This window comes from Brevibacillus soli (assembly GCF_044759095.2).
In the GTDB taxonomy this organism is placed as follows: domain Bacteria; phylum Bacillota; class Bacilli; order Brevibacillales; family Brevibacillaceae; genus JBIYSM02.
The window spans coordinates 1-57,671 of sequence record NZ_JBIYSM020000017.1 but is presented as its reverse complement, the minus strand read 5'-3'; the positions used below and the strand labels follow the sequence as shown (position 1 = coordinate 57,671).

54 protein-coding genes (1 of these 54 running past the window's edge) are annotated in these 57,671 nt (G+C 53.6%); 47 read left to right on the top strand and 7 right to left on the bottom strand.

The annotated features are described in order from the left end of the window. The 4 genes from ACE99V_RS09155 to ACE99V_RS09140 all read left to right on the top strand — a co-directional run. Positions 1 to 669 carry the 3' portion of an ABC transporter permease gene (locus tag ACE99V_RS09155; protein ID WP_400490771.1) on the top strand. It extends 183 nt beyond the left edge of the window, so the window shows 669 of its 852 coding nt (coding positions 184-852); its start codon lies beyond the left edge, outside the window; it ends in the stop codon at positions 667 to 669. A 49-nt stretch (positions 670 to 718) separates the two neighbouring features. After that, complete coding sequence (locus ACE99V_RS09150) at positions 719 to 889, top strand: hypothetical protein (RefSeq protein WP_400490796.1); 171 nt, start codon at positions 719 to 721, stop codon at positions 887 to 889. Between the two features lie 147 nt (positions 890 to 1,036). Beyond that, positions 1,037 to 2,497 (top strand): PAS domain-containing sensor histidine kinase, encoded by a 1,461-nt coding sequence (locus ACE99V_RS09145; RefSeq protein ID WP_400490770.1) that lies wholly within the window; start codon positions 1,037 to 1,039, stop codon positions 2,495 to 2,497. A gap of 99 nt (positions 2,498 to 2,596) precedes the next feature. Beyond that, positions 2,597 to 2,914 carry a hypothetical protein gene (locus ACE99V_RS09140; RefSeq protein WP_400490769.1) on the top strand — a complete coding sequence of 106 codons (318 nt, stop codon included), beginning with the start codon at positions 2,597 to 2,599 and terminating at the stop codon, positions 2,912 to 2,914. Between the two features lie 110 nt (positions 2,915 to 3,024). On the opposite strand, the gene ACE99V_RS09135 is transcribed toward ACE99V_RS09140, so the two are convergent. Beyond that, positions 3,025 to 3,402 (bottom strand): YflT domain-containing protein, encoded by a 378-nt coding sequence (locus tag ACE99V_RS09135; protein WP_400490768.1) that lies wholly within the window; start codon positions 3,400 to 3,402, stop codon positions 3,025 to 3,027. A 146-nt stretch (positions 3,403 to 3,548) separates the two neighbouring features. Here ACE99V_RS09135 and ACE99V_RS09130 point away from each other — a divergent pair, with 146 nt between their 5' ends. The 10 genes from ACE99V_RS09130 (at position 3,549) to ACE99V_RS09085 (ending at position 20,325) form a co-directional block, all read left to right on the top strand. Next, positions 3,549 to 4,295: a YebC/PmpR family DNA-binding transcriptional regulator gene (locus ACE99V_RS09130; RefSeq protein ID WP_400490767.1), complete on the top strand. Its 747-nt coding sequence runs from the start codon at positions 3,549 to 3,551 to the stop codon at positions 4,293 to 4,295. Between the two features lie 179 nt (positions 4,296 to 4,474). Next, positions 4,475 to 6,436: a DNA gyrase/topoisomerase IV subunit B gene (locus ACE99V_RS09125; RefSeq protein WP_400490766.1), complete on the top strand. Its 1,962-nt coding sequence runs from the start codon at positions 4,475 to 4,477 to the stop codon at positions 6,434 to 6,436. A 2-nt stretch (positions 6,437 to 6,438) separates the two neighbouring features. Then, positions 6,439 to 8,982 (top strand): DNA topoisomerase IV subunit A, encoded by a 2,544-nt coding sequence (gene parC, locus ACE99V_RS09120; RefSeq protein WP_400490765.1) that lies wholly within the window; start codon positions 6,439 to 6,441, stop codon positions 8,980 to 8,982. After that, positions 8,979 to 9,308 (top strand): hypothetical protein, encoded by a 330-nt coding sequence (locus ACE99V_RS09115; protein WP_400490764.1) that lies wholly within the window; start codon positions 8,979 to 8,981, stop codon positions 9,306 to 9,308. The genes parC and ACE99V_RS09115 overlap by 4 nt, the downstream gene beginning before the upstream one ends. A gap of 120 nt (positions 9,309 to 9,428) precedes the next feature. Beyond that, complete coding sequence (locus ACE99V_RS09110) at positions 9,429 to 9,632, top strand: hypothetical protein (RefSeq protein WP_400490763.1); 204 nt, start codon at positions 9,429 to 9,431, stop codon at positions 9,630 to 9,632. Positions 9,633 to 9,767: 135 nt separating this feature from the next. Beyond that, positions 9,768 to 12,155 carry an AAA family ATPase gene (locus ACE99V_RS09105; RefSeq protein ID WP_400490762.1) on the top strand — a complete coding sequence of 796 codons (2,388 nt, stop codon included), beginning with the start codon at positions 9,768 to 9,770 and terminating at the stop codon, positions 12,153 to 12,155. 116 nt (positions 12,156 to 12,271) lie between these two features. Next, entirely contained in the window at positions 12,272 to 15,760 is a 3,489-nt protein-coding gene (locus tag ACE99V_RS09100; RefSeq protein ID WP_400490761.1) for a BadF/BadG/BcrA/BcrD ATPase family protein, read from the top strand. A 30-nt stretch (positions 15,761 to 15,790) separates the two neighbouring features. Further along, the gene (locus ACE99V_RS09095) at positions 15,791 to 17,437 is read left to right on the top strand and encodes a 2-hydroxyglutaryl-CoA dehydratase (protein ID WP_400490760.1); all 1,647 of its coding nucleotides are present in this window, start codon (positions 15,791 to 15,793) and stop codon (positions 17,435 to 17,437) included. Between the two features lie 125 nt (positions 17,438 to 17,562). Continuing rightward, positions 17,563 to 19,827, top strand: coding sequence for a S8 family serine peptidase (locus ACE99V_RS09090; protein WP_400490759.1), 2,265 nt, complete (start codon positions 17,563 to 17,565; stop codon positions 19,825 to 19,827). Between the two features lie 186 nt (positions 19,828 to 20,013). Beyond that, on the top strand, positions 20,014 to 20,325 hold the full coding sequence (locus tag ACE99V_RS09085) for a DUF2306 domain-containing protein (RefSeq protein WP_400490758.1): 312 nt from the start codon (positions 20,014 to 20,016) through the stop codon (positions 20,323 to 20,325). Here the strand turns inward: ACE99V_RS09085 and ACE99V_RS09080 are convergent. Continuing rightward, positions 20,322 to 21,953 carry a PucR family transcriptional regulator gene (locus ACE99V_RS09080; RefSeq protein WP_400490757.1) on the bottom strand — a complete coding sequence of 544 codons (1,632 nt, stop codon included), beginning with the start codon at positions 21,951 to 21,953 and terminating at the stop codon, positions 20,322 to 20,324. The genes ACE99V_RS09085 and ACE99V_RS09080 overlap by 4 nt on opposite strands. Positions 21,954 to 22,095: 142 nt before the next feature. On the opposite strand from ACE99V_RS09080, the gene ACE99V_RS09075 reads away from it, so the two are divergent. The 5 genes from ACE99V_RS09075 (at position 22,096) to ACE99V_RS09055 (ending at position 27,306) form a co-directional block, all read left to right on the top strand. After that, positions 22,096 to 23,604: a CoA-acylating methylmalonate-semialdehyde dehydrogenase gene (locus ACE99V_RS09075; RefSeq protein ID WP_400490756.1), complete on the top strand. Its 1,509-nt coding sequence runs from the start codon at positions 22,096 to 22,098 to the stop codon at positions 23,602 to 23,604. 21 nt (positions 23,605 to 23,625) lie between these two features. After that, on the top strand, positions 23,626 to 24,987 hold the full coding sequence (locus ACE99V_RS09070) for an aspartate aminotransferase family protein (RefSeq protein WP_400490755.1): 1,362 nt from the start codon (positions 23,626 to 23,628) through the stop codon (positions 24,985 to 24,987). A gap of 282 nt (positions 24,988 to 25,269) precedes the next feature. Then, positions 25,270 to 25,803 carry a YceI family protein gene (locus ACE99V_RS09065; protein ID WP_400490754.1) on the top strand — a complete coding sequence of 178 codons (534 nt, stop codon included), beginning with the start codon at positions 25,270 to 25,272 and terminating at the stop codon, positions 25,801 to 25,803. An 807-nt stretch (positions 25,804 to 26,610) separates the two neighbouring features. After that, a complete protein-coding gene (locus ACE99V_RS09060; RefSeq protein WP_400490753.1) occupies positions 26,611 to 27,057 on the top strand; it encodes a VOC family protein in 447 nt (148 codons plus the stop codon). Between the two features lie 51 nt (positions 27,058 to 27,108). Then, positions 27,109 to 27,306, top strand: coding sequence for a hypothetical protein (locus tag ACE99V_RS09055; RefSeq protein WP_400490752.1), 198 nt, complete (start codon positions 27,109 to 27,111; stop codon positions 27,304 to 27,306). Here ACE99V_RS09055 and ACE99V_RS09050 read toward each other — a convergent pair. Then, positions 27,303 to 27,719 (bottom strand): hypothetical protein, encoded by a 417-nt coding sequence (locus ACE99V_RS09050; RefSeq protein WP_400490751.1) that lies wholly within the window; start codon positions 27,717 to 27,719, stop codon positions 27,303 to 27,305. The two genes, ACE99V_RS09055 and ACE99V_RS09050, sit on opposite strands and share 4 nt — an antisense overlap. Positions 27,720 to 27,738: 19 nt before the next feature. Beyond that, positions 27,739 to 28,251, bottom strand: coding sequence for a hypothetical protein (locus ACE99V_RS09045; protein ID WP_400490750.1), 513 nt, complete (start codon positions 28,249 to 28,251; stop codon positions 27,739 to 27,741). 197 nt (positions 28,252 to 28,448) lie between these two features. Here ACE99V_RS09045 and ACE99V_RS09040 point away from each other — a divergent pair, with 197 nt between their 5' ends. From ACE99V_RS09040 to ACE99V_RS09000, 9 genes are all read left to right on the top strand, one after another. After that, positions 28,449 to 29,819, top strand: coding sequence for an NAD(P)-dependent oxidoreductase (locus ACE99V_RS09040; protein WP_400490749.1), 1,371 nt, complete (start codon positions 28,449 to 28,451; stop codon positions 29,817 to 29,819). A gap of 27 nt (positions 29,820 to 29,846) precedes the next feature. Then, positions 29,847 to 31,127, top strand: a complete 1,281-nt coding sequence (preA, locus tag ACE99V_RS09035) for an NAD-dependent dihydropyrimidine dehydrogenase subunit PreA (RefSeq protein WP_400490748.1) — start codon at positions 29,847 to 29,849, stop codon at positions 31,125 to 31,127. Positions 31,128 to 31,206: 79 nt separating this feature from the next. Beyond that, positions 31,207 to 32,592: a dihydropyrimidinase gene (hydA, locus tag ACE99V_RS09030; RefSeq protein WP_400490747.1), complete on the top strand. Its 1,386-nt coding sequence runs from the start codon at positions 31,207 to 31,209 to the stop codon at positions 32,590 to 32,592. Between the two features lie 66 nt (positions 32,593 to 32,658). Next, the gene (locus ACE99V_RS09025) at positions 32,659 to 33,549 is read left to right on the top strand and encodes a nitrilase-related carbon-nitrogen hydrolase (RefSeq protein WP_400490746.1); all 891 of its coding nucleotides are present in this window, start codon (positions 32,659 to 32,661) and stop codon (positions 33,547 to 33,549) included. Positions 33,550 to 33,634: 85 nt separating this feature from the next. Continuing rightward, entirely contained in the window at positions 33,635 to 34,159 is a 525-nt protein-coding gene (locus tag ACE99V_RS09020; RefSeq protein ID WP_400490745.1) for a hypothetical protein, read from the top strand. A 102-nt stretch (positions 34,160 to 34,261) separates the two neighbouring features. Further along, positions 34,262 to 35,965, top strand: a complete 1,704-nt coding sequence (locus tag ACE99V_RS09015; RefSeq protein WP_400490744.1) for a methyl-accepting chemotaxis protein — start codon at positions 34,262 to 34,264, stop codon at positions 35,963 to 35,965. 198 nt (positions 35,966 to 36,163) lie between these two features. Further along, positions 36,164 to 36,835, top strand: coding sequence for a L,D-transpeptidase family protein (locus tag ACE99V_RS09010; RefSeq protein ID WP_400490743.1), 672 nt, complete (start codon positions 36,164 to 36,166; stop codon positions 36,833 to 36,835). A gap of 237 nt (positions 36,836 to 37,072) precedes the next feature. Continuing rightward, positions 37,073 to 37,528 carry a chemotaxis protein CheW gene (locus ACE99V_RS09005; protein WP_400490742.1) on the top strand — a complete coding sequence of 152 codons (456 nt, stop codon included), beginning with the start codon at positions 37,073 to 37,075 and terminating at the stop codon, positions 37,526 to 37,528. Between the two features lie 141 nt (positions 37,529 to 37,669). Continuing rightward, on the top strand, positions 37,670 to 37,849 hold the full coding sequence (locus ACE99V_RS09000) for a hypothetical protein (protein ID WP_400490741.1): 180 nt from the start codon (positions 37,670 to 37,672) through the stop codon (positions 37,847 to 37,849). On the opposite strand, the gene ACE99V_RS08995 is transcribed toward ACE99V_RS09000, so the two are convergent. The 3 genes from ACE99V_RS08995 to ACE99V_RS08985 all read right to left on the bottom strand — a co-directional run bounded on the left by ACE99V_RS08995 (position 37,839) and on the right by ACE99V_RS08985 (position 41,743). Then, positions 37,839 to 38,072, bottom strand: coding sequence for a hypothetical protein (locus tag ACE99V_RS08995; protein WP_400490740.1), 234 nt, complete (start codon positions 38,070 to 38,072; stop codon positions 37,839 to 37,841). The two genes, ACE99V_RS09000 and ACE99V_RS08995, sit on opposite strands and share 11 nt — an antisense overlap. Positions 38,073 to 38,136: 64 nt before the next feature. Then, a complete protein-coding gene (locus ACE99V_RS08990; RefSeq protein ID WP_400490739.1) occupies positions 38,137 to 39,627 on the bottom strand; it encodes an NCS1 family nucleobase:cation symporter-1 in 1,491 nt (496 codons plus the stop codon). A 349-nt stretch (positions 39,628 to 39,976) separates the two neighbouring features. Next, a complete protein-coding gene (locus tag ACE99V_RS08985) occupies positions 39,977 to 41,743 on the bottom strand; it encodes a UbiD family decarboxylase (RefSeq protein WP_400490738.1) in 1,767 nt (588 codons plus the stop codon). Between the two features lie 96 nt (positions 41,744 to 41,839). Here ACE99V_RS08985 and ACE99V_RS08980 point away from each other — a divergent pair, with 96 nt between their 5' ends. The 19 genes from ACE99V_RS08980 (at position 41,840) to ACE99V_RS08890 (ending at position 57,325) form a co-directional block, all read left to right on the top strand. After that, entirely contained in the window at positions 41,840 to 43,462 is a 1,623-nt protein-coding gene (locus ACE99V_RS08980) for an ATP-binding protein (RefSeq protein ID WP_400490737.1), read from the top strand. Next, positions 43,449 to 44,150: a response regulator gene (locus ACE99V_RS08975; protein WP_400490736.1), complete on the top strand. Its 702-nt coding sequence runs from the start codon at positions 43,449 to 43,451 to the stop codon at positions 44,148 to 44,150. Before ACE99V_RS08980 ends, ACE99V_RS08975 begins: the two co-directional genes overlap by 14 nt. 139 nt (positions 44,151 to 44,289) lie before the next feature. Further along, positions 44,290 to 45,333, top strand: a complete 1,044-nt coding sequence (locus ACE99V_RS08970) for a tripartite tricarboxylate transporter substrate binding protein (protein ID WP_400490735.1) — start codon at positions 44,290 to 44,292, stop codon at positions 45,331 to 45,333. A gap of 44 nt (positions 45,334 to 45,377) precedes the next feature. After that, positions 45,378 to 45,836 (top strand): tripartite tricarboxylate transporter TctB family protein, encoded by a 459-nt coding sequence (locus ACE99V_RS08965; protein ID WP_400490734.1) that lies wholly within the window; start codon positions 45,378 to 45,380, stop codon positions 45,834 to 45,836. 14 nt (positions 45,837 to 45,850) lie between these two features. Further along, complete coding sequence (locus ACE99V_RS08960; protein WP_400490733.1) at positions 45,851 to 47,377, top strand: tripartite tricarboxylate transporter permease; 1,527 nt, start codon at positions 45,851 to 45,853, stop codon at positions 47,375 to 47,377. Positions 47,378 to 47,477: 100 nt separating this feature from the next. Beyond that, positions 47,478 to 48,068 carry a GNAT family N-acetyltransferase gene (locus tag ACE99V_RS08955; RefSeq protein ID WP_400490732.1) on the top strand — a complete coding sequence of 197 codons (591 nt, stop codon included), beginning with the start codon at positions 47,478 to 47,480 and terminating at the stop codon, positions 48,066 to 48,068. Between the two features lie 83 nt (positions 48,069 to 48,151). Beyond that, entirely contained in the window at positions 48,152 to 48,550 is a 399-nt protein-coding gene (locus tag ACE99V_RS08950; protein ID WP_400490731.1) for a DUF3054 domain-containing protein, read from the top strand. Between the two features lie 267 nt (positions 48,551 to 48,817). After that, positions 48,818 to 49,165, top strand: a complete 348-nt coding sequence (locus tag ACE99V_RS08945; RefSeq protein ID WP_400490730.1) for a hypothetical protein — start codon at positions 48,818 to 48,820, stop codon at positions 49,163 to 49,165. Continuing rightward, complete coding sequence (locus tag ACE99V_RS08940; protein ID WP_400490729.1) at positions 49,158 to 49,790, top strand: thiamine phosphate synthase; 633 nt, start codon at positions 49,158 to 49,160, stop codon at positions 49,788 to 49,790. Before ACE99V_RS08945 ends, ACE99V_RS08940 begins: the two co-directional genes overlap by 8 nt. Then, positions 49,787 to 50,458 (top strand): thiamine phosphate synthase, encoded by a 672-nt coding sequence (thiE, locus tag ACE99V_RS08935; RefSeq protein WP_400490728.1) that lies wholly within the window; start codon positions 49,787 to 49,789, stop codon positions 50,456 to 50,458. Before ACE99V_RS08940 ends, thiE begins: the two co-directional genes overlap by 4 nt. Before the next feature lie 59 nt (positions 50,459 to 50,517). Next, positions 50,518 to 51,426 (top strand): hypothetical protein, encoded by a 909-nt coding sequence (locus ACE99V_RS08930; protein WP_400490727.1) that lies wholly within the window; start codon positions 50,518 to 50,520, stop codon positions 51,424 to 51,426. A 310-nt stretch (positions 51,427 to 51,736) separates the two neighbouring features. Then, positions 51,737 to 53,497, top strand: a complete 1,761-nt coding sequence (locus ACE99V_RS08925) for an aromatic amino acid hydroxylase (protein WP_400490726.1) — start codon at positions 51,737 to 51,739, stop codon at positions 53,495 to 53,497. Between the two features lie 275 nt (positions 53,498 to 53,772). Then, the gene (locus tag ACE99V_RS08920) at positions 53,773 to 54,483 is read left to right on the top strand and encodes a cytochrome c biogenesis CcdA family protein (RefSeq protein ID WP_400490725.1); all 711 of its coding nucleotides are present in this window, start codon (positions 53,773 to 53,775) and stop codon (positions 54,481 to 54,483) included. 13 nt (positions 54,484 to 54,496) lie between these two features. Continuing rightward, positions 54,497 to 55,024 (top strand): TlpA family protein disulfide reductase, encoded by a 528-nt coding sequence (locus ACE99V_RS08915; protein WP_400490724.1) that lies wholly within the window; start codon positions 54,497 to 54,499, stop codon positions 55,022 to 55,024. Between the two features lie 190 nt (positions 55,025 to 55,214). Next, entirely contained in the window at positions 55,215 to 55,508 is a 294-nt protein-coding gene (locus tag ACE99V_RS08910) for an Mpo1-like protein (protein WP_400490723.1), read from the top strand. A 69-nt stretch (positions 55,509 to 55,577) separates the two neighbouring features. Then, positions 55,578 to 55,793, top strand: a complete 216-nt coding sequence (locus tag ACE99V_RS08905; RefSeq protein WP_400490722.1) for a hypothetical protein — start codon at positions 55,578 to 55,580, stop codon at positions 55,791 to 55,793. Between the two features lie 150 nt (positions 55,794 to 55,943). After that, positions 55,944 to 56,141, top strand: coding sequence for a hypothetical protein (locus tag ACE99V_RS08900; RefSeq protein WP_400490721.1), 198 nt, complete (start codon positions 55,944 to 55,946; stop codon positions 56,139 to 56,141). 89 nt (positions 56,142 to 56,230) lie between these two features. Beyond that, complete coding sequence (locus tag ACE99V_RS08895) at positions 56,231 to 56,377, top strand: YycC family protein (protein ID WP_400490720.1); 147 nt, start codon at positions 56,231 to 56,233, stop codon at positions 56,375 to 56,377. Positions 56,378 to 56,470: 93 nt separating this feature from the next. Then, the gene (locus ACE99V_RS08890; RefSeq protein WP_400490719.1) at positions 56,471 to 57,325 is read left to right on the top strand and encodes a stalk domain-containing protein; all 855 of its coding nucleotides are present in this window, start codon (positions 56,471 to 56,473) and stop codon (positions 57,323 to 57,325) included. The last annotated feature ends 346 nt before the right edge of the window (positions 57,326 to 57,671 follow it).

The following is a 57,671-nucleotide window of genomic DNA, read 5'->3' as shown; positions in this document are numbered from 1 at the left end:
ACCGCGTTGATCCAGTACGCCATGATCTGTTTTATAGCTCCCGCGCTTTCAGCCGGTGCCATCAGTGGAGAGAGAGAGCGTCAAACGCTGCAGGTCCTGTTGACGACGCAGCTGTCGCCTACGAGCATCGTGCTCAGCAAGCTGGTCACATCGCTTGCTTTCATCTTTTTGCTCGTGGTGGCTTCCATGCCGCTCTACAGCTTTGTCTTTTTGTACGGAGGCATATCGCCTGAGCAATTGGCTTCACTGGTATTCTTTTTTACCGTAAATATCGTGTTTTTCGGCTCGCTGGGGTTGTTTTGTTCCACCTGGATCAAACGGACCGGTGTCAGTACCATCACAGCCTACGGAATCGCGTTCTTTTTCGTGGTGGGAACGGGATTGCTGCTGATCTTTCTAGGAGAATTGCTTCATGAGCTGTACCCGATGGCTTTTCGCAATTTCGACGGAGTCTGGAATGTGTTCGGTCTGCAGATTCTGGCTGCATTGAATCCGGTTATCGTGTTGTTTAGCATCCTGGGAGAAAACATCGGTCCGTTCATGCGCTATTTTATGCCCCCTTGGGTGTTCTTCTCCCTTTGCTACCTGGCGATGAGCCTTGTGTTGATGGTCTGGAGCTCGTATCTGCTGACGCCGGTTCGCCGAAGCTGGTGGAGTTGGAAGAAGTAGTCTGCTTCGTGTACAATGTAGAGAGTTTGTTTGAAAAGGAGGTAGTTTTGTGACCAATCAGGAAGTCCAAATTATCGATTTTGAAGAAATGCTCAGCTTTATCGAACAACGTCTGGCACAGGCCGGAAAAAAAGTGGATCGCGAATCCATTATTATGATTTTGCAGGCAGAAGAAGCCTTTTTGATGGAAAAGGGCGTTCTGCAGGAACTGGAAGAGTAGAATGGAGAGAAAAACAACCTGCCGATGGGTACAGGTTGTTTTTTTATTTGGGAGACATTTTGGTAACGCTTGGCAGGGAGAAGTGCAAAAAAACACGAATATAGAAAAGAATGGTAATAGTCTGGGTCCAGGAGGTTGCTGTTGTTGATGAAATCTGCGAATGGTTCACGTACCGGGAACGGCCTCTACTTCTCCGTCTTTCAACAAAGTCCGGACCCAATGTTCGTGCTTTCCTCCCAACTGCTCATTATCGAAGCAAACATGCAGGCGGAACAATTCGCCCATGTGGCTTTGAAAGAGATGATCGGAGAACCGATTACCCGCTTCTTTCCACAAGATGCGGCAGTCATTGAAGACCGGCTGCACCAAGTCCATCAGCAGAAAAAGGAAACGCAGCTATCGCTATATAGGGAGCGAGATGGTGTCAGAACCGCGGTCGATTGCATGTTTTTCCCCCTCATCGGCCCGGATGAAGAAGCGGCCGGTGTCATCGCCAGCTTTCGCCCCCGTGTGGTCGAATCGGCTACGGAAATCACGGAGCGAAAGCATATGGAAAAGGAACTGTTTGAAGCAGAATCGCTGTATCGAAGTCTGGTCGAGAACACGCTGGTTGGCGTATACATTGCTTATGTAGAAGAAAAAGGCTTTGTTTACGTCAATCCGCGCATGGAGGAAATGTTTGGATATACACAAGCAGAGCTTGTGAAAATGAGTGCCGCTGATTTGGTGGTTCCCGAAGAACGGGAGATTGTACGCTTGAATCAACGTAGACGGGAACAGGGAGACCGCTCCAGTGTGGTCTACAAGTTTCGCGGCCTTCATAAGAACGGCAATGTGATTTCCTTGGAAGTCATACAAAAAACCACACTTTACAAAGGGAAGAGAGCCGTAATCGGAATGCTTCTGGACAATACCGAGCGCAGACAGGCAGAGGAAATGGTGCGAAAGTCAGAGCTGTTGTCCGTCGTCGGCCAACTGGCTGCCGGGGTGGCTCACGAAATTCGCAACCCGCTTACGTCACTGAAAGGATTTGTTCAGCTGTTGCAATCCCATGTACAGGACAAGCAGGACTACCTTTCGATCATGCTGTCCGAATTGAACCGGATCGAATATATCATCAGCGAATTCCTGGTGTTGGCCAAACCGCAAAACGTTGTCTACAAGGAGCGGGACGTGCGCCCCTTGTTGGAACACATCATCGCCCTCGCTGAGACGCATGCCATCATGCATAATGTGCAAATCGCCGCCGTCTATGAAAAGGAGCTTCCCTTGGTCAAATGCGAGGAGAATCAGCTGAAGCAGGTGTTTCTTAACCTGTTGAAAAACGCTGTCGAGGCGATGTCGGGCGGAGGAGAAGTGCGGGTCGAAGTACGATGGGAACAGCAAAAGAACCTGTTGATTCGCTTCGTCGACCAGGGCTGCGGGATTGCGGAAGAACGAATTCCCAAATTGGGTGAACCCTTTTACACCACGAAAGAAAAAGGCACGGGGCTTGGTCTGATGGTCAGCTACAAAATCATTGAAAACCATGGCGGAACCATAAACGTGATCAGCAGGGAACGGAAGGGGACCACCTTCGAAATACGATTGCCTGCCTGTAACCCATGAAGGTCTTGACCCAATAATGCCATGAAATCTTTTTGCTTCTTTTGGTAAAACCAAGTAAGATGGTATGGAAGCCATATACCCGTAAAGGACGTGAACGCAATGAACCATGAAGAAGACAACAAGGACTTGGAACTTGGCGACATTATTACACTCGACGATGAAAACGGAGAACCGCTGGGCGACTTCGAAGTAATCGCGCTGTTTGAAAACAACCAAAAGAATTACGTTGCATTGACCAACGCGATTGATGAAGAAACGGATACCGAAGAGGATCTGGAAGAAGAAGTGGACATTTTCGTTTTCCAATTGGAGGGAGGAGAGCTGGTTCCGCTCGAAGAAAACGATCAGGATGAAGTTTACGCCAAACTGAACGAAGTGCTGGAAGATATCGAGCTGGTTGATGCGGAAGAGAAGTAAAACCAAAGCCACTGCAGGCAAGCAGTGGTTTTTTTCTGTTCGGAGGGTGCAGTGTTTTCTCCAAAAAAACGTGAAGAAAAAGACCGGGGAGGCCCCGGCTGTTGACTGTTTCAGTCGTTCATTTTTATGATGTTATCCTTCAGGTCACGTACGACGAGGAGGCAGGTGTAGTCACTCTCCTGCAGCTCGCGAAAGAGTGCGGACGCTTCATCCTTGGTTAGTCCCAACTTTTCCAGGCGGGTGCGAATCTCTTCGCCGCCGTTGTCGAAAAAGTGGGCCTTGCTGTCGATATCGCCGACGGCGCTCTCGAAGTGGGTGCTGTATTTGTAGAAGTTGTTCCGCTGATTGGAGTGGTTCTTGTCGGGGTTCCACTTGATCACCCAGATGTCGTCCTTGTGGTAACCAGAGGAGTTGAGTGCCTGAATGTCGGAAACAAGTTCCTGATCGTATCTATGGAATTTGACGAATGGCTTCGTTGCGCTGATCACGTGAAATTCCCCCTAACGGTGTGTGGTGTCTCTCCCATAGTGTGTCCACTCTCGGTGGCGGAATACCCGAATATCTTTGACGTTCCTTCGCGACTAGTGCTACACTAGGGAAGGTGAATTCCTGAAGGACGAGGAGAGTTTTTGTCATGCCAAAGTTTAAGTTGTTTGCCAACAAAAAGGGTGCCGCTGACCAAAAGCGCAACAACCAATACGTCAAGTTTGCCCGACAAATTTATGTGGAAGCGAAAAAAGGCGGCCCCGATCCAAACGCCAACCTGAAGCTGAAGGCGATCATTGCGAACGCTCGGGCCATCAACATGCCTTTGGACAATATCGAACGCGCCATCAAAAAGGCAACCGATACGGGAAACGCCGACGACTACGAGGAAATTCGCTACGAAGGTTACGGTCCGGGAGGCGTTGCCGTCATCGTGGAATGCCTGTCTGATAACCGGAATCGGACCGCAGCAGACGTGCGGGCGATTTTTAACAAACGCGGAGGAAACTTGGGCGAAACCGGCTCCGTGAGCTTTATGTTTGACAAAAAAGGCGTCATCGTAATCGACCGCGAGAAGTTTTCCGTGGACGAGGACACCATCCTGATGCAGGCGCTGGAAGCAGGCGCAGAGGACGTCATCATCAACGACGACAGCTTCGAAGTGCATACCCATCCGCACGAACTGGATCAGGTAAAGAGCAGACTGGAAGCCGAGGGATACACGTTCGAAAATGCATCCGTCCAGTGGATTCCGCAAAATACGGTGAAAATCTCCGGAGACGACGCAGCCAAAATGCTGAAGATGATGGAAGCATTCGAAGAAAACGACGATGTGCAAAACGTATACGCCAACTTTGAAATTGACGACGAGGAAATGGAAAAGCTGATGGCATAACCAAAAGGGGCCGTTCATTGCGAACGGCTCTTTTTTTCCACACGGCACCGGCTAACGCTGCGCTGGCAGGGCACCCGCCTTTTTTCTCCAGGAGCGTTGAAGTGGCCCATGCCGATACGGTACAATAGCGATTAAGTGTTCGCCTTTTTACGGAAGCTGTGAACAGAGGGGAGAAGCGAATGAAGGAAGCAGACACACTCAGCTATACCGAAGAAGATATTCAGGTACTGGAAGGCTTGATTGCCGTTCGCAAGCGGCCGGGCATGTACATAGGCTCCACCGGCAGCCGCGGGCTTCATCATCTCTTGTGGGAGATCGTCGACAATGCGAAGGATGAAGCGCTGGCCGGTTTTAACGATAAAATCATTGTGACGCTGCACAAGGATGACAGTGTCAGCGTAGAAGACCACGGACGGGGAATCCCCACTGGCATGCACAAAACAGGCCGTCCCGTACCGGAAGTGATCTTTACCACCCTGCACGCCGGAGGAAAGTTTGGCGGCGGCGGGTACAAAAAAAGCGGCGGTCTTCACGGCGTAGGCTCCAGCGTGGTTGTTGCCTTGTCCAAATGGCTGGAAGTGGAGATTCATCGCGAAGGCAAAATACATACGCAGCGTTTTGAATACATCATCGACGCGCAGGGGAACGAGCACGTCGGCAAGCCGGTAACGGATCTGGTCGTCGTCGGCACAACCAAACGCACCGGAACCACCGTTCGTTTTTTGCCGGACGAAGCTGTGTTCGGCAGCGCACGCTTCGATTATGAATTGATTCGCGACCGTTTCCGCGAAACGGCTTTCCTCCTGAAAAAACTGCGCATGGTTCTGATCGACGAGCGGGGAACGGAAAAGAAGCGGGAAGAGTTCTATTACGAAGACGGATTGAAATCATACGTGGAGTACCTGAACGAAGGAAAACAGACGCTCCATCCGGTCGTCTACTTTGACGGCGAGAAGGACAACATCTACGTGGAGTTGGCGTTCCAGTACAACGACGGCTATACGGAGACGCTGGCCTCCTATGTAAACTCCATCCCGACGACGGACGGGGGCACCCATGTAACCGGATTCCGCAATGGCACGACGCGGATTTTTAACGAGTTTGCCCGGAAAAAAGGGTTTCTTAAGGAAAAAGATCCCAATTTGACCGGAAATGATCTGCGGGAGGGCTTCCTTGGCGTCCTCTCCTTGCAGATGGCCGATGTCCAGTTTGAGTCCCAGACAAAGGACAAGCTGGGCAACGAAGAGGCGCGTACCATTGTCGAGCAGATCGTCTCGGAGAAACTGGGCTTTTTCCTCGAAGAAAATCCCGAGATCGGCAAGCTGTTGATCGAGAAAGCAGTCCGCTCTGCGGAGATTCGCGAAGAACTGCGTAAGCAACGGGAAGCGCTGCGCGGTGACAAGAAGGGCAAAGGGGCAAAAAAACGCAAATCCATTTCGGATAAATTTGCTCCGCCCCAGTACAAGGATCCCAAGCGAAACGAACTGTTCCTTGTAGAGGGAGACTCGGCAGGCGGATCCGCGAAGCAGGCGCGCAACTCCGAGTTTCAGGCGATATTCGGGTTGAAGGGAAAACCGCTCAACACCGAAAAGGCAAAGCTTTCCGACATTCTGGCCAACGAGGAGTTCCGAACGATCCTGGAAGTGCTGGAGACAGAAATCGGCGAAGATTTCTCCATCGAAAACTGCGCCTTTGACAAGATCATCATCATGTCCGACGCAGATGTGGACGGCTCTCACATTCAGGCGCTGCTCTTGACGTTTTTCTTCCGATACATGCAGCAGCTGATCTCGGCCGGCAAGCTGTACATCGCCCAGCCGCCGCTGTATCAGGCACGCAAGGAGAGCAGGGGGAAACTGGCAGAGGTTGTCTACTGCTGGAACGACTACGAGCTGGAACAGGCGCTCAAGCGTCTTGGCCGCGGAGCCGAAGTCCAGCGCTACAAAGGTCTGGGCGAAATGAACCCCGACCAGCTGTGGGAGACGACGATGAATCCCGAGACGCGCAAGCTGATCAAAGTGCAATTGGAAGACCTCGCCCATTGCGAGAAGCTCGTCACGGTGCTGATGGGGGACAAGGTTCCGCCTCGCCGGGAGTGGATCGAAAGCCATGTCACCTTTGAAGTGGGAGAGGATGAATAACCATGCTGTCGAACAAAGTGATTGAACAAAGCTTTGCGGAAATCATGGGGAAACGCTTTGGCGACTACGCCAACCTGGTGATCCTGTCCCGCGCCATTCCTGACGCCCGCGACGGCTTGAAACCGGTACAGCGCCGCATTTTGTACGCGATGTACCAGGAAGGCAACACCAATGACAAGCCGTACAGAAAATCGGCAAAAACCGTGGGATATGTGATGGGTACGTACCACCCTCACGGAGACAGCGCCATCTACGAGACGATGGTCCGCATGGCGCAGTGGTGGAAGATGCGCCAGGTGCTGATTCAGGGGCACGGCAACTTCGGAAGCCTGGACGCCGACCCGCCGGCGGCGATGCGTTACACCGAGTCCCGCTTGTCCGCGCTGGCGAACGAGATGCTGCGCGATATTGAAAAAGACACGGTCACCTTTATTCCCAACTATGACAACTCTGCGATGCAGCCTGCCGTGCTGCCGTCGCGTTTTCCCAATCTGCTGGTCAACGGCGCTTCCGGTATTGCGGTCGGTTTTGCCACCGACATTCCCACCCATAACCTGGGGGAAGTGATCGACGCCACGATCGCTCAGATGAAAAATCCTGACATCACGCTGGATGAGTTGATGCAGCATGTGAAAGGACCCGATTTTCCAACGGGCGGTATTGTTCAAGGGATCTCCGGCATTCGTAAGGCGTTCGAAACGGGACGCGGCCAGTTTATCATCCGCGGCCGCACCTTTATCGAGGAGCCGAAGGGCAGCAAAGTGAAAAAGATCGTCATATCGGAAATTCCCTACGACGTGGTCAAGTCCAAGCTGGTCGCGCAGATTGACGAACTGGTGATGGAGAGGAAGATCGAGGGCGCACTGGCAGTCCGCGACGAAACCGGGCGGAAAGAAGCGGAGCAGAAAAAGGTGCGGATCGTCGTCGATATCCGCAAGGACGCCGACGAACATGCCATTCTCAATTACCTGTACAAAAACACCGACCTGCAGATCTACTACAACTACAACATGAATGCGATCCATGAGGGCACCATCCGCCAGATGGGCTTGAAAGAGTTGCTGGATGCGTACATTGCCCACCAAAAGGAAGTGGTGACCCGCCGTTCCCAGTACGATCTGGAAAAAAAGCGGAACCGGGAGCACATCGTTCAGGGATTGATCCGCGCCAAATCCATTCTGCGGGAGATCGTCGACACGATCATGGACTCGGAGGACCGGGCAGACGCCAAGAAAAACATCATGGAGAAGTTCGGATTCACGGATGTGCAGGCGGACGCCATCCTCAGCATCCAGCTGGCTTCCCTTACCCGTTTGGACATCGTCAAGCTGGAGAAAGAATTGAATACGCTGGCGAAAGAAATCGTCGAGCTGGAAGCCATTCTGGGCAGCGAGAAAAAGCTGATCCAGGTGATTACCGGGGAATTGACGGAAATCAAGAAACAGTACAGCAACCCTCGCCTCACGGAAATTCAGGGGGAGATCGAGGAGATCAAAGTGGATATCGCCATGCAGATCAATGCGGAAGACTGCATCGTGACGCTCACCAACGAGGGCTACATCAAGCGGACCAGCCCGCGTTCCTTCAAATCGATGGGCGGAACCATCGACACATGCGGCGTCAAGGAAGGAGACAGGGTCCGGTACTTCTACGAGACGAACACGTCCCATACGGCGCTCTTCTTCACGCAGGACGGAAAATATTTCGCAACGCTGGTGAACGACATACCGGATGAGAAGTGGAAGGATATCGGCTCGGCACTGGTCAACATCATCCCGTTGGAGAAGCAGCAGCAAATCGTCGGCTTCCACATCGTAGAGAACTTCAAACTGCCGCTGTACGTCTGTCACGTCTCCCGTTTAGGACTGATCAAGAAGACGCCGCTCTCCGAGTATGAGACCAACCGTTCCGGAGCGCTGGTGGCAGCGAAGCTGAAAGGCGAGGACGACGAATTCGTTGCCGTTTTGCTTGCCAACGAAGAAGGCGCGTTTTTCGCCGCCTCGAAAGAAGGGATGGGCATTCGCTTCCTGCGCAGTGAAGTGTCTCCAACCGGCCGGGCTTCCAGCGGCGTAAAAGCGATGAACCTGTCTTCATCTGATTCCATCGTTGCATTGGCCGCAGTCGATGTGGAGGACTCCCGTGTTTTCAGCCTGCTGACCGAAGAAGGCGTCGTAAAGCGAACGTCCCTGAAGGACATTCCGCTGCAGGGCCGAGCTGGCAAGGGCGTGCTGCTCATCCGCAAACGGAAAACCAATCCGCATAAGATCATGGCCATTACCGTCGAGGACAACCTGTATGCCCTAACCCGCCGGGATGAATGGATTCGGGTAGAGACGGAGCAAGTATCCGTGAACGAACAGGGAGGAATCGGGCGTGTCGTCGTAGAAGGCGGCCTGAAAGCGGTCGCGTTCGAAGCCGTACTGCCGTCGGAAGCGGAAAGCCCGGTAATCAAAGAGCCTGGTACACAGGCGCCAGTCTCCCCCCATGATGAAGTTCCGACTACCCAGTTCAGTTTGTTTGACGAACCGACGGAGAAAAAGGAATGAGAGAGATGGCAAAGCCGTTTGAACGATTTGAATCCGATTTGAACTGGCAGCAGGTTTCGCTGTTACTCGATACGGTTCTTTATTTTGAGGATGCGCCGAAGCTGCTTTTGATTCCCGATCTGCAGCAGACACGCGTTCCTGTGCCGCTTGTGGCTGACACGCTGCGTGCGATCGCGGACACCCTGAGCGAAAGCGAGCCTCACGCTGCGAAACGCTTCGCTTTTGAATGGGAAGAAGGAGGAGAAGCGGACGTATTGATTGTTCGCCTGCCGAATGGGGAAACGGTACGGCAGCCTACTGATTACCAGGCGTTTTCGCCCGTGTAGGCAAACGACATCGCTTATTCCCTAGGCAAGCGCAGGTTTCGCCGATGGTCGATGCAATGCGACAAGGTTTGGAGTGGAATTCGCCAAAACCGGCAACACTATGGCGGGAGGTGGTCCACTTTGGAACGCAAATTGACGGTAAACGGACGGGAATACCATTTTGCGACGACGTATGATGGTGACTCGCAGTACAACGTTCAGGTCCGAAGCGGCGACAAGCTGGTGACGATGTTCAAGATTGCTGCCGACTCGGAATCAGATGTATTTCCAGCAGCATTGGCCCATTTTCAAGCGGACATGGAGATGGGAAACGTAAAACTGTAATGGGATCAAAAAATATGCAGCCTTGCTTCTGTTGAAGCAGGCTGCATTTGCTTTGGCCAGCTGCGAATTCTTTTCTTTTTCGCAAAAACGTGGTACAACAGGTGAGTAGCAAATTGGAACGGAGGAACACCACGCATGCAGCTGCAAAAGGAAGCGGAACAACTTCATCTGATCGGGAATACCGACGTGACTAAGCTGTCGGAGGGCGAACTGATTCCCATCCTGAGAAGGATTGAGGAGTTTCGTCAGTCGACAGACGGCGTTGAACTGGATCAAGCGGAAGCGGCAGTCCTCACCCGACTCGCTGCCCTGCGCCTGGGGAAACCGGGTGGTTCTCTTCTCGCGGAAGAGTGGCTGTCCCGGGCCCGTCTGTTGGCTCCTGATTACCTGCCGGCAGCCCGGCACCTTTGCCGCTTGTACCTCTCCATGCTGAGCACGCATCCGTTTGGCGACCGTTTTCCAGTGATCCGTGAAACGGACAATGCGGTTACCCGCAAGCGTCAGCTGGAAGTTTTGATCGGGGAAGCGGAACAAGAGCGGGCTATTCTGGAAAAGTGGCAGGAGGTTGCAGACAAGGCGAAACAGGCGGCAGTGTCCGCCCGGGATGAGGAAGCGCTCATTTTGATTGATCACCTGCTGCGGCTGTATGGAGAAAGAGATCACTTGCTTCACCAGCTCCTGGAGCGGGCCCATGCCTACGCTGCCTCCCTGCAGGGGATGTTCTACTCGACGGAATTGCTGGTCTCGGTTCAAGACTCCGTCAAACAATTGGCGGAACAGGAGGCACAGCGAGAAGAGCTGTTCGCTCGGTACTTTGCGGAACAGTCAGAACCAGAAACGTCACCGGGCGTCCCTTCCGCTCTGGAGTTGGTGGAAGAACTGGTCGGCCTCTTTGAGATCAAGCAGCGGGTACACCAGTTGGCCCGTTTTTACCAGTACCAAAAGCTGCGTACGGAAAAGGGCTGGCAGCTTAAGGACCAACTGCCGCTTCATCTGGTGCTGATGGGGAATCCGGGGACGGGCAAGACGACACTGGCCCGACTGATTGCCCGCTTGTACTACGAGCTGGGTCTTTTGGAACGCAGTGATGTAGTGGAAGTGGATCGGTCGCATCTGGTCGGCGCCTACATCGGGCAGACGGAACAGCGAACGATGGATGTCATCAAGCGAGCCGCCGGCGGGGTCTTGTTTATTGACGAGGCGTACAGCCTGAAGCGTGCGGATCAATCCGGCAGCGACTACGGCCAGGTGGCCGTCGACACCCTGGTCGCCGCCATGACCGGCGGGGAGTATGCCGGAAAGTTTGTAGTGATCCTGGCTGGTTACCCGGAAGAAATGCGCCAGTTTTTGTTTACCAATTCTGGCCTGCGCAGCCGCTTCCCGGAATCCGGTCATTTCCTCCTGCCGGACTATTCGACGGAAGAGCTGCTCCAGATCGCCGAACAGGTGGCAGCACGAAACGACTTTTCCTTGACGAAGGAAACGCGGCAGGCGCTTGCCGATCGCATCAATCGGGAGCGGGTGGATGAGACGTTTGGCAATGCGCGTACCGTAACCAACATCGTCCTGGATGCCATCTTTGCCAAGGGAAAGGTGATGGGGGGCAAGCAACCGCTGCACGTCGATGATTTCACCATCCTGTACCCGGAGGACGTGCTGCCGCAAGGATGGAAAGAACAAAAATCGGATGCGGAGCTGCCTGCGCAAATCAAGCTGGAGCGGCTGATTGGACTTGACCAGGTAAAGGCGGAGTTGAACAAAATCGCGGCCTTCGTCAGCATCCAGCAAAAGCGTGTCGAAAGCGGTTTGAACCGTGTTCCCATAGAACTTCACGCCGTTTTCACCGGCAATCCGGGAACAGGCAAGACGTCCGTGGCCAAACTGTACGCGCAGATGTTGCGGGAAATAGGGTATCTGAAGCGAGGCCATCTGGTAACGGCAGGACGTGCCGATCTTGTCGCAGGCTATGTCGGGCAAACCGCTGCCTTGACCAGACGAAAAATCCGTGAGGCGCTTGGCGGTGTATTGTTTATCGATGAGGCATATGCATTGGCGAACGGCGGTGAGCGAGATTTCGGGCGGGAGGCCATCCACACCCTGGTGGAGGAAATGACAAAGCATGAGGAGAACCTTGTCGTCGTGCTTGCCGGATATCCTCTGGAGATGGAACGTCTGCTGGATAGCAATCCAGGTCTGGCTTCCCGCTTTAAGAAGTTCATTCACTTTCCCGATTACACACCAGACGAACTGTTCCGCATCATTCAACTCGCGGTTCAGGAAGCGGGCTATCAGCTTTCTGGCGAGGCGGAAGCAAGCCTGGAAAGAGCGCTTCGGGAAGCGGCCGAACAGGGGATTCTCTCGGGCAACGGCAGGTTGGCCTTCAATCTGGTCCAGGAGGCTATCCAGAATCAGGCACTGCGTTTATCCCAAATTCCAGTGGAAGAAATGGACGCAGCTCTGCTGAGCGAACTTGCCTGGTGTGATTTTCAGTCCTTGTTGCAGACAGGCGGAAAGAGAGCCTAGAAGAGCCTAGATGACAGGCTCTCTTTTTTTTGTCCATTTTCACTTTAACACTGTGAATATGTTTCTTTGTTTATCGCCATAATGGTAGCGAACTATGTCATGGAAGGGATGATTGGATGGGAAGCACAGACCAAATGCTAGAGTCGCTGATCCTGGGGATCGACGTCGGCTCCACAACCGTGAAAGCAACCGTGGTGAACCCGAAAACCAAGGAAATTCTTTGGGCGGATTACCAGAGGCACCATACGAAACAAGCGGAATATGTCCTGGAATTTTTAATTCGTATCGGAAACGAGTTTTCCCATGTCCCGCAAGAGAACATCCGCGTATTTATGACCGGGTCCGGCAGTGGTCCCATAGTCGATCATGTCGGAGCGAAGTTTGTCCAGGAAGTGAATGCGGTCACCATGGCAGTCGAACAGCTGCACCCCGATGTGGGCAGCGTCATTGAACTAGGAGGGCAGGACGCGAAAATTATCATTTTTAAGGAGAACGAGGAAACAGGAAATAAACAAGCCCTGACTTCGATGAATGACAAGTGCGCATCGGGTACCGGGGCCACGATCGACAAGTGCATGATTAAGGTAGGCATGCCGATGGAAGAGGTGGGCAAGCTTCACTTCGACGATTCCAAACTGCACCATGTCGCGGCCAAATGCGGCGTCTTCGCAGAAACCGATATTGTGAACCTGGTCAAAAGCGGGATACCGGCTGCTGAAATCATGTGCTCCCTCGCAGACGCGATCGTGATGCAAAATCTTTCCGTTCTCACCCGCGGGAATACGCTGCGCCATCGTGTCCTGCTATTGGGCGGTCCCAATACATACTTGCCTTTTTTACAAGAATGCTGGCGAAAACGAATTCCGCAAACCTGGGAAGATCGCGGCTATCCCTATCCGCGCCACGTCCCTGTCGAAGAGCTGATCTTTGTTCCGGACAATTCCCAATACTACGCTGCGTACGGCGCCGTCATGTACGGCATACACGAGCCGGAGCAGGTGGGCAGATACACAGGGTTGGAAGGATTGAAAGAATTCATTGCGCACGGTCGAAAAGCAAAACTGGGCGAAAATGCGGGTCCTCCTCTGATCCGCACGTCTGTTGAGCTCGATGAATTCCGCAGGCAATACAGCATCCCTCTGTTCACGCCTGCTTCTTTCACAGAGGGGGAAATCGTGCGGGCGGTCGTCGGCCTCGACGGCGGTTCGACGTCGTCCAAAGCGGTGCTCGTCGGGGAAGATGGCACCATTTTGCTCAAGGAGTATCAACTGTCCAAAGGGAATCCCCTCGAGGATACAAAAGAAATGCTGAAGCGGCTGCGGGATCGAGTCACGGAACAGGGAGCGGAGCTTCAAATCATCGGCTTCGGCGCAACCGGCTATGCGGCAGACGTCCTGGAAAAGACCTTGAAAGCGGACGTGAACATCGTGGAAACCGTCGCCCACATGATGAGTGCCGTAAACCAATTCGGGGACATCGACGTGATCTGCGACATCGGCGGCCAGGACATCAAGGTGCTCTTCATGAAAAACGGCGACATCCGCAACTTCAGGCTCTCCAATCAGTGTTCGGCCGGAAACGGCATGCTGCTGCAAGCGATGGCGGATCAGTTTGGCATACCAATTCAACAATATGCGGAGACGGCTTTCAACGCAGACCTTTCTCCCTCGTTTTCTTATGGCTGTGCGGTGTTTCTTGATGCCGACCGCGTCAATTTTCAAAAGGAAGGCTACTCCAAAGAGGAACTGCTGGCCGGTCTTGCGCTCGTGCTGCCGAAAAACGTTTGGCAGTACGTCGTGCAAATTCCGCGTATGTCCGAACTGGGTCGGAAGTTCGTCCTGCAGGGAGGAACCCAATACAACCTGGCTGCAGTCAAGGCACAGGTGGATTACATCAAGCAGCGCGTTCCCGACGCGGAGGTGTATGTACATCCGCATCCGGGAGAAGCGGGCGCGATCGGCGCCGCCATGGAAACGCTGCGAGTGGTGAATCGCCGCGGCTATTCAACGTTTTTGGGGCTGGATGCGGCCATCAACCTGCGTTACATGTCGCGCAACGACGAATCGACGCGCTGCAATTTCTGTCCCAACCACTGCAGCCGTACGTTTATCGATTCGCAAACACCGGACGGCCAAACGGCTCGCTATATTTCCGGGTTTAGCTGCGAGAAGGGAACCGTCGAAGACAAGGAAGCGGTCATTCAGCTGACCAAAAAGCGCCAGGAGCTGAAAAAACACTATCCCAACCTGGTGGAGTATGAAGCGGTGCGCATGTACCAGCACTTTTACGATCCAGAGCCGCTCCCCGAACCGGATACGACGGTGGAAGACGTCCAGGTCAAACGCGCTTTGCTCGGTTTGGGCAAGCTGAAAAAATCGGCGTACCGGCGGAATTTTCAACGTTCCTCGGCGGAAGCGGGCGAGAGGCGGAGCAAGATCCGCATCGGCATCCCGCGGGTGCTGAATATCTGGTCCACAGCCCCATTTTGGCGAACGTATTTTGAAACGCTGGGGATCGACAAGAACAACATGGTGTTCAGCGACTTTACCAGTGAAGAAATGTGGCAGGAAGGCGGCAAGTACGGCTCGATCGACCCATGCTATCCGTCCAAGGTGGCGCAGGCGCACATCCACAATTTGTTGTTCAAGCACCATGAGCGAAAGCCGCTTGATTACATCTTTTTCCCTTGCATCACCCACATTCCGACGCATTTGCAAAACGTCATGGACTCCGCCAGCTGTCCGATCGTGGCAGGGGCTCCTAATGTCATCAAAGCGGCTTTTACGAAAGAAGTAAACTTTTTTGAAACGAAAGGGGTCACCTATCTCGACCCTGCAGTCAGTTTCACGGAACTGCACCTGATGAAAAAGCAGTTGTTCGAGGCGTTTCAGGATTGCCTGCACATCACCGAGGACGAAAGCGACTTCGCGGTAGAGCAAGCGTGGAGGGCTATGGATCTCTTTGATGCGGAGATGCAGGAGCGGGGAAAAGTGATCCTGGAACAGGTGGAAGAGGAAAACCGACTCGCCATTCTCATGATCGGGCGCCCCTACCATTCCGATCCCGGCCTCAATCACGGTGTCCTGGAAGAGTTTCAGGTTCTCGGTTATCCGATTCTCTCGATGCGCTCCATCCCGAAAGACGAGAAGTGGCTCCATCGGTATTTCCGCAACGATCTCGACAGCGGACGCGTCAAGGTCGCGCTGGAAGTGACGGACGTATGGCCGGAAAATTTCAGTTCCAACAGCGTGCAAAAGGTATGGGCCGCGAAATTCGCCGCCCGGCATCCCAATGTGGCCGTACTGGATTTGTCCAGCTTCAAATGCGGCCACGACGCACCCACCTACGGGCTGATCGATTCCATTATTTCAACGGCTGGCACACCCTACTCCGCCTTGCACGACATCGATGCCAACAAGCCGAGCGGTTCTATCAAGATCCGCGTGAAGACGTATGCGCACAGCCTGGGACTGCATGAAGAACGCCTGCAGGATCTCGCCATGAAAAAGGCGGAACTGCAGAAGCGGATTGAGCAAAAACGCCTGGAATTGCTCCATCGCCAATCCCAGGAACAAGAGACTGGCTTTTCTCAAACCGGAAACTAAAAACCCTGTTAAAAGGAGCGTGATTCACACATGTCAAGCATCAAAGAGGAAACGAAAGTGAATGGAACGAACGAGCCAGCCTTTGAAACAGAATTGCTTCGCTTTCAGGCAGAAGCGGAACGAGAATTGGGACTCGGACAGGAAAAAAGGGTCCAGTGGTTTGACCCCGTTCCTCGTCAATTCCTGGCAAAGGATAAGGCGTCCACCACCATCCTGTTCGGCGGACTTACCATGGCGCACGATTATCTGGTGGAGGGTGCGCTTGCCGGATTAGGCTATACCGTAAAGCACATGGATTGCCCCGACACAGAGTCGCTCCGTTTCGGCAAAGAGTTTGGAAATCGTGGCCAATGCAATCCGACGTACTTTACGGTGGGAAATCTGGTCAAATACCTGCATCATCTGCGGGACGTGGAAGGCAAGTCCAAAGAAGAAATTGTCAGCAAATACCTGTTTATCACAAGCGGTTCCTGTGGACCCTGCCGCTTTGGCACGTATGTCACCGAGTACAGGAAAGCTTTGCGCGATGCAGGTTTTGACGGATTTCGCGTGCTTTTGTTTCAACAGCAAAGCGGGTTGAAACAGGTGACGGGCGACGAATCGGCGCTGAAGCTGGACACCTCGTTCTTTTTGAGCTTTCTGAAGGCCGTATTGTTGGGAGATATCCTGAATGCAATCGGATACCGGATTCGTCCCTATGAAGTGGTGCCGGGTTCGACGGACGCCGTTCTGGCCAACTGCAAGCAGGAGTTGTACCATGCGCTGCACGGAGGCAAGTGGCTCATCCCCGCGTTGCTCAAGTGCCGCAAAGAACTTCAATCCATCAAGGTGGACCGGACACGCGTGAAGCCGAAGGTAAGCATCATCGGCGAGTTCTGGGCGATGACCACCGAGGGGGACGGCAACTATCAACTGCAGCGCTTTCTGGAACAGGAAGGCGCTGAAGTGGAAGTCCAATCCGTGACCGCCTGGATCCTGTACCTCATATGGGAAGGGCGTTACGACACCTTGAAGCGAATGAAGCTGCGGGGAGAGGATCGAGGACGTTACGGGCTGGAAGGGAAAAATCCCGTCATGCGTCTGAGAATGCTGGCCCTTGCCGATCTCGCACTCCGCGCCATGTTCCAAATGTATGCGCATGCAATCGGCCTCCGCGGCTATCACTTGGCGGACATGGACGAGGTTGCCGAGGTGGCCCACAAGCATTATAACAACCACCTGCGCGGCGGTGAAGGCCACATGGAAGTAGGAAAACTGATTTTAAACGTAGTCAAGCGGAAAGTAAACATGACCATTTCCGTGAAACCATTCGGGTGTATGCCGTCTTCCGGCGTTTCAGACGGCGTTCAATCCCTGATTACGGAGAAATACCCGGACGCCATCTTTCTGCCGATTGAAACCACAGGGGACGGGGCTATAAATGTATACAGCCGCGTACAAATGATGCTTTTTAAAGCAAAACAGGCTGCCCAGAGGGAGTTTGAAGACGCTTTGCAGAAGCGGGAGGTACCGCTAGAACAGCTTCGCCGCTTCACAACCCGTGCCGCCTTTGCCAATCCTCTCCGAACAAGCCGTCATGTGGTCGCATGTACGGCGGCAAACGCAGTTTACGGGGCGCGCGGGCTTTCGCAGTGGCTTTCCTTCCGACGGAACAGAGAAGAGTTGGAAGGTGTGTAATAGGTTGGCTGTCTGTTTCAAATCGCTTCCTACCGGTCAGGTAGGAGGTTTTTTTGTTTTTAAAATATTTCCAACTGACTTATAATGGAAGCGTTACAGATTCCAATGGAGAGGGTGTTTCCTTTTTGCGACTGAAATGGCATGCAGCACTATCGGGTACAATCGTACTCTCACTGTTGGTCGGCGGTTTTCCGGCGATGGCCAAAAAATCCGCCGAGCGCCCAGGGAAACACGTACAAATTCAAGCAAAAGAAGGGTTTACTCTTTCTTCTTCCTCTTATGAACGCAACGATTCGCAATTTCAAGTTTCTTCCAAATTGGTCATCGTCCAATTTGACGGGCCGTTGGAGGAAGAGTGGCAGAAAAGAGTTGAGAAACTGGGAGTGAAACTGGGAGACTATCTCCCGGACTTCGCCTTCGTTGCAAAAGTGGAGAACGAAACAGAACGCAACGCGCTGAAACGGTTGCCGTTTGTGAAGCGTGTGATGCCGTTTCATCCCCTGTTCAAGCTGTCGCCGAAGCTTCGCCCGGCTCTGACGAAAAGTTCAAGTGTGAAGGTAGCTGTCGTCGGCTTTGACAAACAGGTGGATTTGCGGCGTTCCCTGGGGAAAATGCACGGCGTCAGCTCCGTGCGGATCAAAAAGGATGCCCGCCGCATCGCTGAGCTGACAGTGAGCGGGCGCAATCTGGATTCGCTTCTGGAATCCGACGACATCATTGCGGTGCTGCCTGTACCTGAGAACAGACAGAGAAACGACGTCGCCGCCTCGATTATTCAGTCCGATGCGCTGGCGAGCACCGGCTACACGGGAAAAGGCCAGCTGGTGGCAATCGCCGACAGCGGGTTGGACACAGGTGATCTCGATCACATTCATCCCGATTTGGAGGGGCAAGTAGAAGAACTATACGCCCACGCCCGCGAGCATGAAACCAACGATCTGACCGGTCACGGTACCCATGTCGTCGGCTCCGTGTTGGGGACAGGCAAAGCGTCCGAAGGCAGGTACAAGGGCATGGCGCCCGATGCCAAACTGGTGTTCCACGCCATTGGTATCGACGAAAGAGGAAGCATGATGATCGATACCCAGCAGGTGCTGGAACAGGCGTACCAGGACGGCGCCCGCATCAGATCCGACTCCTGGGGCGTAGACGATTACGGCGAATACAACCTGGATTCACTTCTGTTCGACTCCTTCCTTTGGGAGCATCCTGACCTGACCGCGCTGGTAGCGGCCGGCAACGTGGGAGACGAAGGCTTCGGAACGGTCGGCAGTCCGGCCACAGCGAAAAACGTAATCGCGGTAGGCGCTTCCGAAAACGACCGTGCAGATCTGAAAGACGATTTCGCAGATGACCCTGCGCAGGTGGCAGACTTCAGCAGCAGAGGTCCGACCGAAGACGGACGTTTCAAGCCGGATTTGGTGGCGCCTGGAACGTTTATCCTGTCTACACGATCTTCTCTTGCTCCCGACGACCACTTTTGGAGTCCATTCGACCAGTACTACGCTTTTATGGGCGGGACAAGCATGGCGACTCCCGTTCTGGCGGGCGGTGTCGCGCAAATCCGCCAATACCTGAACGAAAAGGGACACTCGAATCCGAGCGGAGCGTTGATCAAGTCGATGCTGCTCTCCGGTGCCGACATTTTGCCGGGTGAGGACTTTTTTGCCCAAGGATTTGGCCGGGCCAATTTGCAGCGTGCGATGGAAACCGACACGATTGACGAAAAGACTGGCTTGAAAACCAGAGGAAAGGCGACGTACCGCGTCAAAGTGACCGATAAAAACAAGCCGCTGATGATTACCCTTGCCTGGACGGATTATCCGGGTTCACCCATCGCGTCGCGGAAGCTGGTGAACAACCTGAACCTGAAGGTGAAGACACCGAGAGGCAAGACGCTGAACGGCAATGATTTCTTTGAAGAACCGTTTCACGACGAAGTGGACAACCTGAATAACGTGGAGCAAGTGTGGATTGCGGAACCGGAAACCGGAACCTACACCGTGACGGTTGAGGGATATAACGTACCGAAGGGGCCGCAACCGTATGCCTTGACCACTACCGGCAAGCTGGTGCCGGCCGATATCAAGGAAGTAACGAAAAAGGGAACAGTCAGCACGGCGAAAGGGAAGAGAAAACACATCGACTACCTCATCGCCGTGAAAAAACCGGGAATGGCAAAGCTTGCGGCGACCTGGGACAGCGATGCTGATGTAAACCTCTATCTCTACGACAGGAAAAACAACCAGCTGGCTTCCACCGGATCAACCAACAATCCGGAGACGCTGGAAACTCAATTGGAAAAGTCGGGGATCTATAAGGTGCGGGTGCAAATAGACGAAGGGGAATCCGCTGCGTTTACACTCAACCTGAGCTACCCGGGAAAATAATGAGACCAAAAAACGGGGTGTGATTTTTTTGAAGACAAAGAAGCAGAAGTGGATCATCTTTTCCTTTTTGTATCTGTTTGTTTTTCTCTTTACGGTCTATGTTGTGATTCAATATCTTTTCACGAATCCACAAGAGGCGCCAATGGTGAGAGCAAAATTGAGAGCGTCAGATTTTCCGTTTGACACATGGAAGGCATCGGTTCCGGCATAGCTTTCCTCGTGCTTGATGTCTGTTGGCTGGTCACCACAGGGCTGGGTGTTTGGCATATCAGACGTCGGAACATCCCGGCGCATCGGGAATGGATTCTTCGGAGCTATGCGGTTACGTGGGTATTTGTCTCTTTCAGGGTGGTGGTTGCGCTTATTTCGATTACTTGGAATATCGGGAATGAAGTGTCCTTTCCGCTGGCGGTTTCCATCTCGATCGCAGGAAACCTGCTGATCACGGAAGCGTATCTTCGATCCCAAAGAAAGGGATCATTAGGAACGGCTCTCTAATACGGCAGCTGCTTCAACCATTCGTAGGCGCGCAGAGCGATCTCCAGACAGAGGCGCGAATCGGGTTTCGTCCATGTATCGCCCAGGCACTCCTCGATCTTCTCCAGCCGATGGTAGAGGGTTTGCCGATGAATGTACAGAACATCCGCGGTTTCCTGTTTGGACAGGTTATGGTCCAGATAGATCCGCAGTGTGTTCAGCAGTTGGGTCCCTTGTTCCTGATCGTATTTGATCAGCGGGCCCAGATAATCGTCGACGAAGCTTCTTAGTGCCGGGTCCCGGGGGATGTGAAAAAGCAGCCGGAAAACACCCAGATCAGCAAAAAACGGGCTTGGGTGATCACCTTGAACAGCGAGCGCCTGCTCCGCTTCCGCGATGTGCTTGGTCGCTTCGGCAAACCGATCACCGGACCGGCTAACGCCGAACAGGGCGCGGCTCTGTTCGCCCATCGCCTTGCGAACGATTCGTTTACACTCCAAAATCGCCTTTTCCAGGGAGCTGCGGGAATCGTCAAATGACTGGTTTTCCACGACAAGAAAGTAAAAGCGGTTGCCGCGGCAGCGGATGAACGAGCGAAAACCGAGACGAGCGAACAAGGAGCGAAATACTCCTGTCAATTCATGGGGCGGAAGCTCAACCGCTTCGGCTTGTACTTCTCGCTGCACGTCCATGAGCAGGACATGGAAGCTCGGTGTCTTGCTTCTGCCGTGTATCCCCAACAGGGCGCGGATTTGCTCTTCCGGAAGAGTGCGGTTGGCGATCAGGTCATCCAACAGACGGTTTTCGCTCGCCAGCGCCTGCTCTTCGGCGAATATTTTTCGCATCAGGACTTGAGCCAGCGCACTGACGGTAGAGTCCAGCATCAGCAGCAGGTACTCGTCTGGTTCCCTTTCGTAGGTAAACAGGCCCACATAGGCGAACAGATACCCCAAAGCCACGACCGGCTGATAGATGATCCGTCTTTTATCGGAAAGAGGAAGAGATCCCCCCGTTGCCTCTTTCGTCGGGACGGTTGACAGGTGGCTTCGCAGCAGTTCAGACAGTTCCAGCTGGACGAATTGAGGCGGTGCCGGTACGTAGAGAGGAGTCCCTTCCAGCGGGTAAAAAAACACCTGCGTGTGCACCGCAGACTGAAAGTGCCCAAGCAGCCTGGGAATCCCCTGAGCCTGCAAACTGAGCTGCTGCAAAGTGCGCGAGTACAGCTCCAGCTCGCGAAGAGCCTGCATTTGCCGGTTGACAATGCTCTCGTGAAGATCCTGGGTGATGTCCACGAATCGGACCGGCTGATGGAAGACGATCAGAGGAAAGTCGTGATGATCGGCCAACTCCAGCATGTCCGCCGGGATGTGGGGAATGTACGCGCCCAATTCAATACACAGTCCGACTGCCTTTCGTCGGATCAGCTCCGCAAGATAGGCCAGCCGCTTCTCCTTGTCTTCGCCAAAGCCAAGCCCCGTAGAAAGGATCAGTTCCCCTCCGTTGAGAAACCTGCCTGTGTCTGCCGTCTCCAGCACGTGAACCCAGCGCACCGGACGGGTAAGTCCCTGTCCTCCTGCAGCCACCTCCGCATGCTGGAACAGCGGGCGTTTGATTACGTCGGCAACGGTCATTCTCCATTCCGCGCTCATGGTACCTCTCCTTCCGGCCAGTTTTTGACACTATGTATAACAAATGAACCACAAGTCGTAACAAGTTGTCTAGTGATGGAAGGTAAAATATTCAGATAAAATAGAATTGTGAAATGAGTACGACGGTAAAGGAGTTGAGGTTATGGGAGTGACAACGACAGGAGATACCTTGAAAAACTACATCGCCGGCGAGTGGGTGGAGTCTTCGACGGAACGGTTTGACGAGATTCCCAACCCGGCGACAGGTGAGATCATGTCGCGGGTTCCACTGTCTACCAGGGATGACGTGGATGCAGCGGTGCAGGCGGCGAAAGCGGCGTTTCCGGCATGGAGCGAAACGCCTGTCGTCGAGCGGGCGCGCGTGATGTTCCGTTTTCAGCATCTGTTGTTCCAACATCAGGATGAGCTGGCCCGGATGATCACCATGGAAAACGGCAAAAACCTGCCGGAGGCTCAGGCAGAGCTGCTGCGCGGAATCGAGATGGTGGAGTTTGCCGCAGGCATGCCTACCCTGATGATGGGTGAGACGCTGCCCAACATCGCCAAAAGCATCGACTGCCAGGTGCTTCGCTTCCCTCTGGGAGTAGTGGCAGGCATTACGCCGTTCAACTTCCCCGTGATGGTGCCGATGTGGATGTACCCGATTGCCATTGCGGCTGGGAATACGTTTGTTTTGAAACCTTCCGAGCGTACGCCGCTCTCCTGCATCCGGATCGCAGAACTCCTAAAGGAAGCAGGGTTGCCGGACGGGGTGTTCAACGTGGTGAACGGTGCCCATGACGTTGTTAACGGCCTGTTGGAGCATCCTGACGTAAAAGCCATTTCGTTTGTCGGTTCGCAACCGGTAGCCGAGTACGTATACAAAACCGCCGCCGCCAACGGCAAGCGCGTTCAGGCACTGGCCGGAGCGAAAAACCACCACCTGGTCATGCCTGACACCGACCTGCGGCGTGCCGCCAAAACCATCGTCAGTTCTGCGTTTGGCTGTGCAGGGGAGCGTTGCATGGCAGCAAGCGCGGTGGTAGCCGTCGAGGAAATCGCTGACGAACTGGTTCAGTACCTGATCGAAGAATCTGACGCATTGAAAATGGGCAACGGCCTGGAGTCCGGCGTCGACCTGGGTCCGGTCATTCGCGCCTCCCATTTGGAGAAAGTCCACAGTTACATCGACCGCGGTGTACAGGCAGGGGCCACTCTGGCCCGAGATGGCCGCGAAGACGCCAAGACCAACCCGCAAGGCTACTTCCTCGGACCGACTATTTTCGATCACGCCGATGCGGAAATGGTCATCGTCCGCGACGAAATCTTCGCTCCTGTCTTGAGTGTCATGCGGGTGAAAAATTTCGAAGAGGGCCTTCGGACCATCAGCAAATCCCGCTTCGGTAACGGAGCCACCATTTACACCAGCAACGGCAAATGGGGACGGGAGTTCGTTCAGCGCGTGGAGGCTGGCATGGTTGGCGTCAACGTCGGAGTGCCGGCGCCGATGGGCTTTTTCTCCTTTACCGGCTGGAAGCAATCCTTCTACGGAGATTTGCACGCAAACGGGAAAGACGGGGTAGAGTTCTTCACCAAGAAGAAAACCGTTACCTCTCGCTGGTTTGACGACGGCGACATGAGCATTGGTTCACAAAAAGTGTTTGTCAAGTAATAGAGACAGGGGGAAAGTCCCATGAGTCAAGAACAGCAAACAAAAACGTATGACAAGGAAGAACTGCTTTCGAAAGACCGCGTCCACATGTGGCACCACATTTCGCCGTACAATCCCAATCCGATGATCGTGACAGAAGCGAGCGGCTCCTGGGTAACGGACATCGACGGCAACCGCTATTTGGACGGCATGTCGGGATTGTGGTGCGTCAACGTAGGCTATGGCCGTCAGGAGCTGGCGGAAGCGGCGTACGAACAATTGAAGTCACTGGCCTATTTTCCACTGACACAGAGCCATGTGCCGGCCATTGAGCTGGCGGAAAAAGTGAGCGAATGGCTGGGTGACGAGTACCGCGTCTTTTTCTCCAACAGCGGTTCGGAAGCCAACGAGGTGGCATTCAAGATCGCTCGTCAGTACCATCATCAAAATGGCGAACCCGGACGCTACAAATTCATTTCCCGCCATCGGGCTTATCACGGCAATACGCTGGGGGCGCTCTCTGCGACCGGCCAGTCCATCCGCAAAATGAAGTACGAGCCGCTGGCACCGGGTTTCCTTCACGTTTCTCCGCCGTACTGCTACCGCTGTCCATTCGGCAAGTCCTACGGCAGCTGCAATCTGGAGTGCGCGAGTGTGTACGACGAGGTGATCAACTGGGAGGGAGCCAATACCGTGGCGGCGGTCATCATGGAGCCTACGATCACCGGCGGCGGCGTGATCGTGCCTCCACCGGAGTACATGCCGAGAGTGCGGGAAATCTGTGACAAGTACGGAGTGCTCCTGATCGTCGACGAAGTGATATGCGGATTTGGCCGCTCGGGCCGCAAGTTCGGACATCAGAATTTTGGTGTGAAGCCGGACATCGTCACCATGGCAAAAGGCATTACCAGCGCCTACCTGCCATTGTCCGCTACCGCGGTGCGTGCGGAGATCGCAGACAAGTTTAATGAGCAAGGAGTCAATCTGCACTTCCGTCACGTCAACACATTCGGGGGGAACCCGGCCGCCTGTGCGCTGGCCCTTAAAAATCTGGAGATCATGGAGGAGGAGCAGCTGATCGCCAAGGCCGAACAACTCGGCATCGAACTGCGAGAGAAGCTCTCGTTCCTCGAAGAGCACCCCCATGTGGGTGATATCCGCAGCTTTGGTTTCATGTGCGGCATCGAAATGGTGGAAGACCGCGTGACAAAAGAACCGGCTGCGCCGGACAAACTGACCAAGGTCATTGTCGAATGCAAAAAGCGGGGACTGATTATCGGCCGCAACGGCGATACAGTGCCAGGCTTCAACAACATCCTTACGCTGTCTCCGCCGTTTTCTACCACGAGCGAGGACCTGGACTTCATCGCAAGGGTGCTGCGCGAGGCGTTTGAACAGCTATAACAGGGAAGACGTGCATGGGAATCAAGACCAGGATTCGGTCAGATTCCCAGCACGTCTTTTTTTGGTGTATAAAAATTTATAAATTTGGACATCCCATACAGCCGCTAGAAAAGTGTTCGGGGCCCCAGCCGACACCAGCGTCAGCTTACGTCGCCTGGGTTTTCTTATCCGATAATTTGTAAAAATAAGATTGACAAGAAAATCCTGTCAGAATAAAATGATAATCAACTACATATTAGTAAGGAAATAAATAAAGGTTAGTTATTACGGGAGGGTATTGGGATGGCAAAATCGAAGTGGTCCGTTGACGCTACACACAGCAGTATTGATTTTTCAATTCGGCACATGATGATTGCGAAGGTAAAAGGCACTTTCCATGCCTTCGACGCGCACATAGAAGCCGATCCGGCAGATCTGACAACAGCTGACGTTCAATTCAGTGTCGATTTGAGCAGCATTGACACCCGCAATGCAGATCGGGATGCACACCTGCGCTCTGCTGATTTTTTTGATGTCGAGCAGCACCCGAAAATGACATTCCAGTCTACCAAGATCACAAAGACAGGCGATGGGGAGTACGACGTAACCGGTAATCTGACCATTCGCGGCGTTACTCGGCCCGAAACATTTTCGGTTTCGTTCGAGGGCGCGGGAAAAGATCCGTGGGGAAATGAAAAAGTCGGATTCAGCGGCCAGGGGAGTATCAATCGAAGCGACTACGGATTAACCTGGAACGCTGCATTGGAAACAGGCGGTGTTCTCGTCGGGGATGAAGTGAAGGTTTCGATTGAAATTGAAGCAGCGAAACAAGGCTAATCGTTTGGCAGATAAAAGGCATCTATAACGTGAGCACTGCAAAAGTGCTCTGAGACTGTCGAAAAAGGTATTGTGTCTATTCGGGATCGATTTCTCCGCTCCGCTCGGCCCTCCTCCCCGCAGGGATGTGTCACTGTCCGCTCCGCGACGATTCGCGGGGGCAGCGTCAAAGTAGCATCGCTACGATATTGTTTCAGAGGTGACGCTGCGGATCCCCGCGCCCACCCCGCTCCGCTAGCGGGTCGTCACAGCTCGCGGGTAGCTGGAGAAATCGGTCCCTCACACATACATACGGGTTTGTCGACAGACTGAGGCGCCGTAAAACGGTGCCTTTTTTCTTTTGACATGCAGGACTTCAATAAATCCCCTTACCGTGTAAGAGAGCACTGCAAAAGTGTTCTCTTGGTTTGGATAGGGGGCGGTTTTCATAATGAACAGAGACGTTTTGCAGTGCTCTCCGTGTAGGGGAATTTTTCTGTGGCTGGAAATAACAAGAAGATTAAACATTCGTTTAAAAATACGATACAACGAAATAGATTACATAATATTATTATAGTCAACTACAAAACTCATTATGATAAACATCTCTCGAAACCTGCGAATTAGCTTTACTGTTGAAGATTTGTATGTTTAGATAAAATAAGATGTAAATTTTTCGATGTTCGGCATAGATATCGTTTAAGGTTGGTCTTATATCTCAGGAATGGGGTATATGCACCAATAAGTTTTTGGGGCTGCATACTCACAAGGTATGCAGCTTTGATATTTGATCCGAAAAATCAATAAAAGGAGATCAAGCATTGAAAGGTGTGGAAAAAATTGCGCGATGATTTCACGAAATCAGGATTACTCCATCACATAGAGATTTACGTTTCTGATTTGGAGAGATCGGCGATTTTTTGGGGCTGGTTTCTACAAGAATTGGGTTACACGCCTTATCAGGAATGGGAGAAAGGACGCAGCTGGAAGCTCAATGATACTTATTTGGTTTTCGTACAAGCAGAAGAAAAATATCTGGATATGCCTTATCACAGGTGCAGAGTAGGTCTCAATCATTTAGCGTTTTATGCGTCTTCAAGAAAGGACGTCGACAGAATGACAGAGCAATTGCAAAAAAGGAACGTAAAAATCCTATACCAAGACAAACATCCCTTCGCAGGTGGAGATCATCATTACGCCGTTTATTTTGAGGATCCCGATCGAATCAAAGTGGAACTGATCGCATGGGAGAACGACATAAAATCTCAAGATTGATATACGCTTACCGCATGAAATGAAAGATTCTGGTACGGGAGGAGAGAAGATATGGATTTTTTCGATTTTGACTTTGGGGATGGTTTCTTCCGCAAACTGGTTAGGGGAATCGTCCGGGGCCTCCGGTTTCTGCTCGAATTTTTTGCTGATCTCTTTACATTTTGGTGGGATCCGTCAGAAAAGCGGGAACTGCGGAAGGAAGAGCGCAGAAGGCGAAGGGAAGAAGAGCCCCCGAAACAGCGGGACTAACACTCTGCGTCGTTCGTTTGCTCCTCCTGTTCTTCCCTGTACGCCCTCATCCCGCGGATAAACATCTCCAGAATGACTTCATGTTGGGTTTTACTCGCCACATGTGCGCGAATCTGCTCCAGTTCCGCTACCAGTTCGGAGTCGAGGTGCAAATTGATGGTTTTGCCTTTGCTCCGGGGGTGAATCTCGTAGTGGGAAAAGCACTTTTTCACACTTCCTTTGACGATGGCGTCCTTGCCAAGGGCTTGTTGATTAGGCAGATACAAGCATGCCGCTTCCAAAACAATGTGGGTAAGCCCCTCGCTGAACCGGATGGTGAGGGGCTGCCCCTTTTTTTTGTGAAAATCGCGAATGTGCCGGCACAGCTCCTGATTTTCCGTTGAATTGGCAAAGGTGATCGAAGCAGCTTCCATACGTCCTCCCTATCTGTGGCTATTCTTTTGCAAGTTCCCCTTCCGCAATGTCGGTCAAGGTTTGCGCCGTGCCCTCAATCTGCAGAGAATATACGAAGCGGTCCTCCATCAGTTCGGCGGATGTGACAACAGCCAAAACGAGCGATCCCTCTCGCTTGATCCTCACCCGGTCCAGAATGTCGTAGGCGGGGCGCAGCAGACCTTTTTGATGGAGAAACCCGTATACCACCCGCTTTGAATACAGGAATCGCTTTTTCCCCCGGGTTGCCGCAAGCAGTGGAAAGTGAACGCGTTCCTCCAATACGTCTCCCAGATGCCCTTCGTCCGCCCACCGTTTGATCGTCGCCCAACTACCCGTGCGGCCGTGCCGGCTGGACAGCAGCTGCAGGATTTCCCTTGACGAGAGGTAGTGCTCACGAAGCTTTCGCTGCTGTTCGTATGCGTCGCGTTTTGCTTCCAGTTCGCGAAGCTGCTTCGCTGCCTGTTCTATTTGCAGGCGCAGCTCCTCCATCACTCGCTCATACTCTCTCATGCCAAATTCCCTCACATCCGCTCTTCTGGTACCAAGATATTCACCGATGAAATCATTCATGAATCCTGCGCAAAAATGATTTCGCCCTGCAACTATTCGTGCAGAGAAATCAATATCATAAAAGCGGTTTTCCGAACATTCATTAGTATCAAGCGAGCTGTCAAACGTTTGCTATGACCGGTGAGGAGGTATCGGAAATGAGCGACCATCGCCATCGGGTTGAAACGATGCCCGATTTGAGCAAAAACTTCGCGGAAGTCGTCCCCGCGCTCAGGCCCAAGGAGGCGATCGATGAAGCAAACCGCTGTCTGTACTGCTATGACGCACCCTGTATCAAGGCGTGTCCCACCTCGATAGACATTCCTTCCTTCATCAAGAAAATCGCGACCGGAAATTTGTTCGGTTCGGCCAAAACGATTATGGAAGCAAACCCGGTTGGAGCAAGCTGCGCCCGTGTGTGTCCGACCTCGGAGCTGTGTGAAGGGGCGTGTGTCCTGAATGGCGCATCCCGTCCGATCATGATCGGGCTCTTGCAGCGGCACGCGACGGATTGGGCCATCAAAAACCAGGCGGCATTGTTCCAGCCGGGGGAGAAAAACGGCAAACGCGTGGCGGTAGTCGGCGGAGGGCCGGCAGGACTTTCCGCGGCACGGGAGCTGGCGCGTTACGGCTATGCGGTAACCATTTTTGAAGCGAAGGAGAAAGCTGGCGGACTCAACACGTACGGCATTGTCTCGTTCCGTCTGCCGCAGGAGATCGCTCTGTGGGAAGTGGATCAGGTACAAGCGTTGGGCGTGGAGTTTCGGACCAATACCCGGGTGGGCGTAGACGTGATGCCGGAGGAACTGTTGGAACAGTACGATTCTGTACTGCTTGCGGTCGGTATGGGTGCGGTGCCGAAGCTGAATATCGAGGGAGAAGAGCTGGACGGCGTGCTGGACGCGATCTCCCTGGTCGAAGAGACGAAGACCAAACCGCTGACCGACATCATGATCGGAAAGAAAGTGGCCGTCATCGGAGCCGGCAATACAGCGATCGACGCGGCCACCTGTTCCAAACGGCTGGGAGCGGATCTCGTGCAAATCCTTTACCGCCGCACGGAAAAGGAAATGACGGCCTACCAGTTTGAGTACGAGTTTGCCAAACAGGACGGCGTCGAGTTCCGTTGGCTCGTTGCCCCGACGAAGATCCTCGGCGAAAACGGGCGTGTGACGGGACTTGAGCTGGTGCGCATGCAGTTGGGAGAAGCGGATGAGAAAGGACGGAAAAAGCCGCATCCCGTACCAGACAGCGCGTTTACCATCGAGGTCGACTACGTGATCAAGGCGATCGGGCAGGAGCGCCACATTCGGCTCATGGAAGCATTCGGTTTGGATCATGGAAACGGCATCGTCCGCGTGGAAACGGACAGCTACCGAACCTCCCATCCCAAGGTGTTTGCGGCCGGTGACGTTATCTTCGGTGGAGGCAATACGGATGCGATGGTTGTGGACGCCGCCAACCACGGGAAACGGGCGGCTCAGGCCATTCACGCTGCGCTTACCGGTCAGGAACAAACCGTTTCATGAAACGATGAGAAAGGGAGGTACTTGACAATGGCAGATTTGCGAATCAATTTGGCTGGCATCGAGTCGCCCAACCCGTTCTGGCTGGCATCGGCTCCGCCTACCAACACGGGATACCAGGTGCAGCGGGCGTTTGATGCGGGATGGGGAGGAGCGGTGTGGAAGACGTTGGGCGAACCGATCATCAACGTCACCTCCCGCTTTGCCGGCCTGCATTACGGTGGGCAGCGCGTACTTGGGTTCAACAACATTGAACTGATTACCGACCGCCCACTAGATGTAAACCTGAAAGAGATGGAAGAGACCAAGAAAAAGTTCCCCAAACACGCGTTGATCGCCTCGCTGATGGTTGAGCACAAGCGGGAATCGTGGCACGAGATCGTCAAACAGGTGGAAGCGGTCGGCGTTGACGGTCTGGAGCTGAACTTCGGCTGTCCGCACGGCATGGCGGAACGCGGGATGGGTTCGGCTGTAGGACAGCATCCCGATCTGATCAGGCAGCAGGTGGAATGGGTGAAAGAAGTGGCCCAAACGCCTGTGATCGTCAAGCTGACCCCCAATATCACCGACATTCGCTTTACGGCTCGGGCGGCATCGCAGGGAGGAGCCGATGCAATCAGCATGATCAATACCATCAACAGTTTGATCGGTGTCGATCTGGATACCTGGCTTCCCATCCCCCATGTGGACGGCAAAGGAGCACACGGCGGCTACTGCGGCCCGGCAGTGAAACCGATTGCTCTCAACATGGTGGCAGAGTGCGCTCGCGACCCTCAGGTCGGCATTCCGATCTCCGGGATTGGCGGCATTTCCACCTGGCGGGACGTCGTAGAGTTCCTCTTGATGGGAGCGACAGGGATCCAGGTATGCACCGCCGTCATGCATCACGGCTTCCGGATCGTGGAAGACATGACGGATGGGCTGAACAACTACCTGGACCAGCGAGGCATCGCTTCGGTCATGGACATCGTCGGCAAGTCAGTTCCGACCTTTTCCGACTGGGGCAACCTCAACCTGAATTACAAAATTGTCGCCCGTATTCATGAGGAAACCTGTATCCACTGCAACAAGTGCCACATCGCCTGTGAAGATGCGTCTCACCAGTGTATCGACATCGTGGTGGACGATGGAAAAGAGCGGCTGGTTGTACGGGAGGATGACTGCGTCGGCTGCAACCTCTGCTCCATTGTTTGCCCGGTCGAAGGCACGATTGAGATGGTAGAGGTGCCGACCGGACATCCGCCGCTTTCCTGGAACCAACGGCAGACGGCTCTCGCGGCAGGAGGAAGCTGCGGCACCGGGTGTGAGTAATGTTTTGCCAGGACGGCGCATAGCTTGTACGGACAAGTCAAGCGTGCTTTCGTGCACAAAGCAAAGTGGGGGAGATGACATGAAAAAATGGATTCGCGGCGGTACCGTGGTAACGGCTGCCGACACCTACCAGGCCGACGTGTTGGTTCAGGATGGGCAGGTAATCGCCATCGGTCAGGATTTGGACGTGCAAGGGGCTGAGGTGATCGATGCCTCCGGCTGCTACGTGTTGCCTGGAGGGATTGATCCGCACACGCATCTTGACATGCCCTTCGGCGGTACCGTTACGGCGGATGACTTTTTCACCGGAACCCGTGCGGCCGCTTTCGGCGGGACTACCAGCATCATCGACTTCTGCCTGACGAAAAAAGGGGAATCGCTGCGCTCGGCAATCGCTGCCTGGCACGAAAAGGCTCGCGGGAAGGCGGTCATCGACTACGGCTTCCACCTGATGATTGCCGAAGCCAACGATCAGGTGCTGGATGAGCTGGAATCCGTCGTGACGGCGGAAGGCATCACGTCGCTGAAGGTGTTTATGGCGTATAAAAACGTGTTCCAGGCTGACGATGAGACACTGTTCAAGACATTGATTCGCGCCAGGGAGCTGGGCGCCTTGGTGCAGGTTCACGCGGAAAACGGCGACGTCATTGACTACCTGACGAAAAAGGCGTTGGCCGAAGGAAATACGGACCCCATCTATCATGCCCTGACAAGACCACCGGAAGCGGAAGGGGAAGCAACCGGACGGGCGATCGCCCTGACTGCCCTGGCGGACGCGCAGCTCTACGTGGTGCACGTCTCTTGCGCAGCGGCCGTACAGCGAATTGCCGAAGCGAGGGAAAAAGGGTGGAACATTTACGGCGAAACCTGCCCGCAGTACCTCGCGCTCGATATCAGCTGCTTGGAGAAGCCGGATTTTGAGGGGGCGAAGTACGTCTGGTCACCGCCGCTTCGCGAGCAGTGGAACCAGGACGTGTTGTGGAATGCGTTGAAGGGCGGCATACTCCAGACGGTCGGTTCCGATCAATGCTCGTTCAACTTTAACGGACAAAAGGAACTGGGCCGCGGCGACTTTACCCGGATTCCCAACGGCGGACCGCTGATTGAAGACCGGATGGCGATCGTATACTCGGAGGGGGTTCGTCAGGGGCGCATCAGCCTCAACCAGTTCGTCGACGTCTGCTCAACCAAGGTGGCCAAACTGTTCGGCATGTTCCCCCGGAAAGGAACGATCGCGGTAGGCTCCGATGCGGATATCGTCATCTTTGACCCGGACGCAAAGCGGACCATTTCCGCCAAGACCCACCACATGAACGTCGACTACAATCCGTTTGAGGGCAAGGAAGTGTACGGCGAGGTCGTCTCGGTTCTTTCCAGGGGTTCGTACGTCGTTCGTGACAGACAGTTCGTCGGGCAGCCGGGGACCGGTCAGTTTGTCAAACGGAATTCGTTCACAAGGCCGTAAAAACCCGCTCGTTCATAGCTGACACTGATCCGAGCGGGGCCACATGAAACCAAAAGGAGGGGGCATATGGTTAGCAAGGTAATGATCGGGTTGATTCAGGCGAAAAACGAGGTTCACGGCGACGAGCCGGTTCATGTTCACAAGGAAAAGGCGATTGAAAAGCATGTCGGCATGGTACGGGAGGCCGCCGCAAAAGGAGCGCAGATCATCTGCCTGCAGGAAATTTTCTACGGTCCGTACTTCTGCACCGAACAAAACACCAAATGGTACGAGTCAGCAGAGGAAGTCCCCGACGGACCGACGACACAACGGTTTCAATCACTGGCCCGCGAACTCGGCACCGTCATTGTCCTGCCGGTGTACGAGCGGGTGGGAATCGGCACGTATTACAATACGGCGGCGGTGATCGATGCAGACGGGACCTTCCTGGGCAAATACCGCAAGCAGCACATCCCTCACGTCGCGGCGGGACCAAGCGGGTGCGGTTTCTGGGAAAAGTACTACTTCAAGCCGGGCAACCTCGGTTATCCCGTCTTTGAAACCGCGTTTGCCAAAGTGGGCGTATACATTTGTTACGACCGTCACTTTCCCGAAGGGGCCCGCCTGCTTGGCCTCAACGGTGCGGAAATCGTCTTCAACCCGTCAGCGACGGTTGCCGGCCTGTCCGAATATCTTTGGAAGCTGGAGCAGCCTGCCCACGCCGTTGCCAACGGCTACTATGTGGCGGCAATCAACCGGATCGGCGTAGAAGCGCCCTGGAACATGGGCGAATTTTACGGCCAGTCCTACCTGGTGAATCCACGAGGCCAAATCGTAGCAGCCGGAAGTCGCGATCAGGATGAAATCATCCTGGCCGAGATGGACAAAAACCTTATCCACGAAGTGCGTGACGTCTGGCAGTTCTACCGCGACCGCCGTCCGGAAACCTACGAGGACATGGTAAAGCTGCTGCCGTAGCAAAGCGGGGAATCAGGAAGAGGAGCGGGAGCATCATACCCCCCTCCTTTTCCCTATTTGCGCAAATAGGTAAGGGGATAGCACTATGAAGCAAATCGTATATCGCGGAGTGGAGTACCAGGAGGCGCTTCGCGTGGTGGAAACCCAGCGCTACCATCGTCACGAACGCCGTCATTTTGCCGATGGTGTAAGTGCGAAAGCCGTCTTCGGGCCTGGGGTCTATCTGGTGAGCAATCTGCAGGTTGCGGCCCACTATGCAATCTGTCACGCTGAAAAAACGTGGGATCGGGCAGCCATCCTCGCTCAAGAAATAAAACTGGACGGGCTGTATCGCCTGGACAAACGTTACGGAGAGAATGAGCTCCGCGATGAGGCGCTGAGGTGGCGCCACACCGGCAAGGAATTGAGGCGGATTTCCGAGGAGATGGGGCATCAGGATTGGCTGGAGTGGACAGGGGATGAGATCCGCACCTTTATCTTGGAGAGAGGCTTAAGCGGAATCCTCTATGAAATCAGTGAGGAACTCATCTATTATGTTTGCTACCGGCCGAACGAGCAAATCTCCCGGATCGAGCTGGTAACGGTCTTCGATGTGCAGGACATTATCTAAAGTTTCTCGACTTGCCTCCCCCGTTTTGGTAGAATTAGACATTATTCGACTTTTTTCTATCATTGGTACTATTCACACAGTTGTAGGGGGATCCAAGTAAACATGCGAAATCTAAGTACCCGAGCAAAGCTTCTCAACCTCGTCCTGGTAATGGCGCTCTTCCTGGCAGCCGTCGGCGGCACCGGCTTCTATTTTCTGATGAAGGCCGAAGAAAACCTGGAGTCCATGTATCAAAACCAGCTGTTGGCAATCAAATGGGTCAAGGAAGTGCGCGTCCAAACACGGGCGAACGAAGCGATCGTCTTTAAGATGATCCTGCAGACGGATGCCAATAAGCGTCAGGAGTACAAGCAGGTTCTTGAACAGCGGATTGCCGAGGTAGATGAACTTCTGGCGAATTATGAAAAACTGGAACTGGATGCAACTGCCAAACAAATTCTGGAGCAATTGAAACCGGAATTGGACGAGTATCGCAACGATCGTACGCAGGTGATCAGGTTGATCAACGAGCAAAATGCTGACGAAGCGTTCGCCTACTTCATGGCGACAGAGGAGACGCTAGACAGCATCAACAATAAGTTGAAATCGCTCGCTGATTATCACGATACCATGGCCGATCAACTGAACAAGGAGAACATGGCGGATGCGGTGCTGGCCAAGGGAATCCTGATTGGCACGATCGTGGCAGCGGTTGTCTTGGCATCTCTCTTTGGCCTGTACTTGTCCCGTCTGATCGCCAATCCGCTCAAGCAACTGGTTCGCAATCTGCAAGAGCTGTCTGGCGGGAACCTCGCTTTGGAACCGGTCGCATACACGGGTAAAGACGAAGTGGGCAAGCTGGGAGCCGCCTTCAACACGCTGATCGAGAACATGCGTGAATTGGTCAATCAGGTAAAAGTGGCCGGAGAACAAGTTGCCGCCTCGTCCGAACAACTGTCCGCCAGTGCAGAAGAAACGGCGCAGGTGACCGAACAAATTGCCGACGCCATCCAACAAATTGCGGGTGCATCAGAAACGCAAGTGCACCGAACCGATGAAACCGTTCGCGTCATGGAGGAAATGGCCATCGGGATACAGCGGATTGCAGAGACGTCCGGGGTGGTCTCCGAGGCGTCCGTTTCAGCCGCAGGGGAAGCGGAACAGGGGAATGCTTTTATTCAACGCGCGGTCTCCCAGATGGATGCGATCCAGCAGGCAGTCAATCACTCTGCTGCTGTCGTCAAGGAACTGGGTGAGCGTTCGCAAGCCATCACTCAGATCGTCGAGGTCATTACCGGAATCGCGTCCCAAACAAATCTGCTGGCGCTCAATGCTGCCATTGAAGCAGCCCGTGCCGGCGAACATGGACGCGGCTTTGCCGTAGTGGCGGACGAGGTCAGAAAACTTGCGGAGCAATCCGAGGAATCTGCCCGTGAAATAGCCCGACTCATTCAGGAGATTCAACTGGAGACCGGAAAGGCTGTGGAAGCGATGGATCAAGGAACACAGGAAGCACAGACAGGCGCGGTTGTAGTCAAGGAAGCCGGGGAAGCGTTTCAACGTATCGTCCTCGCCGCACATTCCGTCGCGGATCAGATCCAGGAAGTATCGGCAGCGACCGAGCAGCTTTCCGCAAGCATTCAAGAAATAACCTCTTCGATGGAGGAGATGAATCGGCTGGCACAAGATTCATCCGGCAGTACGCAGGCTGTCGCCGCTTCGTCACAGGAGCAGCTTGCCTCGATGCATGAGATTGCGACTTCCAGCGAAAATCTCAGCCGCCTCGCGCTCGAGCTGCAGCAATCCATCAGTCAGTTCAAACTGTAACCGACAATCGTCTGAGAAAGTCCGTTACCAAAAACTCGCTGTTTGGTAATATCCCCTTTTGATTGACAATGGAAAGAGTCTATCTGGTAGGATAGGCGCACCATTGTTGACCGGAGGGGATTTTAAATTGTGCCGTGTATGTAAGGAATGAAATTTCGAATACTAACCCCTGTATATCAATATTTTTGTGAGGTCGACATGCTGAGGATTCTATTGATCGTAAGTACCGTATGTTATTGGTACGCACTCGGGGGGATATCTAGTATTGTTGCACGAGAACCGATTGCGGAAGAAAAAATTTCGGTCTACATCAACTTGTGGCACAGCCGCCTTTATCTGAAAAATAAGGATGGTGAGGTGTTGTCTGCGTATCCGATTGCGGCGGGAGCGAAAGATACGCCTTCGCCCATTGGTACTTTTCGAATCATTCATAAGTCCAAAAACTGGGGAGGCGGATTTGGATCTCGTTGGTTAGGATTGAATGTCAGTTGGGGAACGTACGGAATTCACGGGACCAACCGCCCCGAGACGATTGGCACATTTGCGAGCCATGGCTGTTTCCGAATGAATAACCAAGATATTGAAAAACTGTACGATAAGGTTTCGATTGGTACTGCCGTAATCATTGATGGTCCCATCATGGGGCACGATCATATCACCTATCGAATCCTTGTTCCAGGATCCAGGGGAGCTCTTACCCAATTGGTTCAAAACAGGTTAAAAGCCGCCGGTTATTATCATGGCGTCTGCCATGGTAAGTTCAACCGTCAAACGGAACGGGCCGTTATCCGGTTTCAACAAAAAGAAGGGCTGAAGGTGACAGGACAAATTCAGTTTGAGGATTTGTGTTATCTTGGCATTATCGAGTAGCCATTTTCGTTGAATTTACTTTCTTTTGTTTCGTATGCTCCTCCAGAATAAGTAGCAGACGATGAGGAAGAAAACAAGGAGAAGAACAAGAGACATCATTACTTTATCCACACGTTTCCCACCTTTATTTGCAGCAGAAAAAATATCGAATTGATTTCTTTTGAAAAGGATGAATGGTTTTTGACTAGGACTATCGAAATAGTACGAAGTGACAATTTTCCTAGTGGGGTGTTCATCATGACGCAAAAGATGTCAAGCCAGAAAGAAGTCATTTTCCGTATCGGCAGTGAGGAATACGGCATTTCCGTTACCGACGTGGTATCGATTGAAAAGGCTCGGGAAACAACACCGGTTCCGGAGAGTAGCCCGTACCTGTTGGGAATGATAGATCTCCGCGGCACCGTCATTCCGATTATTGACCTGTCAAAAATATTCGGGGGCGCGCCGATTGCCATTACCGAGTCTACCCGGTACATCGTTGCCCAAGTGGAAGATCAAGTCGTGGGTTTTGCTGTCGATGCTGCTACGGATATCATCGACGTACCTGGCACGATGATTCAAAAACCAGCCATAGTCCAATCCACTTTCATTTACGGCATCGCCAAGCTTGAAGAGCGGATGATTGTCCTTTTAGATATTCCAAACCTGGTGAAAAACCTTGTTGGAGAGTCAATATACACAAAGAACCACTAGTGGTTGATTGAGAAACATCAGGGCTTCACCGTTGCGGGTGAGGCCCGTTTTCTTTTTGGAAAGGATGTAATCGCGCCCTATGACGAAACCGCGGTCAGATGCATATGTATAGAAGACACAGGGAACGGGGAGGAGATTTTCATGAGTCATGTGAAAAACGAGTTGATGGTGAAGCTGATTCGAAACGGCGTTACGCAAGCGTGCGGCAAGCCGTTAAAGGAAGCGACCCTGGACGAATTGAAGGATGAGTGGGGCCGGTTTACGCTCCAGAACATATCCCGCAATCATTACCGCAGAGAGCCCCATAATGTTATGGATTGACATATCGGATGCCGTTGCCGCCGAACAGCTCACGGACGCTGTTGTACTGGCGAACGTTTAGATCAGGAAAAACGATGGCCAGCTGACCCTCCTGGATTGGCAAGGGGCCGCCGGGAGCTTCAACGGCGTGCGGGATTCCCATCGCTTCCAATACCCGTGAGTACACCGCCGCATCATCCCAGCTGGAAAGGTAGTAAAACGATTTGTTTTCCAAGATACCCACTCCTTTGCCACTATTATACCCAATAAAAAGCCCCCGTCACCGGGAGCGGAAGGTTTTGCCGTTATCAGGATGCGCGCTGCTCACTTCCATAGGCGGTAATTTTGTTGTAATCGGCTGCGCTGATCACACTCGTGCTGTTTTTCATCAACCAGGTATAGAAGACGAGGGAGATGAGGAGACCGAATGTCCATGCGTTGTCCCAGATGATCGTCAATCCGGGAATCTGTTTGCTGATAAACGGCACCGCGATCCCGATCAGCATGGCCCAAACCGCATGTTGGTTGACGCCGCCTTTGTAGGAGTAAATGCCGTTTGTGCGGTACAGCTCGGTCAGGTGAATCCGCTGCTTTCGGACGAGCCAGTAATCGGCGATGGCGATGCCGTCGATCGGTCCGAGCAGCGCCCCGTAAGTACCCATCCAGAGGAAAATGTAGTTGCCAAAGTTTTCCAGGATATACCAGGGCTGCATCACCAGTGCGACTACCCCTGTGATAATGGCTCCCATGCCAAACGTCATTCGGCGGGGAGAGAGGTTTTCGATCGCACGAGCCGGTGCCACCACGTTCGCGGCGACGTTGGTGGTCAACGTCGCCAGGATGATTCCCAGCGTACCGAGGAAGATGACGAAGGGCGAGAACTTCGCCAGAATGGCAGCCGGATCCCAAATGGCTTCGCCGAAAACGACAACAGTTGCCGACGCCACGGCCACCCCGATGAACGAAAAGAGTCCCATTGTGGACGGCAGGGCAGCGGATTGACCGACAATTTGCGCTTTTTGACTCTTGGCGTAGCGGCAGAAGTCCGGGATGTTCAGGGCCAGTGTGGACCAGAAGGCAATCGCGCCGGTCAATGCCGGGAAAAACACTTTCAGGAAATCAGCGGTAGAGGTAAACTTGGACGGCGCGGAGAGCATCGGTCCCCAGCCGCCTGCAGCAGTGACTGCCCATACCAGGAGAGCAAGTCCCATGATCACCAGCACGGGAGCCGCCCAGTTTTCCATTGTCTTGATCGATTCCGGTCCACGGTAGGAGATCCAGACGTTTAATGCCCAAAAGCCGAGAAAAGCAATCCAGAGATGTCCGGGGATGTTTTCCCAGCCGGTCATCGCCATCAGCAGGGTGTCGATGGCCGCGCCGCCAAACCAGCAGTTGATGCCAAACCAGCCGGCGGCGATAATGGCACGCGCCATTGAGGGAATGTGGGCACCTTTTGAACCAAACCAGAGACGGGCGTAGACCGGATAGGGGATCCCGAACTTCGTTCCGGCGTGGGCGTTGAGAAGAATGGGAATGAGGACGATACAGTTACCCAAAATGATCGTAAAAATCGCTTGCCACCAGTTCATGCCCAGAGAGATCAAGCCGGCGGCCATGGCGTAGGTGGGCAGACAAATTGACATCCCAATCCAGAGGCTTGCAAAGTTGTACGCTGTCCAATCATGTTCCGCCCGGTTCGTCGGGCGAAGTCCTTCGTTAAAGAGCGGGCTGTCTTTGATCTGGTTTTCGCCTTCTTTCGTCAGGGTGACAATGCCGTCTACTTCTACCTGCGTTTTCATTGGAGACTCCCTCCTTTATCAATGTTTTGTACCTGAAGCGTGTTTGTCTCAGATACAAGTTGCTTAAGTATATTGATGGGGGAGATTTCTGATTACAGAATTTTCGCGCATAAGAATTACCGAGCGGGGTCCCTTACAGGTGTCGGCTGGGGCCCATATATGCGAAAAAACGCCCGGAAGAATATGCTTCCGGGCATTTCTTAGTGTATAAGAATTTATAAATTTGGACATCCCATACAGCAGCTAGAAAAGTGTTCGGGGCCCCGCCCGGCGAAAAAAGGGACCCCACTCGGCTCAGCGATAGCTACCGCCGAGTGGGGTGAGAGTAGCTAATGCCGAGTGGGTTTTCTTATAATCCATCAGGGAAGTACTCTTTCCAGCGGCGGTCGACCCGTTCCGCGATGTCGGGACGGGTTTCCACTTCGTCCGGATAAAACGGCTTCATGCGGGCGTCGACGATGAGCGGGCCTTCATAGCGAATCTTGTTGCGCACGATTGTCGATTGGGCGTACAGATCGTGTGCCGGATCAAATCGGGTGAAGACCGTCCACAAAAAGCTGCTTTGCTTCTCCGCGACTGAAGCGTCATCTACGATGCAGATCATCGGCCATTCGCGCAGATGTTCATTCACGAACGGAAGCAGCTCTTCACCGAGCTCAGGACGGTTGGCAAAACTCGGGCCGGAGATGACCAGACATCCTGGGCAAAACGGCTTGGCGTCATGAATGCCGGGGATCGTACCACCCGTGTATTCCCGCGGCAATTCGCGGACAGGCTCACCGATGCCGAGCATGATGCCCTTGCTGCCGTGGTTGAACTTGCGACCGGTGTAGTCCAGCGTATCGTTGGAGGTATCGTTGACGATCAACAGGTCGCGCTCCGGCTGGAATCTTGCGAGAACGATTTCCAGGAAGTGCGAGAAGTTGGACAGATCGCACGGGACGTCCGTCACCATCAAGAACTTGGTCAGAGTCAGCTGGCCCTCTCCCATGATGCGGAAGGCGTGAGCCATCGCTTCCTTGTAATAGCTCTCCCGGACGATTGCCCCGGCAAGAGCGTGAAAACCGGTTTCCCCGTATGTCCAGAGCGCCTTGACGCCAGGCATGACGACCGGAAAGAGCGGGGAGAGCAGCCGCTGCAGGTATTCGCCGATAAAGTAGTCCTCCTGACGAGGCTTTCCTACCACAGTGGCGGGGTAAATGGCGTCTTTGCGCCGCCACATCTGCTGGACGTTGAATACGGGAAAATCATGTTCCCAGGAATAATAGCCAAAGTGATCGCCGAACGGGCCTTCCGGTCGGCGGACGTGCGGCGGAACGATTCCTCCGAAGACGAACTCTGCCTCCGCCACAATCTTATGCGGATGGTTGGGTACGTCCACCAGCTTCAGCTTTTCGCCCATCAGCAGGGAGGCAAAGACCAGTTCCGGCACCATCTCTGGAAGAGGAGCGATGGCTGAAATGATCAAGGCTGGCGGTCCGCCTACCGTGAGAGTCACCGGGAGAGGTTGATTCCGCTTCTCCGCCTCGTGGTAGTGGAATCCGCCTCCTTTATGAATTTGCCAGTGCATGCCGGTGGTATTCTTGTCGTAGATTTGAATCCGGTACATGCCGAGATTGTGTTCCTTTGATTCCGGGTGCTCCGTGTAAACAAGCGGCAATGTCACAAACGGACCGCCGTCCAGATGCCAGCTGGTCAATGCGGGCAGCTGGGTCATGTCCACATCAGTGGTGGACACCTGCGTCACCGGTGCCTGCGCGGGGCTGACGGACTTGGTCCCGGTTTTCATTACGCCGAGAAGCGAATCGCGCAGGTCCCACAGCGCTGACAGCTTGGGCGGCAGCAGCTTGTCCAAGCCGTGCACCAGCTCGCGGACAATTGATTCCGGTTTGGGACCAAACGCCATGTCGACCCGTTCTGCCGTTCCAAACAAATTGGTCACGACGGGAAACGACTTTCCTTTTACATGGGTAAAGAGCAGGGCAGGTCCCTGTTCGTCAATCACTCTGCGATGAATTTCGGCCAGTTCGAGATACGGATCAACGGGGGCGTCAATCTCGACAAGCTGGCCGGCGCGTCGTAGCTGTTCCAAAAACGAGCGCAGGTTTGTATGCATAACGTGTCACCTTCCCTTTACTACTCTACACGAACCCGGCTATTGATTCTACCTTTTTTCACAGATCCGATGGTAAGATGGAGAGGAGGTGAAGACATGTTTAGCAGAAATTGGCGGTTTACGTTGCAAACCAGAATGATCTTGCTCACGATCTTTGTCATCGTCTCCATCATCGGCGCACTGGGGACCGTATTCACCTCGATCATCTCTGCCTCGATCGAAGAGCAGGTGGGAAAAAGGGCTCTCAGTGTGGCAAAAATTGTTGCCAATATGCCCCAGGTGAGAGGAGCATTCAGCACCAGTGACCCCTCGGCCATCATTCAGCCGATTGCGGAAAATGTGCGTCTCCAAACGGAAGCGGAGTACGTGGTTGTGGGCAACCGTCACGGGATTCGCTACTCCCATCCGGTACCGGAGCGAATCGGCAAGGAAATGGTCGGGGGAGACAACGATCAGGCCTTGATCCACGGACGCTCCTATGTGTCAACAGCAGTAGGGAGCCTGGGACCGGCCTTGCGGGGAAAGGTTCCGATCAAAAACGATGCGGGAGAGGTAATCGGCATTGTTTCCGTCGGATTCCTTCTGGAAGACCTCGAAGAAGCGATCGCCAGCTATCGGGAAAAGGTGCTCGGAATTATTGCGCTGTCCGTTCTGTTCGGCATTCTGGGAGCCGTCTGGCTGAGCAGGCGCTTCAAGCGGGCGATTCTCGGACTGGAGCCGGAGGAGATTGCCGCCCTGTTCATGGAGCGCAACGCGGTTATCGAATCCGTTCGGGAAGGGATCATCGCAATCAATCGGGATGGGGAAGTCACGATGGTGAACAAGGCAGCCACCAAGATTCTCGATTTGCCCAAGGAAAAGGACGTGCATCGAAGACCGGTCCAGGAGCTTTTGCCTACCACCAAAATGCTGGAGGTGCTCGAGACAGGTGAGCAGCAGCTGGACCGGGAGGCCATCTTCGCAGGGAAGGAGATTATCGTCAGCCGCGTTCCGATCAAGATGGGAAACAAAGTAATCGGGGTGGTGAGCAGCTTTCGCCCGAAGTCCGAGATCGACCAACTGACGGCAGAACTCTCCCAGGTGAAACGCTACGCGGATGTCCTGCGTGCGCAGACCCATGAATTTCACAATTTGCTGTACACGATCTCAGGTCTCTTGCAGCTGGGGTCCGTTCAAGAGGCGATCGAGCTGATTACGAGTGAAACCTCCTCCCAACAGGAACTCGTCCTCTATCTTGCAAAGCATGTATCCGATCCGATGATAAGCGCCTTGCTCTTAGGCATGCACAACCGGGCCAAGGAATTGAAAATACAATTTCACATCAACCGCGACAGCCGTCTGAGAGAGCTTCCCGAGATGATCAACCGCCAGCAAATTGTTCTGCTGCTGGGCAATCTCATACAAAACGCGTTTGAGGCAGTATGCGATCCCCGAGCCGATTCCAAAACCGTTGAATGCTATATCTCCGACGCGGGGCAGGAAATCCTGTTCGAAGTGGAAGACTCGGGGACCGGTGTGGGAGACGGCATTCGCGAACATATTTTTGAGTACGGTTTTTCAACCAAACCGGGGGAAAAAAGGGGCATCGGCCTGGCCAAGGCAAAGGGAATTGTCGAGGAGCTCGGCGGCTACATCGTGGTTGGAAGAAGCGAGCTGGGTGGAGCGCTTTTCACCATTTCACTCCCCAAGCAACGGAGGGACGAGCATGAAGCAAGTTGAGGTGCTGATCGTCGAGGACGATGTCAGAATTCTGGATATTAACCGGCGATTCGTTGAAAAAGTGGAAGGATTTCATGTGATCGCCACAGCAACGAACGGTGAACTGGCAAAGGAACTGCTGGAACTTACCCAGCCGAACCTGGTACTATTAGACGTCTACCTGCCCGACATGCTGGGCATCGATCTCGTCTGGCATATCCGCCAGCATTACCGCAACGTGGACATCATCATGATCACAGCGGCCAAGGAAATGGAAATGGTGCGAGCCTCCCTGCGCGGCGGGGTTTACGACTACATTGTCAAGCCGCTCGTCTTTGAGCGCTTCCAGGAGCGTTTGCAAAGCTACCGTGAGCATGTCCTGCGAACCAGCGAAGCCGGAACGGTGGAGCAGGAGGAGATAGACCAAATGCTCTTTCGCCGCGTCCAGCCCGGCAAGGGAAAGGACGGGTTCATGCCAAAGGGGATCGACAGTCTCACACTGGAGAAAATTTTGCGAGCGTTCTCGCAGGCCGGCACCTTGGGACTTTCCGCGGAAGAAGTAGGGAATTTGGTGGGGACAAGCCGAACCACCGCCAGAAGGTATCTGGAATATCTCATTGGAGAGGGCAAGGTACGTGCCGATCTGGTGTACGGCACGGTAGGAAGACCGGAGAGAAAATACCGGCTCCGTACGTCTGCTCTCCCGTGAACTTTATGAACAAAATAGACAAAAAATTCAAAATAGCACTTATGCACGTAAACTATTCAAAGGGACGGACAGCGTGATACCTTATGGACAGAAATGATGAATACGCTTTCAAAACCATAAGAGTAAGGGGGATTTCACCATGAGAAAAAGAAATTTGCTCATCGCGCTGTCCACTTTTGCCATGCTGATGTTGTCCGCGTGCGGCAACAGCGGAGGCAATGCAGGAGGGGGCAGCTCCGCCGGCGGAGGAGCAACTCCTGCTGCATCCGGGTACCCGGATAAACCGTTGGTATTTGTTGCGCCATCCGGAGCAGGGGGAGGTTGGGACAAGACGGCCCGTTCCATCAGCAAAGTGCTGGCGGAAAGCAAACTGGTTTCTCAGACCAGCACGGTGGAAAACAAACCGGGCGGCGGCGGGGCCGTATTCCTGGCTGAATATGTCACCAAGGAAAAAGGAAACGCCTACAAACTATTCGTCAGTTCGCCGCCGATCTTGATCAATAACGTCAAAAAAGAAGGAAACAGCCCATTCGGCTTCCGCGATGTCACCCCGTTGGCCCAGCTGACAAGAGACTTCGGGGCCATTGTCGTGAAGGCAGATTCTCCACACAAGGATCTGAAAGGTTTGCTCGACGTCATCAAGGCCGATCCGTCGAAAGTGACGGTGGCAGGCGGTTCCGCACCGGGCTCCATGGACCACTTGATCGCCGTCTTGCCTGCTGCCAAATACGGCATCGATCCAAAGGCTGTCAAATACGTCTCCTACGACGGCGGCGGAGAGGCGATGGCGGCGCTTCTCGGCGGCAACGCGGACATGATCGCCACCGACGCTTCCAGCGTGAGTGAATACCTGAAGGCGGGCAAGGTTCGCGTGCTCGGCGTGACGGCTCCGGAGCGGCTGGGCGGCGATCTGAAAGACGTCCCGACATTGAAGGAACAAGGCATAGACACAACCTTCAACATCTGGCGCGGAGTGTTTGGACCGGCCGACATGCCTCAAGACGCCAAGGCATACTGGGACGGCAAGCTGAAGGAGCTGTCCGAGAATGAGGTGTGGAAGAAGGAACTGGCAGCAAACGGCTGGGAAAGCGAATACAAGGACTCCGCAAGCTTCGTGGCATTCCTCGAAGAACAAGACAAACTGGTCAAGGAGCTCCTGACGTCCCTGGGCATGGCGAAGTAAAGGAGAGGGGATCCCCTCTCCTTGTTTCTTAGAAGGAGGTAACGATGAACAAGACATTTGATCGGTACGCGAGCGCCATCTTCGCCCTCATCGGAGCGCTGTTTGTAGCGGAAAGTCGAAACATTGCCGCCAGTGCATACGGCAGCCAGGTAGGACCCAACCTGTTCCCTTTGGGATTGGGCATATTACTGATTTTGTTGAGCGTCCGGCTGTTTTACGAAACGGCGAAGGTACAGTCGGATCAAAGTCAATCCGTGCCCCTGCGGCACAAGCGGTTCTTGTTGATGCTGGCTGTTACCTTCCTCTATGCGTGGTTTTTGGAGGAGATCGGATACCTCATCGGCACGTTTCTGTTTCTGCTCGCGGGGTTCAAGCTGATGGGCAGCGGCAGCTGGTTGAAGTCAGCCGGGATTTCCCTGCTCTTTTCGAGCGGAGTTTACTACACCTACGTACACATCTTGAAAGGCACGCTGCCAGGATTCCCTTCCTGGTTGGGCTTCTGAAGGAGGGATAAAAGATGAGCGCGCTTCACTATCTGGCCGACGGTTTTGCCGTCGCCTTGCAGTGGCACAACCTGATTTACGCTTTTGTCGGCGTACTGATCGGCACCGCAGTTGGCGTTCTGCCGGGCATCGGTCCGATGAGCGGTGTCGCCTTGCTGCTTCCGGTTACAGCATCTCTTACCAGCGGTCTGTCACCTGAACAGGCGGCCGCCAGCGCTTTGATTTTGTTGGCGGGGGTCTATTACGGTGCGATGTACGGCGGTTCCACCACCTCGATCTTATTGAATACCCCGGGTGAATCCTCTTCTGTGGTGACAACTCTCGACGGCTACCAGATGGCTAAAAACGGCCGGGCGGGAGCGGCTCTTTCCATTGCTGCCATCGGTTCCTTCGTCGCCGGGTTGGTAGCACTCATCGCCCTCGTCTTCCTGGCACAGCCGTTGTCCGATCTTGCTTTGAAGTTTGGTCCCGCAGAGTATTTTTCGCTCATGATTCTCGGACTGTGCGCCGTCAGCGGACTGGGCGGCAAATCGATGACCAAGGCGCTGATCATGACCGTTTTTGGGTTGCTCCTGGCCACCATCGGCATCGACAACGTCTCCGGCGTCGCTCGTTTCACCTACGACATCCCTGATCTGTACCAGGGTCTGGAGTTTCTTACCATCGCCGTCGGCCTCTTTGCGCTGGGGGAAGTGTTCAAGACGATCATCGAACCGGACGGGGAATCCGGACAGGTGATCAAAGTGGGACGGGTCATGCCCAGCCTTGAGGACTTGAAGAAAAGCGCGGGCCCTGTCGCACGGGGTTCTATTCTGGGCTTTTTCGTTGGAATCCTGCCGGGAGCGGGGGCTACACTGGCATCGTTCTTTTCCTATATCTTTGAGAAAAAGCTGAGCAAAGATCCCGGGAAGTTCGGCAAAGGGGCAATTGAAGGGGTGGCCGCACCCGAATCTGCCAACAACGCCGCGTCCGGCGGAGCGATGATTCCGCTCCTGACGCTGGGAATCCCGGGTTCGGGCACGACCGCCATCCTGATGGGTGCCCTTCTGATGTACAACGTTCAGCCCGGGCCGCTGCTTTTTGAAGACCACCCGCAGGTAGCGTGGGGCCTGATTGCCAGTATGTTCATCGGGAACCTCATGCTATTGGTCTTGAACATGCCGCTCGTGAAGGTGTTCGCGAAAATCATTGAAACCCCGAGTCAGTATCTGCTGCCGCTGATCATTGCCATCTCCGTATTCGGCGTCTATGCCGTGCAGGTGAGCACGTTTGATTTGATCCTGCTGATCGCTTGCGGGGTGGCTGGATACCTGCTGGCCAAAAACGACTTCCCGCTTGCTCCTTTGGTGCTTGGCCTGGTGTTGGGGCCGATGATCGAAAACAATATGCGTCGTGCGCTCACCACCTCCAATGGAGATTTCCTGATCTTCGTGCAAAAACCGATTTCCGCTGTCTTTTTGGGTATCGCAATACTCTGGCTGGTGGTCCCGATTCTGTTGAAGATGAGAGGCAGGCAGGTCGTGATCAACGAAGAAGCGTAAAAAAGGCCTTGACAAGCGGCGTACCTCCCTTTACTCTTTGAAAAATTTCAAAGGACTGTTCTGCCGAATTGTGTAAGCAGAACAGAGGGGAGTGTTTGGCATGCTGCATATTCAACCGGTTACGCTTGAAGGACGGCTGGTTCGACTGGAACCTCTGTCACTTGAACACGCTGACGGGCTGTGGGAAGCGGGAAAATACCAGCAAATCTGGACGTACATGTCGATTGCGTTCGACAGCCGCGACGTCGTGGATCGTTATCTGGAGCAGGCGCTTGCGGCCAGGGAGGCGGGGACAGAGCTGCCGTTCGCGATAATCGAACGAAGCACCAACCGCGTGATTGGCAGCACGCGCTTCGGCAATATCTCACGTCATGACAAAGGGTTGGAAATCGGCTGGACATGGCTGACCCCATCCGTATGGAAAACGGCGGTCAACACGGAATGCAAGTGGCTGCTGCTGCGCCACTGCTTCGAGGAACTGGGCTGCATCCGCGTTCAGCTGAAAACGGATTCCCGCAATGTCAATTCCCAGCGGGCGATCGAGCGCATCGGCGGAGTCCGCGAAGGAGTGCTTCGCAATCACATGATCTTGCGCGACGGCTATGTCCGTGACTCTGTCTTTTTCAGCATTCTTGACCGGGAGTGGCCGGAAGTGAACCGGAAACTCCAAATGTGGCTGTCTGGTGAATAACGCGTCTGACCGATTGTGTGAGATCCCGCACACTGTGTACAATGGAAACAATGCGATCCATTCAAGCAAAGTGTGAGGTTACGATGAACATTCAAGAAGCACCGGCCCGGTCCGTTTTATTCCTCGGCGATTTGGCTGCCTTTTTGCTCTTTACCTGTCTGGGAAAGGAAGCTCATCACTTGCCTGTTTCACTGACAGGGGTGTTTGCCACGGCTGCGCCGTTTTGGCTGACCTGGGTTGCAGTTGGAACACTTCTTGGCGTCTACCGTCCGCAGGCGTACGTAAGCATCGGGCGTGCGGCGCGGAGTACGGTATTCGCCTGGAGCATGGCAGCACCGCTTGCGGTCTGGATCCGTTCCATTCTGCTGGACACGCCCGTCACATTGCTTTTCACTTCTGTTGCGTACGGTATCATGCTTCTCTTTTTGCTGGCCTGGCGCGTACCCTTTGCCATGTTTGCAGGGCGGTGTACCCGTTTATAAAAGCGGGTGAGAGTGGATACGCTACCACTGACCGCTGGCAAAAGGAGGTGGGCGAACATGGGCAAGAACAACAACAGCAAGGACCTTGCCAAAAACAGAGGAAAAACCGTCGATGAGAACGACAAGAATACCAACCTCAGGCAATCCCAACACAACGACCGGAACAACAACTAAGCCCACGAGAGAAAAGCTGCTGATGTATGTCGGCAGCTTTTTGCCTGTGTTATAATAGCCTGAGCTTATTACTTGGAACGGAGGATTTTGTTTATGTCGCAACCAGTTGGACCGTCGATCACGCTGTCGACGCAAGCTTTTCTGATTCTGTGCCGCCTGTTTGACGGGTGCTATGACGATTTGAAACAGCAGGAACACGTAAACGAACTGGTGGAATCCATCGCCGATGTTCTGCTCGCAGGTGTGCAGGCGCTGGAGGAGCAGGTGAAACCGCCAAAGGACATCACCTTTTCGCTGACCATTCCACAGGCGTTTTTCCTCCGCAAACTCGTAGCAGAGCTGATGGTGCTTACCTCGGAAAAGGCGGAGCAGGACAAGACGCGTTCCTGGCTGCGGGAGTGTCAGACTGTACTGGAGCAGGCGGGGATGCCGCGTGTTTGAGAAACATCCTGTCCTGCATGTCGTAACGAGCGGCAGCCAACCGCTTGAACAGGTGTTGCGAATGGCAGAGGCGGCTTGGGCTGGGGGAATGGACATGCTCCAGCTGCGCGAGAAGCAGCTGACCGCCCGGGAATGCATGAAGTGGGTGGAGGCGCTGGCAGATGTCATGCCAAGAGAGCGGATCCTCGTGAACGACCGCGTCGATGCAGCCGCAGCCAGCAGGTGCGGCGGTGCACATCTGGCCTACCACAGCTTGACGCCGCAGGAAGCGAGGCGTGTACTAAAAGAGGGGCAGCTGATCGGCCGCTCCGTCCATTCCCGAGAGGAGGCGGAAGCAGCGGTATTGAGCGGGGCTGACTACCTGTATTACGGCCATGTTTTTGCCAGCCAATCGAAGCCGGGATTGCCGCCTCGAGGAACGGAGGAGCTCGTTCGACTGGTGAACACCTTGTCAAAACCGATCATCGCCATCGGCGGCATCACCCCGGATAACCTCAAGGAGGTGCTCGCGACCGGTTGCGCCGGCGTCGCCATCCTGTCCGGGATCACCGGCGCGGACGATCCGAAACGGGCGACCCTTACATACCGAGAAGCCATGAAGCGTTGGCAGGAGGAACAGGCATGAAAAATCGCGACCTATTGCGGGAGAAATTGTGCGTCTATTTGGTAATCGGCACGCAGGACTGCGGTCATTCCGTCGAACGGACGGTTTCCGTTGTGCGTGAGGCACTTGCAGGCGGAATCGGAACGGTGCAACTGCGGGACAAAGGCAGCAAACTGACGAAAGAGGAACGGTATTCGCTTGCGCTTCGACTGCTGCAGTTGTGCCGGGAGAACGACGCGTTGTTTTTCATCAACGACGACGTAGAACTGGCTGTTCGCGTGCAGGCCGATGGAATACACGTAGGACAGGACGACATGCCGCTGGCTCAGGTGCAACAGCTGGTTGGCCCGGACATGTACATCGGCATCTCTGCGGGTACTCCCGAGGAAGCGATGGCAGCCCTGTCCGGAGGAGCCGATTATCTGGGGGTGGGTGCCATGTATGTCACCGCCTCCAAAGCGGACGCCGGAGAGCCGATTGGCCCAGCCGGTCTCGCCGAAATCCGCCAGGCAGTCGGTGCAGAACTCCCCATCGTCGGGATTGGCGGAATCACGGCTGGGAATTGTTCCCCCGTGATCGCTGCGGGGGCGGATGGGGTGGCAGTCATTTCAGCGATCAGCCGAGCAAAGTCTCCGCGCCATGCGGCACAGCAGTTGGCGGAGGCTGTACGCAGGACAAGGCAGTGTTAAGTCAGTTGTACTTGGAGAAAATAACCATTGAAGCGGACTGAGCGTGGGAGGTGGAGCAGTTGAAAAGCCGCATCTATCGGATCGGATACGAACAGGTGAACAAGCGGGAGCTCTTGGAGCGGCTGGGCTTGTCGGATTGCCTGCTCGTGGAGCACAAGCGGCTGTTTCCTTCTGGCGACGAGCTGGCCGATGAAGTATCGCCGGAAGAGGAGCGCCACGCTGTGCTCGTTCGGTTTCAGCGCCGTCCCAGTGAATGGATTACATTTACCGGCTTGTATGAAATACTCTCTCGCGAACCGATTCCCTGGATTGATTCGCCGCTGGAGTATCACTTGCACGGAGTGGAGCTGTTTCCGGGCAATATCCGCAGGGAAAAGGCACCGCAAGCCAGAATCCCGGCGCGAACCAAGCTGCAGATTGCCGCCATTCGCGGAGAAACCGTGTTTGTTACCGTGCCGGGACATCCCTCCCGCAAGTATGAGATGTCACTGGCTTACGCCCGTTTTGCCAAGGATTTTCCTACCGAGCTGGAGCTGAAGCTGCAGGTATACGCGTTCCCTCCGCGGCAGGACGTGCTGGTAGACTGGCTGCTGAAAGAGGGGCGAAAAAGCGGGATTATTACCCGTCCCAATCAGGAGCGGGTGGAGCGGTCCGCGTTTCAGGTCTGGGACGAACTGCGCCTGGAATACGGGATCAGCGTGAGTGCGGCGCTGCTGGCGATCAAGCAGGCACTCATCATTTTGGACCGGGCTGGCGTCGAAACGGATTTTCCCTATCCGATTCAGGAGCGGTCTGACCTCAGCCTGTCCAACGAGGCGGAGCGTGAAGCGTTCTACTCGTATCACGCCGTTCGCTGCGCCATCGCCGCGGTTGCATCACTGTTAACCACAGATCCGAAAGACCCCTTGCAGGACTTGCTGCTGCTCGACGTCATGCTGGAGCAGCAGGTAAAACGCAGGCGCAATTAATCCAGAGGCATCTGTTACGGAACCAATCGTGACAGACGCCTTTTTTAGCATATATGATTTTATAAAAATGGACATCCATACAGCCACTTGGAAAGGGTTTGGGGCCCCGCCCGACGAAAAAAGGGACCCCACTCGGCTCAGCGATAGCTACCGCCGAGTGGGGTGAGAATAGCTACTGCCGGGTGGGTTATTTTGTCTAATCAGTTTAACAATAAACATTTTTTGCACAATTCGATACCGGTTCGTGCTATGATAGTTGTTAGCAAGAAAACGCTTACAATTTTATCAAAGCAATGAGGAGGCATCAGGCATGAACCGCGTGGACTCAGAATTTTCGCTTGTGCAAGTACCCGTACACCTAAAAGAATTTGTAGTAGAGCAAGACTACGAGCGTTATACGCCGATCGATCATGCCGTCTGGCGCTACGTAATGCGGCAAAACAGCAGCTTTCTGGGAAAAACAGCACACAGCGCCTATCTGGATGGACTGCGCACCTCCGGCATCAGCATTGAAAGAATTCCCAATATCAAGGAGATGAATGAATGTCTCTCGCAAATCGGCTGGGGAGCAGTGACGATCAATGGCTTTATTCCAGCTGTTGCGTTTTTTGACTTCCAGGCTCACGGCTTTTTGCCGATCGCCTGCGATATCAGGCAGTACGACCACATCGCCTACACGCCCGCTCCCGACATCATCCACGAAGCGGCTGGACACGCTCCGATCATCAAGGATGAAAAATACCGTTCCTATTTGAAATTGTTTGGCGATATAGGTTCAAAAGCCATTTCTTCCCGCGAGGACTATGAACTATACGAAGCAATTCGCCTGCTCTCCATCGTCAAGGAGGACCCCGAGTCGACTGAAGAAGAAAGGATAGCGGCCGAGGAAAACCTCGAACGGAAAGTCGCCGCGGTGACGGAGGCTTCCGAGGCGACACAGCTTTCCCGTTTGTACTGGTGGACGGTGGAATACGGCTTGATCGGAGATCTGAATCATCCGCAGATATACGGAGCCGGACTGCTTTCTTCTGTCGGCGAAAGCATGAGCTGTCTGAAGGACGATGTGAAGAAAATTCCATTCTCGCTGAAAGCATGCATCGAAACTGATTTCGACATCACCAAACCGCAGCCGCAGTTGTTTGTCTGCAAAGATTTTGATGAACTGATCGAAGCTGTACAAGAGTTCGCCAAGACGATGGCGATGACGGTGGGTGGCACCGAAAGTCTTGTGAAGGCATGCAAAATGGGGCAGACCTCCACGTCCGTATACAGTTCCGGACTGCAGGTAAGCGGAACGGTTACCCGACTTGAATTCAGTGAAGCCGGGGAAGCGGTCTATCTTGTGACCAGCGGGCCCACAGCGCTTGCCGTGGACAACAGCGAGCTTGCGGGACACGGCAAAACCTATCATCTCGAAGGTTTCGGATCACCAATCGGGCGCTTGGCCCAAGAAACGACCCCTCTTGAGCTGTTTAGCGATGAGCAGTTGGAAGCGTACGGAATTGTCGTGGATCAGAACACGACACTCTCCTTTGAATCGGGGGTTCAGGTAACCGGCAAAGTGGCGTACGTTCATCGGGAAAACGGCAAGGTGGTATTGATCGGCTTTGACAACTGCACGGTGACGTTCGGGGAGAAAACGTTGTTTGAGGCCGAATGGGGCACATTTGACATGGCAGTCGGAGAAAAGATCGTCTCGGTATTTGCCGGAGCAGCGGATCGGGAGAAGTTTGCCACAGGCACCCACCAGCCGTCTGCCGTAAATGCAAAACGGCCCGCCTACACACCGGAACAAGTGCGGCTTCAACAGCTCTATCAACGGGTACGCGACACACGCGAACAACCGGCCTCGGATGAGGAAACAGAAACGAACCTGCTGCCGGTTCTTCATGAGGTTACGGGATCGTATCCGCACGACTGGCTGATCCGTTTGGAGATCCTGGAGATTCTGCACGCTCGCAATCTTTTGCCGGACGTTCAGGCCGAAATTCGTGATTCTCTCAACCAGCTGATGCAGGAGCAGCCTGACCATGCTCCGTTGATCCAAAACGGTCTGTCCTTGCTCGTGTAATTCGTCACCGGTCGGTGCGGTGCGCATCCGAACAGATACCGGTTCGCGCACCGCTTATATATTTTGTCCAACATGTCAGACCAGATCCGAATCTCTTCGTTTTACATAATAAATGTTATGGTAACTTAATGGGTCAGGCCGCGGCCTGTCTTTTTCTTTTTTACACAAAAAATGTCACGGATTTGAGGCGAAATGCCGCGCAGGCTTTTCTCTACCTTGGGACTTCGTTACAATAGGGGCAGGTAAAGACATACAGTTCGCCCCTGGAGGTGTGTATGAGTACAAATTTGTCTGTTTTGCTTGCTTTCGGCGCCGGCTTTCTTTCCTTCATATCGCCGTGTTGTTTGCCGTTGTACCCGTCTTTTTTATCGTATATAACCGGGGTCACCATCGATGAAGTGAAAAAGGGAAAAGCTGTCTTTCAAAAGCAGGCGCTTCTTCACACCTTGTTTTTTATCCTCGGATTTTCCATCGTATTCGTCGCGCTGGGTTTGTCCACATCTTGGCTGGGCAGCCTGTTTGACGAGAACAAAGAGTTGATTCGTCAGCTGGGCGGCATTCTTCTGGTTGTGATCGGCTTGGTCATGCTGCAGGTGTTCAAGATGGATTGGATGATGCGCACCTGGAAAGTTGATTTAAAATCCCGCCCGATTGGGTATACTGGGTCCATACTGGTCGGTATCACGTACGCCGCGGGCTGGACTCCCTGCGTCGGTCCCATCCTCTCCGGCATCATTGTTTTGGGCGTAACGAACCCAGGTCAGGCACTGACTTATACGCTGGCCTATACCATCGGGTTCGCCATTCCATTTTTCGTCATGACCTTTTTCATCAGCAAGATTGGGGCCATCATGAAGTACTCGGATCGCCTGATGAAAGTCGGGGGTGCGATTATGATTCTGTTCGGGATTTTGTTGTATACCGGGAAGTTAACTGACATCACCAGACTGTTGATTGGATTGTACGGGGGTTTTACAGGATTTTAATTGAGGTGAACAGATGAAAAGGATGCTCCTTCTGGTGTTTTTCGCAGCGCTCATGGGGTACACCATGTATACCCAACCTGTAGAGCAGGCAGCGAACACCGAGCAGAAGCCGGTTGTAGGCTATCAGGCACCCCATTTTTCACTGGCCGGACTGGACAAACAGACCTACCAGTTGTCAGGAAGCAGGGAAAAGCCGCTCGTCATCAACTTTTGGGCGTCCTGGTGCGGGCCGTGCCGTATGGAAGCCCCTGATCTCCGCAAGCTGTATCTGAAATACAGGCAGCAGTTGGATTTCTACGCCGTGAACGTAACCAGCAACGATGATCCGGACAGCGCCAAGGCGTTTGTGGACGCGTATCAGCTGCCGTTCCCCATCCCGATGGACATGAATGGGGAGGTTGCAAGCAAGTACCGGGTGAATGCGTTTCCCACAACGTATTTGGTTGACAAAAACGGTGTGATCCGGCAGAAAATCATCGGGATGATCGAACCGGCCCGGTTTGAGCAGGAACTGAAAGCATTGATTTCGGGAAAACAGTGACCGCTGTCGATGACAGCGGTCAGGGTAGGTCCGTCTCAAGAGGACGCTCAGCAACCATACATCCAGGAGGTTCGCACAAGTGGGATCCCTGCTCACTTCACCATCCGGTGAGGTTCCTGCCACGAAAAGAAAGCGCTTACAACACGAACTGAATTATGTTAGAATATACAGATAAAAGGAGATGGTGTTCGTGGAACAAAACCTTTCATTCATGGAGCGGTACAAACAGGATCATCAGCATCCGGTCAACAAGCTTACCCATGCAATCGGCATCCCCATGATCGTCTTGTCCCTCCCGCTCTTTTTCTGGAGTTGGAAGTGGGCGCTCGGCCTGTTTGTCATCGGCTGGATTTTTCAATTCATCGGGCATTATGTGGAGGGGAATCCGCCGTCCTTTCTGAAAAATCCCGTGTTTTTGCTGGTCGGTCCCTGGTGGATCGTAAAACGATTCTGGGGTTTTTTGACGGGAAAGCCGCTGCCATGACGGTATCCGTTCATACAAGCGCCGGTCGTCTCATAAGGTAGGAGTAAACGGCAGGAAGAGGGTGTCTGTATGTCTGCTGTTCTTCCCAAACGCCGCGGGCAAAAAAACCAAACACAAACGAGAGACGGATATACGGTTCATGAATGCCGTATCGGAATGCATCGGCAAACAGCCGGATATCCCCAGTTGTACCGGGACCACGAGGCGATCGGGCCGGACGGAAGGGCAGGTACCTCGGCAGGTCAGCAGAGAGCCCTCGATTCCGACCTCAGCCATATGGTGTAACCAGTCACGACTGACTGGTTTTTATTTTTTCGGAACCGTACCCCACCCATATTTTGCGAGTGACCGTTCGTTTTGTACGTTCACCTAGAGAACGGGATCGTTCTCCCTCATAGGATAAAGGGACACCGATGGGGGAGGGGGAACAAGCAAGTGGCAAAAGCAAAAAAGATCAAAAAGAAAGTCACACGGCAGCATCCGAATCAACTCAACCTAAAAATAGTAACGTCCACCACCTGTCAGGTGTGCAAGCAGCAATGCAAGCGGGGGCTGCAGTACATGGAGAAGATGTCGCAACCCGGAGCGATTGGGTACGGTGTGCCATGCATTCTGACCAGGGATAAAAAATAACAAACGAGCGCAGAGGGATTCCTGCGCTTTTGTTTTTGGTATCATAGAAGACAACGTCATTGAAAATCATTCAAAGGAGTTGCAAGCTCATGCGTCCATTGCAAATTTCTCCCGAAACCGCCGTCAAACTGGCGGAAAAACTAAATATTCCGCTCGAACAGCTGATGCACATGCCGCAGCACATCCTGATGAAAAAGCTGATGGAGTTGAATGAACAGGAGAAGGAAAAGGAATGAAACAGAAAAAAATTTTTATTGCAACCTTTGCCCACAATTTTCCGTCAAGAAGGTGCGCGCGCAAAACACCTAGATTGAGAGGAGAATTGCAGGATGAAAAAATTTGTATCTGCTTCCCTGATTGCCGCTCTTCTGGTATCAGGCGCATCGGGAGCATTGGCAGGGAATGAACACCACAAAGACAGGGGCAAAGCCGAAAAAACGGAAGTGAAAGTGGTGGTAGCAGCTGAGCCGCTTTCCAAGGCCGAAGCCGTACTAAAAGACGTCAGGCTGAAAAAGGAACTGATCGGACTGCGTCAGGAGCTGAAGCAAGCGAAAAAGGACACCGCAGAACTGAAAGCAAAATACGAAAAGTTGGTTGCCGAACTGGAAAAGCTTTCCGAGAAGCAGGCAGCTCTCGAGGTTCAGCTGGAGCTTTTGCAGCGTACATATCAAAAAGGGGAACGCGCTCCATTCAAGAAATTGGGATTGCTTTTTGAAGCAATCGGTTCCACTGAAATAAAAGCGTTTGTTGACGGAAAACTGGTAGTAGCGGATGTAACTCCGTTCGTGCAGGGGGGACGAGCTCTCGTTCCCGTACGTGCGATCAGCTCCGCGCTGAAAGCGGACGTAAAATGGGATGCAGAAACACGCACCGTAACGATTACGCGCGGTGATCAGATTATTACGCTCTACCTGGACAAAAAGGAAGCGACGGTTAACGGCAAAACCATTTCATTGGACATCGCTCCCGTATTGAAAAAAGGCCGCGTGTTCCTGCCTCTCCGATTCATCAGCGAACATTTGAACGCGGACGTCGATTGGCAGTCGGAAGGGAAAATCGTCATCATTGACGACATTCAGCCCCCTGTTGAACCGGACGAGAGCGAAGAAACCGATACAGAAACGTCCACTGAGACTTCGACGGACACGACCGAACAATCCGAAACCAGTTCCAACCAGCAGTAATGACAGTCCTCGGCGCCGCCGAGGGCTTTTTTCTCGGTGTATAAGAATTTATAAATTTGGACATCCCATACAGCCGCTAGAAAAGTGTTCGGGGCCCCGCCCGGCGAAGCGTTAGCTAGTTTCCCCTGAAAAATTCCTGGGGTAAGTCAAAAACAAAAGGAATTCAGCTCTCTAAATGGAAGTAGTTGTTGACGAGGCAATACATCCAAAAAGAGGGACTGAATTCCTTTCTTCATAAAGAAATTCAACAGTGCTCCTCGAAAATCCTATTTGAGGTGAGCGATTATGTTAAAACTTCGTAACGAGCAAATCACATTGTGGGATACCCTTCTCCCTGAACCAATCC

Bases quoted from the DNA above. Each gene is read 5' to 3' on its own strand.
- parC (WP_400490765.1), top strand. From the start codon at position 6,439: ATGCTGTCGAACAAAGTGATTGAACAAAGCTTTGCGGAAATCATGGGG.
- ACE99V_RS08920 (WP_400490725.1), top strand. From the start codon at position 53,773: ATGAGTACAAATTTGTCTGTTTTGCTTGCTTTCGGCGCCGGCTTTCTT.
- ACE99V_RS08895 (WP_400490720.1), top strand. From the start codon at position 56,231: ATGCGTCCATTGCAAATTTCTCCCGAAACCGCCGTCAAACTGGCGGAA.
- ACE99V_RS09140 (WP_400490769.1), top strand. From the start codon at position 2,597: ATGAACCATGAAGAAGACAACAAGGACTTGGAACTTGGCGACATTATT.
- ACE99V_RS09095 (WP_400490760.1), top strand. From the start codon at position 15,791: ATGTCAAGCATCAAAGAGGAAACGAAAGTGAATGGAACGAACGAGCCA.
- ACE99V_RS09105 (WP_400490762.1), top strand. From the start codon at position 9,768: ATGCAGCTGCAAAAGGAAGCGGAACAACTTCATCTGATCGGGAATACC.
- ACE99V_RS09055 (WP_400490752.1), top strand. From the start codon at position 27,109: ATGGATTTTTTCGATTTTGACTTTGGGGATGGTTTCTTCCGCAAACTG.
- preA (WP_400490748.1), top strand. From the start codon at position 29,847: ATGGCAGATTTGCGAATCAATTTGGCTGGCATCGAGTCGCCCAACCCG.
- ACE99V_RS09040 (WP_400490749.1), top strand. From the start codon at position 28,449: ATGAGCGACCATCGCCATCGGGTTGAAACGATGCCCGATTTGAGCAAA.
- ACE99V_RS09080 (WP_400490757.1), bottom strand. From the start codon at position 21,953: ATGAGCGCGGAATGGAGAATGACCGTTGCCGACGTAATCAAACGCCCG.
- ACE99V_RS08905 (WP_400490722.1), top strand. From the start codon at position 55,578: ATGTCTGCTGTTCTTCCCAAACGCCGCGGGCAAAAAAACCAAACACAA.
- ACE99V_RS08890 (WP_400490719.1), top strand. From the start codon at position 56,471: ATGAAAAAATTTGTATCTGCTTCCCTGATTGCCGCTCTTCTGGTATCA.
- ACE99V_RS09015 (WP_400490744.1), top strand. From the start codon at position 34,262: ATGCGAAATCTAAGTACCCGAGCAAAGCTTCTCAACCTCGTCCTGGTA.
- ACE99V_RS08980 (WP_400490737.1), top strand. From the start codon at position 41,840: ATGTTTAGCAGAAATTGGCGGTTTACGTTGCAAACCAGAATGATCTTG.
- ACE99V_RS08970 (WP_400490735.1), top strand. From the start codon at position 44,290: ATGAGAAAAAGAAATTTGCTCATCGCGCTGTCCACTTTTGCCATGCTG.
- ACE99V_RS09070 (WP_400490755.1), top strand. From the start codon at position 23,626: ATGAGTCAAGAACAGCAAACAAAAACGTATGACAAGGAAGAACTGCTT.
- ACE99V_RS09045 (WP_400490750.1), bottom strand. From the start codon at position 28,251: ATGAGAGAGTATGAGCGAGTGATGGAGGAGCTGCGCCTGCAAATAGAA.
- ACE99V_RS09010 (WP_400490743.1), top strand. From the start codon at position 36,164: ATGCTGAGGATTCTATTGATCGTAAGTACCGTATGTTATTGGTACGCA.
- ACE99V_RS08925 (WP_400490726.1), top strand. From the start codon at position 51,737: ATGAACCGCGTGGACTCAGAATTTTCGCTTGTGCAAGTACCCGTACAC.
- ACE99V_RS08950 (WP_400490731.1), top strand. From the start codon at position 48,152: ATGAACATTCAAGAAGCACCGGCCCGGTCCGTTTTATTCCTCGGCGAT.
- thiE (WP_400490728.1), top strand. From the start codon at position 49,787: ATGAAAAATCGCGACCTATTGCGGGAGAAATTGTGCGTCTATTTGGTA.
- ACE99V_RS09085 (WP_400490758.1), top strand. From the start codon at position 20,014: ATGGAAGGCATCGGTTCCGGCATAGCTTTCCTCGTGCTTGATGTCTGT.
- ACE99V_RS08945 (WP_400490730.1), top strand. From the start codon at position 48,818: ATGTCGCAACCAGTTGGACCGTCGATCACGCTGTCGACGCAAGCTTTT.
- ACE99V_RS09125 (WP_400490766.1), top strand. From the start codon at position 4,475: ATGAAGGAAGCAGACACACTCAGCTATACCGAAGAAGATATTCAGGTA.
- ACE99V_RS09065 (WP_400490754.1), top strand. From the start codon at position 25,270: ATGGCAAAATCGAAGTGGTCCGTTGACGCTACACACAGCAGTATTGAT.
- ACE99V_RS09005 (WP_400490742.1), top strand. From the start codon at position 37,073: ATGACGCAAAAGATGTCAAGCCAGAAAGAAGTCATTTTCCGTATCGGC.
- ACE99V_RS09025 (WP_400490746.1), top strand. From the start codon at position 32,659: ATGGTTAGCAAGGTAATGATCGGGTTGATTCAGGCGAAAAACGAGGTT.
- ACE99V_RS09075 (WP_400490756.1), top strand. From the start codon at position 22,096: ATGGGAGTGACAACGACAGGAGATACCTTGAAAAACTACATCGCCGGC.
- ACE99V_RS09100 (WP_400490761.1), top strand. From the start codon at position 12,272: ATGGGAAGCACAGACCAAATGCTAGAGTCGCTGATCCTGGGGATCGAC.
- ACE99V_RS08915 (WP_400490724.1), top strand. From the start codon at position 54,497: ATGAAAAGGATGCTCCTTCTGGTGTTTTTCGCAGCGCTCATGGGGTAC.
- ACE99V_RS09050 (WP_400490751.1), bottom strand. From the start codon at position 27,719: ATGGAAGCTGCTTCGATCACCTTTGCCAATTCAACGGAAAATCAGGAG.
- ACE99V_RS08985 (WP_400490738.1), bottom strand. From the start codon at position 41,743: ATGCATACAAACCTGCGCTCGTTTTTGGAACAGCTACGACGCGCCGGC.
- ACE99V_RS09020 (WP_400490745.1), top strand. From the start codon at position 33,635: ATGAAGCAAATCGTATATCGCGGAGTGGAGTACCAGGAGGCGCTTCGC.
- ACE99V_RS08965 (WP_400490734.1), top strand. From the start codon at position 45,378: ATGAACAAGACATTTGATCGGTACGCGAGCGCCATCTTCGCCCTCATC.
- ACE99V_RS08990 (WP_400490739.1), bottom strand. From the start codon at position 39,627: ATGAAAACGCAGGTAGAAGTAGACGGCATTGTCACCCTGACGAAAGAA.
- ACE99V_RS08975 (WP_400490736.1), top strand. From the start codon at position 43,449: ATGAAGCAAGTTGAGGTGCTGATCGTCGAGGACGATGTCAGAATTCTG.
- ACE99V_RS09115 (WP_400490764.1), top strand. From the start codon at position 8,979: ATGAGAGAGATGGCAAAGCCGTTTGAACGATTTGAATCCGATTTGAAC.
- ACE99V_RS09000 (WP_400490741.1), top strand. From the start codon at position 37,670: ATGAGTCATGTGAAAAACGAGTTGATGGTGAAGCTGATTCGAAACGGC.
- ACE99V_RS09130 (WP_400490767.1), top strand. From the start codon at position 3,549: ATGCCAAAGTTTAAGTTGTTTGCCAACAAAAAGGGTGCCGCTGACCAA.
- ACE99V_RS08955 (WP_400490732.1), top strand. From the start codon at position 47,478: ATGCTGCATATTCAACCGGTTACGCTTGAAGGACGGCTGGTTCGACTG.
- ACE99V_RS08960 (WP_400490733.1), top strand. From the start codon at position 45,851: ATGAGCGCGCTTCACTATCTGGCCGACGGTTTTGCCGTCGCCTTGCAG.
- ACE99V_RS09145 (WP_400490770.1), top strand. From the start codon at position 1,037: ATGAAATCTGCGAATGGTTCACGTACCGGGAACGGCCTCTACTTCTCC.
- hydA (WP_400490747.1), top strand. From the start codon at position 31,207: ATGAAAAAATGGATTCGCGGCGGTACCGTGGTAACGGCTGCCGACACC.